At 69.7% G+C, this 56,667-nt stretch carries 50 protein-coding genes and 9 pseudogenes (1 of these 59 cut by a window edge); 37 read left to right on the forward strand and 22 right to left on the reverse strand.

From position 1 onward, the window contains the following. Positions 1-39: 39 nt before the first annotated feature. Together AQJ91_RS29640 and AQJ91_RS29645 are read right to left on the reverse strand one after the other, a co-directional pair. Positions 40-924, reverse strand: a pseudogene (locus AQJ91_RS29640) (MFS transporter); the annotation flags it as partial. An 80-nt stretch (positions 925-1,004) separates the two neighbouring features. Next, positions 1,005-2,531: an MFS transporter gene (locus tag AQJ91_RS29645; protein WP_267891246.1), complete on the reverse strand. Its 1,527-nt coding sequence runs from the start codon at positions 2,529-2,531 to the stop codon at positions 1,005-1,007. Between the two features lie 742 nt (positions 2,532-3,273). Between AQJ91_RS29645 and AQJ91_RS50195 the strand changes: the two are divergent. The 3 genes and pseudogenes from AQJ91_RS50195 to AQJ91_RS29655 form a co-directional block, all read left to right on the forward strand. Beyond that, a pseudogene (locus AQJ91_RS50195) lies at positions 3,274-3,772 on the forward strand (ISAzo13-like element transposase-related protein); the annotation flags it as partial. A 28-nt stretch (positions 3,773-3,800) separates the two neighbouring features. After that, positions 3,801-4,337, forward strand: coding sequence for an ISAzo13-like element transposase-related protein (locus tag AQJ91_RS58420; protein WP_067027624.1), 537 nt, complete (start codon positions 3,801-3,803; stop codon positions 4,335-4,337). 47 nt (positions 4,338-4,384) lie between these two features. Then, the gene (locus tag AQJ91_RS29655; RefSeq protein WP_067027627.1) at positions 4,385-5,530 is read left to right on the forward strand and encodes a transposase; all 1,146 of its coding nucleotides are present in this window, start codon (positions 4,385-4,387) and stop codon (positions 5,528-5,530) included. A gap of 288 nt (positions 5,531-5,818) precedes the next feature. Here the strand turns inward: AQJ91_RS29655 and AQJ91_RS29660 are convergent, their stop codons facing one another. From AQJ91_RS29660 to AQJ91_RS56140, 4 genes are all read right to left on the reverse strand, one after another. Continuing rightward, entirely contained in the window at positions 5,819-6,676 is an 858-nt protein-coding gene (locus AQJ91_RS29660) for a helix-turn-helix domain-containing protein (RefSeq protein ID WP_067027629.1), read from the reverse strand. 1,064 nt (positions 6,677-7,740) lie between these two features. Beyond that, the gene (locus tag AQJ91_RS29665) at positions 7,741-7,998 is read right to left on the reverse strand and encodes a WhiB family transcriptional regulator (RefSeq protein ID WP_067027631.1); all 258 of its coding nucleotides are present in this window, start codon (positions 7,996-7,998) and stop codon (positions 7,741-7,743) included. A gap of 47 nt (positions 7,999-8,045) precedes the next feature. Continuing rightward, on the reverse strand, positions 8,046-8,567 hold the full coding sequence (locus AQJ91_RS57480) for an SsgA family sporulation/cell division regulator (RefSeq protein WP_079085262.1): 522 nt from the start codon (positions 8,565-8,567) through the stop codon (positions 8,046-8,048). A 255-nt stretch (positions 8,568-8,822) separates the two neighbouring features. Continuing rightward, entirely contained in the window at positions 8,823-9,029 is a 207-nt protein-coding gene (locus tag AQJ91_RS56140; protein WP_067027635.1) for a hypothetical protein, read from the reverse strand. A 211-nt stretch (positions 9,030-9,240) separates the two neighbouring features. On the opposite strand from AQJ91_RS56140, the gene AQJ91_RS56145 reads away from it, so the two are divergent. The 3 genes from AQJ91_RS56145 (at position 9,241) to AQJ91_RS56150 (ending at position 11,315) form a co-directional block, all read left to right on the forward strand. Further along, positions 9,241-9,510, forward strand: coding sequence for a response regulator transcription factor (locus AQJ91_RS56145; RefSeq protein WP_067027637.1), 270 nt, complete (start codon positions 9,241-9,243; stop codon positions 9,508-9,510). Between the two features lie 168 nt (positions 9,511-9,678). Next, the gene (locus AQJ91_RS29685) at positions 9,679-10,737 is read left to right on the forward strand and encodes a helix-turn-helix domain-containing protein (RefSeq protein ID WP_067027639.1); all 1,059 of its coding nucleotides are present in this window, start codon (positions 9,679-9,681) and stop codon (positions 10,735-10,737) included. Positions 10,738-11,078: 341 nt separating this feature from the next. Then, positions 11,079-11,315, forward strand: a complete 237-nt coding sequence (locus AQJ91_RS56150; protein WP_067027641.1) for a hypothetical protein — start codon at positions 11,079-11,081, stop codon at positions 11,313-11,315. 21 nt (positions 11,316-11,336) lie between these two features. On the opposite strand, the gene AQJ91_RS53880 is transcribed toward AQJ91_RS56150, so the two are convergent. The 3 genes from AQJ91_RS53880 to AQJ91_RS29700 all read right to left on the reverse strand — a co-directional run bounded on the left by AQJ91_RS53880 (position 11,337) and on the right by AQJ91_RS29700 (position 13,444). Beyond that, positions 11,337-11,492 carry a hypothetical protein gene (locus AQJ91_RS53880; RefSeq protein WP_159054683.1) on the reverse strand — a complete coding sequence of 52 codons (156 nt, stop codon included), beginning with the start codon at positions 11,490-11,492 and terminating at the stop codon, positions 11,337-11,339. Positions 11,493-11,526: 34 nt separating this feature from the next. Then, positions 11,527-12,243, reverse strand: coding sequence for a GPR1/FUN34/YaaH family transporter (locus tag AQJ91_RS29695; protein WP_067027644.1), 717 nt, complete (start codon positions 12,241-12,243; stop codon positions 11,527-11,529). Between the two features lie 625 nt (positions 12,244-12,868). Beyond that, a complete protein-coding gene (locus tag AQJ91_RS29700) occupies positions 12,869-13,444 on the reverse strand; it encodes a Dps family protein (protein ID WP_067027646.1) in 576 nt (191 codons plus the stop codon). Positions 13,445-13,681: 237 nt separating this feature from the next. On the opposite strand from AQJ91_RS29700, the gene AQJ91_RS56155 reads away from it, so the two are divergent. The 5 genes and pseudogenes from AQJ91_RS56155 (at position 13,682) to AQJ91_RS56165 (ending at position 15,139) form a co-directional block, all read left to right on the forward strand. Then, positions 13,682-13,864 (forward strand): hypothetical protein, encoded by a 183-nt coding sequence (locus AQJ91_RS56155; RefSeq protein WP_234383049.1) that lies wholly within the window; start codon positions 13,682-13,684, stop codon positions 13,862-13,864. Continuing rightward, the gene (locus AQJ91_RS29710; protein ID WP_234383054.1) at positions 13,821-14,498 is read left to right on the forward strand and encodes an FAD-dependent oxidoreductase; all 678 of its coding nucleotides are present in this window, start codon (positions 13,821-13,823) and stop codon (positions 14,496-14,498) included. Before AQJ91_RS56155 ends, AQJ91_RS29710 begins: the two co-directional genes overlap by 44 nt. Further along, a pseudogene (locus tag AQJ91_RS58425) lies at positions 14,450-14,572 on the forward strand (low temperature requirement protein A); the annotation flags it as partial. The gene AQJ91_RS29710 and the pseudogene AQJ91_RS58425, both read left to right, overlap by 49 nt. Before the next feature lie 34 nt (positions 14,573-14,606). Continuing rightward, positions 14,607-14,846: a low temperature requirement protein A gene (locus AQJ91_RS56160; protein WP_067027652.1), complete on the forward strand. Its 240-nt coding sequence runs from the start codon at positions 14,607-14,609 to the stop codon at positions 14,844-14,846. Positions 14,847-14,911: 65 nt separating this feature from the next. Then, complete coding sequence (locus tag AQJ91_RS56165; RefSeq protein WP_234383055.1) at positions 14,912-15,139, forward strand: hypothetical protein; 228 nt, start codon at positions 14,912-14,914, stop codon at positions 15,137-15,139. Positions 15,140-15,272: 133 nt separating this feature from the next. Here AQJ91_RS56165 and AQJ91_RS58430 read toward each other — a convergent pair. Next, positions 15,273-15,494, reverse strand: a pseudogene (locus AQJ91_RS58430) (alpha/beta fold hydrolase); the annotation flags it as partial. Positions 15,495-15,663: 169 nt separating this feature from the next. Then, positions 15,664-16,632 carry an alpha/beta hydrolase gene (locus AQJ91_RS29730; protein ID WP_067027656.1) on the reverse strand — a complete coding sequence of 323 codons (969 nt, stop codon included), beginning with the start codon at positions 16,630-16,632 and terminating at the stop codon, positions 15,664-15,666. 452 nt (positions 16,633-17,084) lie between these two features. Between AQJ91_RS29730 and AQJ91_RS29735 the strand changes: the two genes are divergently transcribed. The 8 genes and pseudogenes from AQJ91_RS29735 (at position 17,085) to AQJ91_RS29765 (ending at position 24,775) form a co-directional block, all read left to right on the forward strand. Continuing rightward, positions 17,085-18,974 (forward strand): amidohydrolase, encoded by a 1,890-nt coding sequence (locus AQJ91_RS29735; RefSeq protein ID WP_067027658.1) that lies wholly within the window; start codon positions 17,085-17,087, stop codon positions 18,972-18,974. Positions 18,975-19,105: 131 nt separating this feature from the next. Beyond that, positions 19,106-19,768, forward strand: coding sequence for a hydrolase (locus AQJ91_RS29740; protein WP_067027660.1), 663 nt, complete (start codon positions 19,106-19,108; stop codon positions 19,766-19,768). Positions 19,769-19,822: 54 nt separating this feature from the next. Continuing rightward, positions 19,823-20,347, forward strand: a complete 525-nt coding sequence (locus tag AQJ91_RS29745; RefSeq protein ID WP_067027661.1) for a DoxX family protein — start codon at positions 19,823-19,825, stop codon at positions 20,345-20,347. Beyond that, positions 20,328-21,065, forward strand: coding sequence for a YoaK family protein (locus AQJ91_RS29750; protein WP_067027804.1), 738 nt, complete (start codon positions 20,328-20,330; stop codon positions 21,063-21,065). The genes AQJ91_RS29745 and AQJ91_RS29750 overlap by 20 nt, the downstream gene beginning before the upstream one ends. Positions 21,066-21,234: 169 nt before the next feature. Next, positions 21,235-22,920 carry an MFS transporter gene (locus tag AQJ91_RS29755; protein ID WP_067027663.1) on the forward strand — a complete coding sequence of 562 codons (1,686 nt, stop codon included), beginning with the start codon at positions 21,235-21,237 and terminating at the stop codon, positions 22,918-22,920. Between the two features lie 96 nt (positions 22,921-23,016). After that, positions 23,017-23,429, forward strand: a pseudogene (locus AQJ91_RS56170) (alpha/beta hydrolase fold domain-containing protein); the annotation flags it as partial. Next, positions 23,412-23,636, forward strand: coding sequence for a response regulator transcription factor (locus AQJ91_RS56175; protein WP_234383070.1), 225 nt, complete (start codon positions 23,412-23,414; stop codon positions 23,634-23,636). The pseudogene AQJ91_RS56170 and the gene AQJ91_RS56175, both read left to right, overlap by 18 nt. A gap of 272 nt (positions 23,637-23,908) precedes the next feature. Continuing rightward, on the forward strand, positions 23,909-24,775 hold the full coding sequence (locus tag AQJ91_RS29765) for a helix-turn-helix transcriptional regulator (protein WP_067027665.1): 867 nt from the start codon (positions 23,909-23,911) through the stop codon (positions 24,773-24,775). 117 nt (positions 24,776-24,892) lie between these two features. Here the strand turns inward: AQJ91_RS29765 and AQJ91_RS29770 are convergent, their stop codons facing one another. The 4 genes from AQJ91_RS29770 to AQJ91_RS29785 all read right to left on the reverse strand — a co-directional run bounded on the left by AQJ91_RS29770 (position 24,893) and on the right by AQJ91_RS29785 (position 27,758). Further along, positions 24,893-25,120, reverse strand: coding sequence for an SsgA family sporulation/cell division regulator (locus AQJ91_RS29770; RefSeq protein WP_159054684.1), 228 nt, complete (start codon positions 25,118-25,120; stop codon positions 24,893-24,895). Between the two features lie 412 nt (positions 25,121-25,532). Then, entirely contained in the window at positions 25,533-26,150 is a 618-nt protein-coding gene (locus tag AQJ91_RS29775) for an FMN reductase (protein WP_067027669.1), read from the reverse strand. Further along, positions 26,147-27,232 (reverse strand): LLM class flavin-dependent oxidoreductase, encoded by a 1,086-nt coding sequence (locus tag AQJ91_RS29780; protein WP_067027671.1) that lies wholly within the window; start codon positions 27,230-27,232, stop codon positions 26,147-26,149. Before AQJ91_RS29780 ends, AQJ91_RS29775 begins: the two co-directional genes overlap by 4 nt. Before the next feature lie 274 nt (positions 27,233-27,506). Next, complete coding sequence (locus AQJ91_RS29785) at positions 27,507-27,758, reverse strand: hypothetical protein (RefSeq protein WP_159054685.1); 252 nt, start codon at positions 27,756-27,758, stop codon at positions 27,507-27,509. A gap of 149 nt (positions 27,759-27,907) precedes the next feature. On the opposite strand from AQJ91_RS29785, the pseudogene AQJ91_RS56180 reads away from it, so the two are divergent. After that, a pseudogene (locus AQJ91_RS56180) lies at positions 27,908-28,105 on the forward strand (hypothetical protein); the annotation flags it as partial. A gap of 149 nt (positions 28,106-28,254) precedes the next feature. On the opposite strand, the pseudogene AQJ91_RS58435 reads toward AQJ91_RS56180, so the two are convergent. Next, positions 28,255-28,410 (reverse strand): annotated as a pseudogene (locus AQJ91_RS58435) (MFS transporter); the annotation flags it as partial. Between the two features lie 187 nt (positions 28,411-28,597). Here AQJ91_RS58435 and AQJ91_RS29795 point away from each other — a divergent pair. The 3 genes from AQJ91_RS29795 (at position 28,598) to AQJ91_RS29805 (ending at position 30,715) form a co-directional block, all read left to right on the forward strand. Beyond that, complete coding sequence (locus tag AQJ91_RS29795) at positions 28,598-29,221, forward strand: TetR/AcrR family transcriptional regulator (RefSeq protein ID WP_067027678.1); 624 nt, start codon at positions 28,598-28,600, stop codon at positions 29,219-29,221. Positions 29,222-29,303: 82 nt separating this feature from the next. Beyond that, positions 29,304-30,005 (forward strand): ribonuclease HII, encoded by a 702-nt coding sequence (locus AQJ91_RS29800; protein ID WP_067027680.1) that lies wholly within the window; start codon positions 29,304-29,306, stop codon positions 30,003-30,005. Positions 30,006-30,073: 68 nt separating this feature from the next. Then, the gene (locus tag AQJ91_RS29805; RefSeq protein ID WP_079085266.1) at positions 30,074-30,715 is read left to right on the forward strand and encodes a hypothetical protein; all 642 of its coding nucleotides are present in this window, start codon (positions 30,074-30,076) and stop codon (positions 30,713-30,715) included. A gap of 335 nt (positions 30,716-31,050) precedes the next feature. Here AQJ91_RS29805 and AQJ91_RS29810 read toward each other — a convergent pair whose 3' ends face one another. Further along, a complete protein-coding gene (locus tag AQJ91_RS29810) occupies positions 31,051-31,686 on the reverse strand; it encodes a hypothetical protein (protein ID WP_067027684.1) in 636 nt (211 codons plus the stop codon). Between the two features lie 274 nt (positions 31,687-31,960). Continuing rightward, positions 31,961-32,383: pseudogene (locus AQJ91_RS29815) on the reverse strand (hypothetical protein); the annotation flags it as partial. Positions 32,384-32,557: 174 nt separating this feature from the next. On the opposite strand from AQJ91_RS29815, the gene AQJ91_RS29820 reads away from it, so the two are divergent. The 8 genes and pseudogenes from AQJ91_RS29820 to AQJ91_RS29855 all read left to right on the forward strand — a co-directional run bounded on the left by AQJ91_RS29820 (position 32,558) and on the right by AQJ91_RS29855 (position 46,202). After that, positions 32,558-34,717, forward strand: a complete 2,160-nt coding sequence (locus AQJ91_RS29820) for a RecQ family ATP-dependent DNA helicase (RefSeq protein ID WP_067027688.1) — start codon at positions 32,558-32,560, stop codon at positions 34,715-34,717. 247 nt (positions 34,718-34,964) lie between these two features. After that, entirely contained in the window at positions 34,965-36,509 is a 1,545-nt protein-coding gene (locus AQJ91_RS29825; RefSeq protein ID WP_067027690.1) for a DUF4192 domain-containing protein, read from the forward strand. A gap of 381 nt (positions 36,510-36,890) precedes the next feature. After that, positions 36,891-38,669 (forward strand): annotated as a pseudogene (locus AQJ91_RS29830) (glycogen debranching N-terminal domain-containing protein). A 130-nt stretch (positions 38,670-38,799) separates the two neighbouring features. Then, positions 38,800-39,558, forward strand: coding sequence for an NUDIX hydrolase (locus AQJ91_RS29835; protein ID WP_067027692.1), 759 nt, complete (start codon positions 38,800-38,802; stop codon positions 39,556-39,558). Positions 39,559-39,694: 136 nt separating this feature from the next. Next, on the forward strand, positions 39,695-42,217 hold the full coding sequence (locus AQJ91_RS29840) for an ATP-binding cassette domain-containing protein (RefSeq protein WP_067027694.1): 2,523 nt from the start codon (positions 39,695-39,697) through the stop codon (positions 42,215-42,217). 162 nt (positions 42,218-42,379) lie between these two features. Then, a complete protein-coding gene (locus tag AQJ91_RS29845; protein WP_107122572.1) occupies positions 42,380-43,267 on the forward strand; it encodes a FadR/GntR family transcriptional regulator in 888 nt (295 codons plus the stop codon). A gap of 427 nt (positions 43,268-43,694) precedes the next feature. Beyond that, entirely contained in the window at positions 43,695-45,227 is a 1,533-nt protein-coding gene (locus AQJ91_RS29850) for an RNA polymerase sigma factor (RefSeq protein WP_067027806.1), read from the forward strand. A 120-nt stretch (positions 45,228-45,347) separates the two neighbouring features. Beyond that, the gene (locus AQJ91_RS29855) at positions 45,348-46,202 is read left to right on the forward strand and encodes a S1 family peptidase (RefSeq protein ID WP_067027699.1); all 855 of its coding nucleotides are present in this window, start codon (positions 45,348-45,350) and stop codon (positions 46,200-46,202) included. 114 nt (positions 46,203-46,316) lie between these two features. On the opposite strand, the gene AQJ91_RS29860 is transcribed toward AQJ91_RS29855, so the two are convergent. Then, complete coding sequence (locus AQJ91_RS29860) at positions 46,317-46,547, reverse strand: DUF7455 domain-containing protein (protein ID WP_053749190.1); 231 nt, start codon at positions 46,545-46,547, stop codon at positions 46,317-46,319. Between the two features lie 443 nt (positions 46,548-46,990). Between AQJ91_RS29860 and AQJ91_RS29865 the strand changes: the two genes are divergently transcribed. The 6 genes from AQJ91_RS29865 to AQJ91_RS29890 all read left to right on the forward strand — a co-directional run bounded on the left by AQJ91_RS29865 (position 46,991) and on the right by AQJ91_RS29890 (position 53,938). Continuing rightward, entirely contained in the window at positions 46,991-49,114 is a 2,124-nt protein-coding gene (locus AQJ91_RS29865; protein ID WP_067027701.1) for a DNA gyrase/topoisomerase IV subunit B, read from the forward strand. Positions 49,115-49,349: 235 nt separating this feature from the next. Beyond that, positions 49,350-49,892 (forward strand): DUF1453 family protein, encoded by a 543-nt coding sequence (locus tag AQJ91_RS29870; RefSeq protein ID WP_067027703.1) that lies wholly within the window; start codon positions 49,350-49,352, stop codon positions 49,890-49,892. Then, positions 49,889-51,040 carry a sensor histidine kinase gene (locus AQJ91_RS29875; RefSeq protein ID WP_067027705.1) on the forward strand — a complete coding sequence of 384 codons (1,152 nt, stop codon included), beginning with the start codon at positions 49,889-49,891 and terminating at the stop codon, positions 51,038-51,040. Before AQJ91_RS29870 ends, AQJ91_RS29875 begins: the two co-directional genes overlap by 4 nt. Beyond that, positions 51,037-51,720 (forward strand): response regulator transcription factor, encoded by a 684-nt coding sequence (locus AQJ91_RS29880; RefSeq protein ID WP_067027707.1) that lies wholly within the window; start codon positions 51,037-51,039, stop codon positions 51,718-51,720. Before AQJ91_RS29875 ends, AQJ91_RS29880 begins: the two co-directional genes overlap by 4 nt. 68 nt (positions 51,721-51,788) lie before the next feature. Next, positions 51,789-52,349, forward strand: a complete 561-nt coding sequence (locus AQJ91_RS29885) for a DUF485 domain-containing protein (RefSeq protein WP_079085267.1) — start codon at positions 51,789-51,791, stop codon at positions 52,347-52,349. Continuing rightward, entirely contained in the window at positions 52,346-53,938 is a 1,593-nt protein-coding gene (locus tag AQJ91_RS29890; RefSeq protein ID WP_067027709.1) for a solute symporter family protein, read from the forward strand. Before AQJ91_RS29885 ends, AQJ91_RS29890 begins: the two co-directional genes overlap by 4 nt. Before the next feature lie 37 nt (positions 53,939-53,975). Here AQJ91_RS29890 and AQJ91_RS29895 read toward each other — a convergent pair whose 3' ends face one another. The 3 genes from AQJ91_RS29895 to AQJ91_RS29905 all read right to left on the reverse strand — a co-directional run. Then, positions 53,976-54,671, reverse strand: coding sequence for a response regulator (locus AQJ91_RS29895; protein ID WP_067027711.1), 696 nt, complete (start codon positions 54,669-54,671; stop codon positions 53,976-53,978). Positions 54,672-54,821: 150 nt separating this feature from the next. After that, a complete protein-coding gene (locus tag AQJ91_RS29900) occupies positions 54,822-55,502 on the reverse strand; it encodes a response regulator (RefSeq protein WP_067027713.1) in 681 nt (226 codons plus the stop codon). Continuing rightward, positions 55,499-56,667: the 3' portion of an ATP-binding protein gene (locus tag AQJ91_RS29905; RefSeq protein WP_079085268.1), read on the reverse strand. 508 nt of this gene lie beyond the right edge of the window; only the last 1,169 of its 1,677 coding nucleotides appear in the window; its start codon lies beyond the right edge, outside the window; it ends in the stop codon at positions 55,499-55,501. The genes AQJ91_RS29900 and AQJ91_RS29905 overlap by 4 nt, the downstream gene beginning before the upstream one ends.

The raw sequence follows: 56,667 nt of genomic DNA on the forward strand, positions 1-56,667 counted from the left end.
GTCATCCGCGACCCCACGCGGGCCCAGCCAGGTCAGGCCATCCAGCACGTTCTGCACGAAGAGCACGATGTAGAAGAACATTCCGAACATCGCCGCGGCCAGGCTCAGCATGATCACGTACGTGCCCGAGCGGTTACGGTCGGCGAACATCCGCAGCGGGGTGATCGGCTCCTCGGCCCGGGACTCGATGAACGCGAAGGCCAGCAGCAGAACCACCGCTGCGCCGAAGGAGCCGATGGTCAGGCTGTCCCGCCAGCCCTCGTCCGCCGCGCGGATGAAGCCGTAGACGAGGGACGCCATGCCCGCCGTCGAGGTCAGCGCGCCCGCGATGTCGAAGCGGCCGGAGTGCCGTTCGGACTCGCTGATGTACAGCGGTGTGAGTACGGCGATCAGCACGCCGATGGGCACGTTGACGAAGAGCACCCAGCGCCAGTCCAGCCACTCGGTGAGTATGCCGCCCGCGAGCAGGCCGATGGCGCCGCCACCCGCGGAGACCGCGGCGAAGACGCCGAACGCCCGGTTCCGCTCCGGGCCTTCGGGGAACGTGGTGGTGATGAGCGCCAGCGAAGTGGGCGACGCGATCGCGCCACCCACACCCTGGAGCACACGTGCGGCCAGCAACTGCCAGGGCTCCTGGGCGAATCCGCCGAGCAGCGAGGCGAAGGTGAAGAGCAGGATGCCGGTCAGGAAGACCCGGCGGCGTCCGAGGATGTCGCCGGCCCGGCCGCCGAGAAGCAGCAGGCCGCCGAAGGTGAGCGTGTAGGCGCTGACGACCCAGGTGAGGTCGGTGGTGCTGAACTTGAGAGCGTATTGGATGTGCGGGAGCGCGATGTTCACAATCGTCGCGTCCGGTGGCGTTCCAACGGGCGTTATCAGGTTCCGAATTCGGGCCGCGGCGTGACGACGGGAGCCGCCTGGGGGCATCGCACGGCGTCCGTAGGGCCGACGTACCCGTGGCGGGCGGGCGATCGGTTACGGACGCCGTGATCGGGGGACGCGCGGGGTTACACGGCCGGGGCGCCGCCCGCGCCGCTGAGGGCTTCCAAGTCGCTCTTGCGGACCCGTACGACGACCGCAGCGACGACGAACGCGAGGACGGCCATGGCGGTGGCCGGTATGAAGGCCGTGGAGATCCCCTGGGCCAGGACTTCGTCGCTCCACGGGGCGGGCAACTGGTGGGACTTGGCGAACGCGGCCTTCTGCTCGGGCGTGGCCTGGGCCATGAACGACGCGACTTGCTTGGTCGCCTCGTCGCGGCTGGCCGAGCCGAAGACGGTGGTGAGGATGGACAGACCGAGTGCACCGCCCACCTGCTGTGTCGTATTGAGAAGGGCGGAGGCCGCGCCCGCCTCGCGCGGGGCGACGCCGGATACCGCGGTCACGGTGAGGGTGACGAAGTTGAGCCCCATGCCGAAGCCGAAGACCAGCATCGGGCCGAGCACCCCGCCGGCGTACGAGCTGCCCGAGTCGACCAAAGACTGCCAGGCCAGGCCGATGGCGACGAGAGTGGTTCCGGTCATCAGGAACGGCTTGGGGCCGAGCACCGGCAGCAGCCGCTGCGATATCCCCGCACCCAGCGCGATGACCACGGTGACGGGCAGGAACGCCAGGCCGGCGCGGATGGGGGAGTAGCCCAGCACGTTCTGCACGAAGAGCACGATGTAGAAGAACATGCCGAACATCGCCGCCGCGAGGCTGATCATGATCACGTACGTGCCCGAGCGGTTGCGGTCGGCGAACATCCGCAGGGGGGTGATCGGTTCCCTGGCGCGGCTCTCGACGTACATGAAGGCGGCGAGCAGTACCACGGCCGTGCCGAACGCGCCGAGCGTCAGCGAGTCCCGCCAGCCGTCGGATGCCGCCCTGATGAACCCATAGACCAGCGCGACCATGCCGAGCGTCGAGGTGAGCGCGCCGGTCAGGTCGAAGCGGCCGGGGTGGCGCTCGGACTCGTTGATGTAGCGCGGTGCGAGTGCCGCGATGAGGATGCCGATAGGTACGTTGACGAAGAGCACCCAGCGCCAGTCGAACCAGTCGGTGAGCAGTCCGCCGGCCAGGAGTCCGATGGCGCCACCGCCCGCGGAGACGGCCGCGAAGATACCGAATGCCCGGTTGCGCTCGGGGCCTTCGGGGAACGTGGTGGTGATGAGCGCGAGCGAGGTGGGTGATGCGATCGCGCCGCCCATTCCCTGCAGGACGCGTGCGGCCAGCAACTGCCAGGGTTCCTGGGCGAATCCGCCGAGCAGCGAGGCGAAGGTGAACAGCAGGATGCCGACGATGAAGACCCTGCGGCGCCCGAGGATGTCCCCGGCTCGCCCGCCGAGCAGCAGGAGGCCGCCGAAGGTGAGGGTGTAGGCGCTGACCACCCACGTCAGGTTGGTCGTGGAGAAGTTCAGCGCGGTCTGGATGTCGGGCAGGGCGATGTTGACGATCGTGGCATCGAGCACCACCATCAGCTGGCACGCAGCGATGACCGTGAGTGCGATGCCCGGGTGTGACGGGCGTGAGGCCGGACCCGGTGGCGCGGGCACGGGTGGCTGCGTCTGTATCTGATCGTGCGTCACGAAATTTCCCCCAGAGACGAAGTAGTGAACGTGTGCGTTCACTAATCGGGACGATAGCGAGTCGGCCTTTGTGAACACAAGCGTTCTCTAGGGGGGTTGTCCTTGAAGTGGCGCCGTGGGCTGAGGGGGTCGGTGGGCCGGCAGCAGTGCTGCCGGACCGAACAGGTGTGGTGGCGGGGAGGTGATCCCGGAGAAGGCGGGAGTGGCCGCCACGCTGTCGCAGAGGGTTCCCGCGTGATTGTGCAACGGTTGTGAAATGGGGGAGCGGCTGGCGGGGCGTGACTTGGCTCGTCCGTCAGGGTGCCGAGGGAGTGCTGCGCGAATTCGAGTCCCCGGCGGGGGACTGGGGACAGGGAACGCCGTCGGCCGGGAGCGGGGAGCTCGTGATTCAGGCGGTTGTCCGCCTGAGCCGGTAGCCTGGGACGCTTGGCCGCAGGTTCGAGTCCCTGGCGGGAGCCGCAAAACATGGGAAGCCGGATCGACGCCGGGCAGGGGCGCATCATTGGTCGTGACGACGACTGTCTCACTCTGAATGTGGGGCCGCCGGGGGAGTCGTGCCTCTGCGCAGGTTCGAGTCCCCGGCAGGGCACCAGACGGATGGGAACGGTTGCGCGCGGTGGTCGCCGGGATCATGGGTCACCATCGAATCCACTCTGGGTCCGTCGGAAATCAATTGGTTGCTTCCGGGACTTGGGTTCGTTGATGTGGTATGGGGCGTTTTGATGGGTTGATCGGTCCGTTGCGGGCGAAGCTGGAAGCGGTGACGCCGCATCTGGACGAGCGTCAGCGCCGGTTGCTGTACGCAGCTGAGGCGCGTACAGCTCGGTCATGGCGGGATCGCCGCCGTGGCGCGGGCTGCCGGCGTCTCGAAGGGCCGCGTCGGCCGGGGACTGGCCGAGCTGGAGGCGGGGGACGAACCCGACGGCCGGGTACGCCGGCCCGGCGGCGGTCGCCCGCCCGCAGCCGAGAAGGACCCGGGACTGCGCGCCGCGCTGCTGGCCCTGGTCGAGGACAGCACGCAAGGCGATCCGATAGGGCCGCTGGTGTGGACGACCAAGTCGCTGCGGCGCCTGGCAGGCGAACTCGCTGCCCAGGGCAGGGCGGTGGGGCGCGACACCGTCGCCGCACTCCTGAAGGAAGCCGGGTTCAGCTTGCGCGGCAACGCCAAGGTCCTGGCAGGCAGCAGCCACCCGGAGCGCGACGCCCAGTCAACACCGGCTGTTCTCCTTCATCTCCATGAACTGGCGGGCCCGCCCGCTGACCAGCATCGAGGTGGCCCTGAACCTGATCGCCTCCACCACCACCGCGACCGGGCTGCGCGTGACCGCACAACTGGACGAGGACAGCTACCCCACCGGCATCGAGATCGACGCCCAGCACGCCGCCGCGCTGAAGGTCAACCCCGATGACTTCCACGGCGAGTGGAACTACACCATCCCGCCGCAGCCCGGCGTCCCGGCGGTGCCGCTGCAGCCACCCGGACGCCGTTCCCACCCTCGCGCAGCCCACACCTTCGACGCTTCCCTGGCCACCCACCCCGTGCTGACCGGCCTCACCATCATCTGGGCCGCCGTCCTGGACCAGCGATGCCTGCCCGCCTCGTTGATCGCCCACCTCTTCCGCATCGGCGAGAACCAGATGCGCGCCCTCATCCAGCAGGCGCGGCCCCTGCTCCAGCGGCACGGCCACCACAGCGAGCCGCTTCCGGTCCGCCTCATCGACCCCTGCGAACTCGCCAGATACGTCATGAACGCGACATCGGCGACGAGTTGACACGACACGCACCACTAATTCATCGACGGACCCAAGGAGAGCAACCGGTGGGCGACTTGTACCGATTCATCCACGCGGAGAAGGCCAACTACCCCATCACCCTGCTGTGCCGGGCGATGAAAGTCGCCCGCTCCTCCTACTACGCCTGGCGTGACGGCGAAGCCGCCCGCCGGGTCCGCCAGATGGCCGCCGACGCGCTCGCGCACGAGATCACCGTGCTGCACATCGCCTCCCGCAAAACCTACGGCGTCCCGCGGATCCACGCCGAACTGCGGCGTCTGGGGCGGCGGGTGAACCGCAAGCGCATCGCCCGAGTGATGCGGGAACGCGACATCCGCGGTGTCACCCGCCGCAAGCGGCGCTCGCTGACACGCGCGGACAAGAGGGCCCGGCCGGCCCCGGACCTGATCGGCCGCGACTACAAGATCCATCTCAGTGAGAGCTGTGACGACCCTGGGGCGTCGAAGCGCCCGCACTTGATCACCCACGTTGTCACGACCGACGCCACGGTCAACGACGCGATGGTCGTCGAGGAGGTCCACGACCGACTCACCAGCAAGGGTCTCTTACCAGGGGAGCATCTCCTGGACGCTGGCTACACCTCGGCCGAGCTGCTGCTCACCGCGCCGACCACCCGTGGCGTCTGCGTCGTCGGCCCAGTCTGGTCCAACAACACCCGGCAGTCGGCATCGGGCGGAGGCTTCGGCAAGTCCGCCTTCACCATCAACTGGCAGGCCAAGCACGCACTTTGCCCGACCGGCGCCACCAGCAGGTATTGGACGGAGGGAGTGGACAACAACGGCCGGGACGCGATCCGCATCCGCTTCGCGACCGCCACCTGCGCGCCCTGCCCGGTGCGCGATCAGTGCACCAGATCAACCCAGTACGGGCGGCAGCTGACTGTCCGGCCCCAGGAACAGGACGCGGTGTTGGAACGCGTCCGAGCGGAGCAGTCCACCGACGAGTGGAAGGACCGCTACGCGGCCCGCGCCGGCGTGGAAGGCACCATCCACCAGGCCGTCGCGACCGCCGGCGCCCGCCGGACCCGCTACATCGGCCTGGCCAAGACGCGGCTCGCGCACATTCTCACAGCAACCGCCATCAACTTGATCCGCCTCGACGCCTGGTGGAACGAAACCCCCCTCGCACGCACGCGTATCTCCCGACTGGCAGCCCTTGACCTCGCAGCGTGAGGTCAATTGGGCAACAGGGTCATCGAGACCTTCTACAACCGCCGCCGCCTGCGCAAGCACAAGGTCTTCGGCTACCTCACCCCAGCCGAGACCAGGCAGCGGCATCAGCACGCCCTCGCGGCGTAGACATTGAGTGTCCAAGATCACGGGGAAACTTCACGCACAAGCCTCACCCACGAAATAAACACACCGCCCAGTACAGCTGAGCAACACCAGGCCACAACCAAGATCAATAAGCAAACGCGTCAGCTACGCCGTACCACACAGCAACCGGATTGCGGCGCGGGTTCAGCCCGTCGCGTCGGCGTCGTGAGCCCTCGCCTGCCATGTGCTCGGGGACATGCCGTAGGCCGCCCGGAAGGCCCGGGTGAACTGGGTGGGGTGGGAGAAGCCCCAGCGCTGTGCGACCACCGACACGCCCGGACCGGATCGCCCGCCACGGCCGAGTTCCTCACGGCACTTCTCCAGGCGGCACCGTTGGATCAAACGGGCCACGGTCAGTTCTTCGTCCTGGAAGAGCTTGTGCAGATAGCGCACGGAGATGTGGTGGGCGCGGGCGATCGATTCCGGCGTCAGGTCCGGGTCGGCGAGGTTCTCCGTGATGAAGGACTTGATCCGTCCGGGCAGGGCCAAAGGGGCGTCGCTCTCGGCGCCGCCGTCCTGGTGGTGTGTGAGCCGCTCGGCGAACAGGCTGGCAAGGAGATCCATTGCCTTGCCCGCAAGCCGCTCGCCGACCTCGGGCACCCAGTGGGCTCCCTCGGCGGCGAGTTCGGAAAGGAAGCACGAAACCAGCGCGCCCAGCCCCTGGTCGCCACGGACGGTCTCACGCGTCAGGCATCGCAGTTCGGGGCTGCTCAGTCCCAGGGCATGACGCGGCACGACGAAGCAGACGACGTGCCCTTCGGAGCGCACGTCGAACGGACGCACCGCCTCGAAGATCACGAAGTCTCCTGCCCTGAGGGTGACCTCGCCATCGCCTCGGCTGATCGTCCCCGACCCCCGGTACTGCAGGGCGACCACGAGTTCCGCCGCGCCGCGCCCGATGTCACACGAGCCTCCGGCGGGCCGGCCGTCGGAGCCGTCCACGGTGAAGAGCTCCATGTATCCGATATGCCTGGAGGCGCCATCGGCAGGAATGCTGATCATGGATTTCGTGATTCCGTCTTCCCGTATCGGACGCCGCAGGTCTTATGACGCACGCCATCCCTTTCTTGTCATTGTCAGTGTGATACGTGATGACGCAGGCGCGAAAAAGGGGTGGTCCACCATGTGAGCTGTCTCCGGGAGTCATCCAGTGGTGAGCGCACGCCACTCGCGGCGGCATTCCTCGAGCCTGCGGCGCAGGATTCACCGGCCCGTTGTGGTGCCCTGGCTCTGGAAGAGCCTGCGCCCAGGACCGGATCTGCAGAAACAGCACCCGCTGGGCGACATCTGCCCAGTCCCGCGTCACCGCGCAAGTGCGTCCCGGCGAGGCGGTGAAGATCGCGGTCCGGCACCGGCAGCGCCCGCCTGGGCAGCATGAACGTCGGCCACTGCGGGAAGCTGAGGGCATGGCGGAAATACGCCTGCATCAACGCGTCGGCGAAGAGGCGCGGTCGCGGACCGGTACTGACTCCGTGGACACGTGGACGGTCATGCTGACTCCGTCGGACTTACAGCAGCGCGGTGATCGCGCGGAGCGACCGTTCACCGGATGCGGCGGTGTGCCGGTCGCCTCCCGTACGGGAAAAGTAAGCCATCTGGTCGGCGATTTTCCGGTCACCCGAACGCCGGGCACACGACAGTCGTCCTCTTTCTCAGCCGGCGGTGAAGGACGTTCTTTCCCAGGCTCCCGCACTCAATGAATTGCCGTTTCTCATACCGGAATTGACCCACGGCTTCCAGCACAGGGTGGGAGGAGCTACGGTGCGCGAGACGATCCGCCCTTGGCCATCCCGACAGGGGCCCCACATCGGCTGGACTCCGCCCAGACGATCACAGTGATGGGGAGAAGCACGACGAACCCGGCCGTGGCGTAGATCCAGAATGAGCCCGCCGCTGTCCGGCCGCTTCCGGCAGGGACGTGCGGTGGCCGCGCGCCAGCGCGACCGTGGTGAGGAGGCCGTGGATGACCCTCTCGGCGGGGCGGGTCGGCCGCCCCGCCGAGAGGGTCCGCTTGTTGCGGCCGGGGCTTCGAACGCCGTCGCGGGGCTGCGAACGGCGTTGCGGAGTCAGCTGCGCGCTTGTCGAGATCGGTTGCGGGCGGCGCGGCGCTTCATCGCACGACGTTCCTCCTCGCTCAAGCCACCCCACACGCCGGCGTCCTGGCCGGAATCGAGCGCCCACTGCCCACACTTCTCCAGCACGGGGCAGATACGGCACAGAGCCTTGGCTTCCTCGATCTGCAGCAGCGCCGGACCGGAGTTGCCAATGGGAAAGAACAACTCAGGGTCCTCCTCACGGCATGCTGCCTTGAAACGCCAGTCCATGACGATCCTTTCTGTGACAAGCAACGGGGTGGCGGGAGACGGGCCGGTCAGCCGAGGTCCTGGACGAGGCGACACGCGAGTTGGTCGAGGTCGAGGTGGCGGTGTTCCGTACCAAGGGGCACGGCTCGGCACGTCCGCTTGAGGAAAGCGGCGATCATCCGGGCCGGGGCCTCCAGCACGGCGTACACATGGTGAGCTTTCAGAGTGATCTGTACGGTGTCCACGCCGTTGTGGCGGGAGGGGCTGATCTCCACATCGCCGGCACCGACCGGCTCGAGCAGCCCGCCGATGAGCAGCGTGCGGGCGAAGACCCAGTCCAGCGTGTCGTCGTCCACGCGGAAGGTGATGCGCACGGCGTAAGGGTCGGTGCTCCTGTAGCAGAGGTCTCCGGAAAACAGCACAACCCTGTCGTCCGGGACAACGAGTCTCCACGACACAGGTTCGGAGCTGATCACCACCGGTCCCCGTGGTGTGTCCGTCCCCTGTCCCGAATCCGGAATCAGCTTGCGCCGGTTCTCTGGCTGGTGGCCCACCGCCTGATCGCGCGGGCCAGTCGGATTCTGGCTCATCGGTGTCCTCTCCTGTTCGAGCGGCCTCTGGTTACGAGGAATGCGGCCCCTGCTCGTGTGGAATGTCGGGTGTCTGCCCGGAATTGCGGCCGAATCTAGAATGATTAGTTCCGCTTGTGTTGGCGGAGAGTGCACTTGCTCTTGTCCTACACCGACTGGCTGACGCGTGCTGCGCGCGCCCGCGGAGGGAAAGGCGGCGCGCTCAGTCACTCGAGCCCCGGCAGCGAGACCAGGGCGCCGACGGTCATCAGCGCCTCACCTGCTCGCGGTGTCCTCGGCGATCTCACCGGTCTGCCGGTCGCGCACCCTCAGCTCGGCGGACGCTTCCTCGGTCAGTCGTCCCTGGCCCGCCATGCCGGTCGTCGACGAGCGCAGCGTCGTACCGATCGAGGCCACAGACGAGGACCGACTCGCTCTGCTCGCCCCGATCGGATGCGGCGTCCAGGCGTCGCCGTCCAGCATCAGCCGGTCACTCCTGGGGACGCCGGCTTCGGCGCCGAGCCGCGCCGGTGTGTGGAGGCCGTCGACGAGCTCACCCTCGCCCAGGTGGGCACGGCAGCCACCACTCCTGCGTCTGGGTCCAGCTCATTCCGGGCCCGGGCGGCTCAGGGCGCCGCACCCAGCTGGTCGAGCGTGCGCAGGGCGTCGCCCAAGCTGGGTGCGGGCCTGGGGGATGCCGCGGATCCTGCGCAGCCACACCGGCCCCCGGACCGAGGCGCGGCCGTCGGTGCTCACCGCTCAGGAGCTGCAGATCGCCGGCCTGGCGTCCCGGGGCCTGTCCAACAAACAGATCGGTGAGCGGCTGAATCTCTCGCACCGCACGGTCAGCACCCACCTGTACAAGATCTTTCCCAAGCTCGGCATCGCCTCGCGCACCGAACTCCGTGCGGCGCTGGACGCTGGGGGACCCCCTTCCGACGGCGCCGGAAGGGACATTTCCTAACAGCCCCGGAGAATGTTAAGTTATCTGACAGCCGTAAGATGACCGGATAATCGCAGAGCCACGGTAGGCATCCCGCCGCGCAGCGCGGGTACCGGCCGGCGAACCGCCGCGTCCGGTGAACGGTCCGCCGCGCTACTGCCGCGCCGCAGCAAGCCCGTCGGAGTCAGCATGGTCGTCCACGTGTCCACCGATTCTGTACCGGTCCGCGACCGTGCCGCCTTCTTCGCCGACGCGCTGGCGCAGGCATACCTCCGCAATGCCATCACCATTCCGGAAGGGCCGAGGCCGTTCTCGGCATCCCTCACCAGCGACCGGCTCGGCCCGCTCCAGGTGTCCAATCTGCTCGCCGAGCCGTACCAGGTCAGCCGCACTCGGAGAATGATCTCGCACGATCCTGACGAATACGTCTTCATCGGCCTGCAACGCAGGGGAGCGTCCGCGTTCTTGCAGGACGGCCGGGAAGCCATCTCCCTGCGGCCGGGTGATTTCACCCTTTTCGCCACCAGCATTCCTGTTACGGCGCAGTACGGCGAATCCCTGGAGATCGCGACGTTCGTGCTGCCGAGGCGCGCTCTGGCGGTGCCGGATTCCGATCTGTACCGCATCACCGGATCGGTCGTCCGGGGTGACGAGGGACTGGGTAGGCTGATGTCGTCCTTCCTGTCACGGATTGTCGACACTGCGGACTCGTACACTCCCGAAGCCGGCGAGGAGGTCGCACGCAACGCGACCGCCCTCTTCGCCACACTCACGGCCGAACGGCTTGGGCGCGACGGGTTCGACGTCGACGCAGCCCAGCGCGTGCTGCATCTGCGGGTCCGGTCCTTCATCAACCGGAATCTGGCCGATCCCGACCTGTCGGCCGCGTCGATCGCCCGGGCGCACCATGTCTCCGCTCGCTACATACAAAGGCTCTTCCAGAGCCAGGGCACGACAGTGGGCCGGTGGATCCTGCGGCGCAGGCTCGAGGAGTGCCGCCGTGAGCTGGAGCGAATAAGCCCCCGCGTGCCCGCTGTGGGCGAGGTCGCACGACGCTGGGGGTTCACCAGTCCGGCCCGCTTCAGCCACGCCTTCAAGGCGGCCTACGGGATGTCGCCCAGCGAGTGGCGGGCCGCCACCGGCTTCCCGACCGAAAAAGCATATGGCACGATAAGATTCGATATCGGCACGGATCGTGCCGTTTTGTTCGAAGGTGGCGACCGTCGCGCCCCACGCGTCGGGCAGTAGTCCGTGCACCCGCAGTCGGCGGCCCCGCGTACATCCCGGATTGCATGACATCGCACAGCGAACCCGTACTCCCCGCCCGGCGCTCGCCGGTAAGACCCGGATCCTCCCGACGGCAACCGCGAACTGTCCACCGCTCGCAAGGTCATCGGCTGGCGGCGATCCCAGGGCTGGATCACCTGTGGCCCAACCCTCGGCATCGAGCGCCGCCCAGCCCCGCCGGACCGAACCAAGGCCCTGGCCGAGAACCAGATCGCCGCCCTGTGGCGGCTCGACGCCGCCGTACGGGAGAAGACGTTCTGGAAGCTCCTCTACGAGTCCGCCGCGCGGGCGGACGAGGTGCTGTGCCTGAACGTGGAGGACCTGCTACCGCGGACAAGCGCGGCCGGGTCGGCGCCAAGGACGGCGCCACCGAGTGGATCCACTGGCAGTCCGGCCTGCTGCGCATGACCACGCCGGCCAAGCTCACCGACGCCGGCGTCGACCTCGAGGCCGCCCCCGCCGTCCTCGCAGCGGCCCGCATGGCGGTTGCGGACGGCGTCCTCGGCTACGCGCTGCTGATCAGCGAAAAGCCCCGCTAGACAGCCTGATCAAAAGCCTGGTCACCGGTCTGGTGGGCGCGCCGTCTGTGTGTCGTAGTCGCGGAGAACCTGCCTGAGGTCGTCCAGCGCCTCCTCGGGGATGTCCGGCAGAGCGGACTCGGCCACGTACCGGGCGGCAGCCACCAGCGCCGCGAACTCGTAGGCGTGAGCGTTCACTCGAAGGATGCCCGGCCTCAGTCTGCTCGACGACTCACAGCGTCCGTCGCACGCCCGCTTGACGTTCGAGGTTGCGCAGTTGCACAGCCAGATCCCCTTCCACGGCGTCGTGCGCCGGGCCCCGACGTCCTACGGGCAGAACCTCCTCGCCCCTCATGTCCTCCAGCATGAGAGCGAACGCGGCATACACGGCCACAGCCGCGAGGAGCAGTCCGAAAGCTCCGGAAACATAGCCAAGCCACGCGGCACCGGTGAAGTTGAAGAGCGAGGCCACTGCGAAGCGCGGCACAGCCACACACAGCACGAACCACATCGCACGCTTGCGGTTCGCGACGGTCGCCATCAGCAGGGCGAAGACGGCGAACACAAGATTGAGCACGCCGAGCACCTCGGTGCCCGCCGGCGGATTGATGGCCAGCACCAGGGAACTCGCCAGCCAGGTTCCGGAGAAGCAGGCCATGAGCGTCGCCGCGAGCACGTCCCTCGCCCCGAACGCCAGGATGCTGACGATCAGTTGCAGGATGAAGGCCGGAAGGATCGTCAGGGCTACCGCCCGATGAGCATCGCCGCCCAGAAAGCCCAGTTGCAGGCTTCCGACCATGACGGAGGCGATCGCCACCGCGAAGAAACCGACCGGCATGGGGGAGGCGATGGGGTGGAGGTTGATGCGGGTCATCGGCCGCAGGTCCGGTTCGAAGTGTCTACCTGTCGGCTCGGCCCGCTCCCCAGGCGGTTGGGCTCTGCTGCTCATGGTGAACTCTCCTGTAAGAGGCCGCGCGGATAGGCGGGGCGGGTGAAGGTGGGGGCACCTCCCAGCGGTAGCTGGGGGAGGGGCGAGGGCCGAGTCCGGCAAGGCGGAGGAGGAAGGCGACGCGGTGGGGGTACTCCCCTGGCTTCGCCGGGGGGACCCCCACCCGTGCCCGAAGGGCTACGGGGGAGTCGTCGACCGACGACAACGCCGCCGGGCGAGAGCCATCGGCACGCGACGCCGCCCCGCCTATCCGCGCGGCCTCCAAGCCGTGTTTACAAAGGAGCGGGGGCTGATCATCGAGACAGCCGGCATGCGACACTCGGGGCATCGCCAGTGTCTGCCCCACCAAGGGCATGCCGTTCCAGCACGTGGTCGAGTCCTCTCTGTGTGACGTGGAAGTTGCTGATCGCCAGTGCCCGCCACCTGCACCGCACGCATACTCTCGAGACGTGCTTCGCTCGGCGGCACTGCAAACTGCCTGCGTGGCGCGGTCGCGGAGGGGCTGGCGCCCCGTTCCCACCAAGGAGCCCGCGCCGTGCTGACCGCGGACCCGCGCCGCGTAACGGCGCGACGCGGCGTTGCTCGCGCTGAGCCGCCGCCGCGAGCGTCGGCGGCTCATACCTGTTCAGGCACGGACCAGGGGCGTGTCGACCAGATGCTCGGCCAGGAACCACGCCTGCAGTTCGCCGGTCCGGATCACCTGTGAGACAAGCAGGTCATTGGTGCCGTCGTCACCCAACTCCCCGGTGCGGGACGCCGCGTCATGGGCGTCGGCGAGAATCGTCTCGTGTGCCGCCAGCAACCGCGAGAGCATGGCGGGCACTTCCTCCACGCCGTCCGGAGGCCGCGGGATCGACGTGATCTCGGCGACGTGCCGGGGGTCACCCACCGCGACACCGCCCAGGGTCTGGACCCGCTCGGCGAGGGTGTCGACGAGCGCGAGCTGTTCCCCGGCGTGCTTGTCCAGCACGAGGTGCAGTTGGTAGAAGGTCGCACCGCGCACCAGCCAATGGTGCTTCTTGTAGAGGCTGTAGAGGATCTGGGTGTCCACCAGGACCTTGTTGAGGCGCTGGCAGGAGTACATACGCGCCTCGTAGGAGAGGCCGAGCGGGAACTGCTTGACGGTCCCGAACTCCTGGATGATCTCGCCATTCTGATGCAGCCACGGCTGGCTGCTCACGTGCTGGGTACTGATGGTCATGATCCGCCTCCTGGGGGTGTGGCTCTGTTTGCAGGAGTGACGCTAGATGTCGGCACGGCGGCACCGTTGTCCAGGAGCGCACGCGGTGGTGCTTGGCAGCGCACTGAGCGAGGGGTCCGCGCCTGGTGTTCGTTCTCGGGCAAGTCCCCGTGCGCTGGCGGGCGCGTCCCTGTGCCTCGCCCTCTCTGACTTCGCGCTGACGGCATCAGCCGACGAGCGGCGAGGAGAGGCATGAGGGTGAGTGAGCAGGCCGATGCGGTCGTGCTGGGGCTGGGGTCCGGCGGCGAGTACGTCTCGGACTGTCTGGCGGAGGCCGGGCTGGATGTGGTGGGGATCGAGGCGGAGCTCGTCGGAGGCGAGTGCCCGTACTGGGGGTGTGCCCAGCAAGATGATGATCCGGGCCGCGAACCTGCTCGCTGAGGCAGGCCGCGTGCCGTTCCCCGCCGGTGAGGTGGAGGTGACGCCGGACTGGGGCCGAGTTGCCGGACGTATCCGGAGCGAGGCCACCGACGACTGGAACGACCAGGTGGCCGCCGACCGGCTCGCGGCGAAGGGCGTCCGGCTCGTGCGCGGAACGGGACGACTCACCGGGCCACGGCAGGTGACGGTCGGCGGACGCACATTCCAGGCCCGGCAGGGTGCGGTCCTGGCCACCGGCACCCGGCCGCGGATTCCCCCGGTCCCGGGCCTGGCCTCGATGCCGTACTGGACCAACCGGGACGCGATGGCGACCCAAGAGCCGCCGGCCTCGATGATCGTGCTCGGGGGAGGGGCCATCGGCGTGGAACTCGCCCAGGTCTTCGCCCGCTTCCGGTGCACGGTCACCGTGGTGGAGGGGCAGGACCGGCTGCTGTCGCAAGAAGAGCCGGAAGTCGAGCAGCTGGCCGAAAAGGTTCTTCGGGAGGACGGCGTCACCATTCTCGCCTCGGCCCGGGCCCGGCAGGTCGATCATGACGGCACCGGCTTCATCGTCCAGCTCGAGGGCGAGGAGGCGACTGGGGCGGGATGCTTTTGCTTCCGGGCTGGGTACAACTGCCGGCCATCATCGTGTTGATCGTTGCCGAGGTTTCCGTCCCGGTGTGGGCGCAGTCCGCCGGGACGACCCCGTGGCATCCGCACCACATCGCCGAGCGGTACGAACTGTTCACCCTCATCGTGCTCGGTGAGTCCGTCGCAGCCGCCGCGGCGGTTCGACCGGCGCCACGACGCCGGCGCGCTGTACATGCTGGCAACGGGTGGGCTGCTCATGGTCTTCGCCATGTGGTGGCTGTACTTCGCCAGACCGGCGCACACGCTGCTCGCCACGACGCACCAGGCCCATCGCAAGAGGTTCACCTGGGCGTACGGCCACTGTCTGATCTTCGCCTCCGCAGCCGCCGCGGGCGCCGACCTGGCGGCGTAGCCGAGCTGGTCACGCGGCGCACCGATGTGCCCTCGGCGGCAGCGGGTGCTGCGGTCACCCTGTCGGTGGCGATCTTCCTGATCACTGTGTGGGTCGTACACATTCGGCCGCACCAGCAGAGCGGGGTCGAACAGTTTGCGTATCCCGCTGTCGCGATCGCTGTCCTGGCGGCCGCTCACTCCCCGGCGCCGGCCCTGATCGCCGGTCTGCTGGCGGCTCTGGTCGTCGTGGTCACGGTGGCCGACCGGACCGGGCAAGAGCGCACTGAGGTGAAAAACAGCTGCGCGGACTAACGAATTTCGTCCGCGCAGCTGGTCTACCCCCCCGATGTCGCTTACTTAATGCACGAGCCCTTGACCTGCGGCGATGTCGTCACTGACAGGCTCTGGAAGGCCGCAGGGTCACTGGCATTGGGTCTACCCCTGGTCAGCTCGTCGCCCGTACCGCGTCGCGGATCAGGTCGGCTACCTCCTTGGGCTGGGAGACGGCGACCGCGTGCGAGGCGCCCTCGATCTCGACGATGGTCGCCCCGGCGCGCTTGGCGCCGAACCGCTCGACCTCCGGGTTGATCGCCTCATCCGCTCCGGCCACCAGCGCCCAGGACGGCTTGGTCTTCCACGCGGCCGCGGCGGCCAGCGGCCGCTGGGCCACGAGCGAAGCCGAGAGCTGGGGGAGGGGTGGGCGGCGCGATCACCGGGATGCCACGGCTCTGCAGTTCCGTGATGACCCGGACCAGCCGGCCACGTCGGCGAACGCCCCGTGGACGAGGACCACGGTGGGGGTGGACGTGGTCATGTCCGGGTTCTCTCCTCAAGTCTCAGGCGGCGTGCAGGGCGGTACGCAGGGTGGTGACGGCCATCGTGATGGCGGCCTCGGCGGCATGGGTGCCACGCAGGGCGTTGAGCATCACGAAGTCGTGGATGATGCCCTGGAAGCGGACGGCGGTCACGGGGACGCCGGCCTCGCGCAGCTTGCCCGCGTACGCCTCGCCCTCGTCGCGCAGCACGTCGGCCTCACCGGTGATCAGCAGGGCCGGGGGCAGGCCCGTCAGCTGCTCGGTGGTGGCGCGCAGCGGGGAGGCGGTGATCTGGGCGCGCTCGGCCTCGTCGGTCGTGTACTGGTCCCAGAACCACTGCATGCCGTCCCGGCGCAGGAAGTAGCCCTCTGCGAAGCGGTGATAGGAGCCGGTGTCGAAGCTCGCGTCGGTGACCGGGTAGAACAGCACCTGCTGCACCAGAGGGACGTCGCCGCGCTCCTTCGCCATCAGGGTCAGCGCGGCGGCCATGTTGCCGCCGACCGAGTCCCCGGCCACGGCCAGTCGCGAGCCGTCCAGTCCCTTGGACGCGCCCTGCTCCACAACCCACTTGGCGACCGCGTAGTTCTGCTCGATGGCGACCGGGTAGCGCGCCTCCGGAGAGAGGTCGTACTCGGGGAAGACCACTGCGGCGCCCGCGCCGACGGCGAGTTCGCGCACCAGGCGGTCGTGGGTGTGGGCATTGCCGAACACCCAGCCCGCGCCGTGGATGTAGACGATGACCGGCAGGGTCCCTTCGGCGCCGGCGGGCCTGACGATACGGGCCCGGACGCTGCCCGTGGGACCCGAGACGGTGACCCACTCCTCGTCGATCGCGGGCTTCTCGATGTCGCCGGCTTGCACCTCGTCGACGACCTTGCGCCCTTCCGCCGGGGGCAGGTCGAACAGGTAGGGCGGATTCGCGGTCGCCTCGGCGAAGGCGCCTGCTGCGGGTTCGAGCATCGGCTGAACCGGCTCGACGACATCGGACATGTGAATCTCCTGGAATGTTTATCGGGACGCCGGTCTTTCCGGCCATACGACCCGGATCCCGCAAAGGGCGTTCCGGTGCTGCGGTTCGCCACGCTAAAGCCACCGGGCGCGAGGTAATTGCCTACGGGCGCACCACTGCTGTCCTCACAGTGCACTGCAGGATTCCGGCCGTCCGAGGCCGTTCATCGCGCGGATGAGCAGTGCACGGTGGGGCAAAGTCCGGTGCACTGGCAGGACACGGGGGCACATCGGTCGTGTCTACCGTGATGGCGAAGCAATCGCTGCCCCTGACGCACAGGGCCTGCCCTCGTTCTCAGGGCACGACGAGTGTCAGTGGAATTCACTCGGTTCGATTCGAGCAAACGGCCATTCGCGTACGACGGGATCGCCAACATCCGCCACTGCCGACCATGACTTGAATCGACGTCGTTTCCCAGAGAGGTTTTCGAGAGATGTCAACAATGCCCGTCGGCGGGCTGGTTCCGCATGCCATCGACGATGCCGCGGACCTAGTCGTCCGCAACGCGAAGATCCACACCGGGGACTCGGGCCGCCCGCACGCGCAGGCGCTCGCCATCCGCGACGGCGTCATCACGGTTGTCGGTGACGACAAGGACGTGGCTCCCCACGTCGGTCCGGGCACGAAGGTGGTCGACGCGCTCGGGCGACGGGTGATCCCCGGCCTCAACGACGCCCACCTGCACGTGATCCGCGGGGGCCTCAACTACGTACTGGAGCTGCGCTGGGACGGCGTGCGCAGCCTGCGTCAGGGCCTGGCGATGCTGCGTGAGCAGGCCGCTCGTACCCCGAAGGGCCAGTGGGTACGGGTGGTGGGGGGCTGGTCGGCCGAGCAGTTCGCCGAACGCCGGCTGCCGACCGTCGCCGAACTCAACGCCGCCGCCCCTGACACCCCGGTGTTCGTCCTGCATCTGTACCAGTCGGCCGTGCTGAACCGGGCGGCGCTCAAGGCCGCCGGCTTCACCAGGGACACACCCGACCCCAAGGGCGGCCAGATCGTGCGGGGCCGGGACGGGGAACCGACCGGCATGCTGCTGGCCGCTCCCAGCGCCCTCATCCTCTACTCGACCCTGGCCAAGGCGCCGGTGCTGGAGGGCGAGGACAAAAAGACCTCCACCCGCCATTTTCTGCGCGAGTTGAACAGATTCGGACTGACCTCGGCGATCGATGCCGCCGGCGGCTTCCAGAACTTCCCCGACAACTACGCCACCGTCATCGAACTGGCCGAGGCCGGACAGCTGTCGATGCGCATCGCCTACCACCTCTTCCCACAGACGCCCGGCCAGGAGATCGACGACCTCGCCCGCTGGATCGAAATGGCCCGCCCCGAGGACGGCGACGAATGGCTGCGGTTGAACGGCGCGGGTGAGAACCTCACCTGGGCGGCCGCCGACTTCGAGAACTTCACCGAGCCGCGCCCGGAACTCACCCCTGATTACGAGGTGGAGTTCGAGAAGGCGGTGCGCCTGCTCATGGAGAACGGGTGGGGATTCCGGCTGCACGCCACGTATGACGAAACCATCCGCCGTGACCTCGCGGTGTTCGAGAAGCTCGCCGCGGAAGGGCTCTTCCCGGCCGGAAACCGGTGGCTGTTCGACCACGCGGAGACCGTCTCCGCGGACAGCCTCGACCACATCGCTGCCCTCGGCGGCGCGATGTCCGTGCAGAACCGCCTGTCCTTCCAGGGCGAGGCGTTCGTACGGCGCTACGGTCCCGGCGCCGCCGCGGATGCCCCGCCGATCCGGGCCATGCTGGACCGCGGCCTGACCGTGGGCGCCGGCACCGATGCCACCCGGGTCTCCTCGTACAACCCGTGGGTCGCCCTGCACTGGCTGGTCAGCGGCCGCACTGTCGGCGATCTGGCACTCCGCCCCCCGGCCAACCGCGTCGACCGGCAGACGGCGCTGGCGATGTTTACGCGCGCCGGCGCCGCACTGACCGGTGAGGACGAGGTCAAGGGCGTGCTGCGGCCGGGATGTTACGCGGACCTGGCGGTCCTGTCCGAGGACTACTTCGCCGTGCCCGAGCCGGAGATCGCGCACATCGAGTCGCTGCTGACGGTGACCGGGGGCCGGATCGTCTACGCCGCCGCCGAGTACGAGGGGCTCGACGAGGAACTTCCCCCCGTCAGCCCGGCCTGGAGCCCGGTGGCGTACTTCGGCGGCTACCACGCGTCCCGCCGGGCGGCCGTTTCCGGCGCCCACCAGGCCGAGTTGCTCGGCCAAGCCATCGCCGAGTCGGAGCAGCACCGCCAGTGGCGCATCGCTCGCGGCCTCACCCCGGACGCCGCGAGCACGCCCTTCGATCCCTGCTTCGTCCTCTGAACTTCCGGAAGGGGCCTGGCCTTGAGTCGCCCCTTCCGGGACCCCACCCACCAGCTCCGTCCCACCGGACGGTTCTTCTCACGGCACGGGCAGCAGTCCGCGCCACCGCTTACCGAGAAAGGCTCACAGTCATGGTCAACATCGCCGAGGTCACCGCCGCCCCCAGTCCCGACCTGCTCACCCAGGACAACTGCGCGGTGCTGTTCGTGGATCACCAGCCGCAGATGTTCTTCGGAGTCGGCAGTGGTGACCGCACCGCGATCATCAACTCCGTCGTGGGTCTGGCCAGGTCCGCCAAGACCTTCGACGTGCCGGTCGTGCTGAGCACGGTGGCCGCCGAGTCGTTCTCCGGCCCGATCATGCCGCAGCTGGCGGAGGTCTTCCCCGAGCAGAAGATCATCGACCGGACCACGATGAACGCCTGGGAGGACCTCGCCTTCGTCGAGGCAGTGAAGGCGACCGGCCGCAAGAAGCTGGTCATCGCGGGTCTGTGGACCGAGGTCTGCGTCGTCCTGCCCGTGCTCTCCGCCATCGCCCAGGGCTACGAGGTCTACGTGGTCACCGATGCGTCCGGCGGTGTCAGCCCGCAGGCCCACGAGCACGCGATCCAGCGCATGGTGCAGGGCGGCGCGGTCCCGGTGACCTGGGTGCAGGTGCTCCTGGAGCTCCAGCGTGACTGGGCTCGCGCCGAGACCTACGGGGCGGTCATGGACGTGGTGAAGGAGCACGCCGGCACCTACGGCCTCGGCGTCGTCTACGCCCAGGCCGTCATCGGCGCCCACGCCGCCGGCTGATCGCGCCGGTTCACCCAGCAGTGACGATGTGAGTCAGGAACAGGCGGGAACACGATGGACGCTGGACTGTTGGTCCTCCGGCTGGTGGTGGGGTTGCTCATCGCCGGGCACGGTGTGCAGAAGGTGAGTTTCCGGCTCGGAGGCAACGGATTGGCGGGCGGGGCGGAGGAGTTCCGCCGCGACGGATTCCGCGGCGGTCGGTTGACCGCGCTCGTCGCGGGAGCCAGTCAGATCGGTTCCGGCCTGTTCCTGGCGGTCGGCCTGCTCACCCCCCTGTCGGCGATGGCCGCGATGGGCGTGATGACGGTCGCGGGCACCGTGAAGTGGCCCAAGGGGCTGTGGGTGCAGAACGACGGCTACGAATACCCCCTCGTCCTTGTCGTCGTCTCCGCCGCACTGGCTCTCACCGGGCCCGGACGGTGGTCCGTGGACCATGCACTGGGCGTCACTGCCTGGCCGGTCTGGGTCGCCGTCGCCGCGATCGTCATGGGCCCGGCGAGCGGGTTGCTCACCCGCGTGGTGCTGCACCGGCCGGCCACCGCGACGGAAGGGGCGCGGTATGCGCAGGCTGCTGAGTGACGCGGCCCGCACGCTGGTACCCCGGGGAGAGGAACGTCACGGCCCGCTGCCTCCCCTGATGCTGATCCTGACGGTGGTCACCGGGCTGGTCGACGCCGTGAGCTATCTGGCGCTCGGGCACGTCTTCGTCGCCAACATGACCGGCAACGTGGTCTTCCTCGGGTTCGCCCTGGCCGGCGACGAGAGCCTCTCCGCGCTCGCCTCCGTCGTCTCGATGGCCGCATTCCTCCTCGGCGCACTCGCAGGGGGCAGGCTCGGCACTCGGTTCGCCACGCACCGCGGGCACCTGCTGCGCACGGCGACGGCCGTGCAGACGATCCTGGTCGCGATCACCGTGGCGGTCGCCGCCGCATCGCACGGCCGGGTCACGACCGGCGTCCAGTACACCCTGATCGTGTTCCTGGGGCTCGCCATGGGCCTGCAGAACTCGGTCGCCCGCCGCCTCGCCGTCCCCGACCTCACCACGACCGTCCTGACCCTCACCCTGACGGGCCTGGCCGCGGACTCCACCCCGGCCGGCGGCGAGGCGCCGCGCCCCGGCCGCCGGATCCTCTCCGTGCTCGCCATGTTCCTCGGCGCCCTCGTCGGAGCCCAACTCCTCCTGCACGGCCATCTCGTCCTCACCCTGGTCCTGACGCTGGTGCTGCTCGCGGTCACCTCCGTGACCACCCATCGTCTCTCGGCCACCGATGCAACCTGGGTCCGGCCGCGGACCTGAACGACACACCGGCCCACCGCTTGGCACTGCACCGACGGAACAGAACCGGTGCGCCGAGGGACAACAGCCGCCGGTAGGCCGGTCCTGGTTCGGCCACGACAACAGCCGACCTGACATTCGCGACGCCTGCCGGAGTCAACGTGTTCGCACTCACCCTCCATGGACCAGCATGAGCACCGCACTGCCCTCCACACCGGCACAGCCCCCAAAGCCGGATTCGGCATGGGCGCCGCTCGCGGCGCGCGCCTTCCGGGCCCTGTGGATCGCCCAGTTGGTCTCCAACATCGGCAGCTGGATGCAGATGGTGGGCGCCCAGTGGCTCCTGATCGGGCACGACGGGGCACTGGTGACGCTCGTCCAGACGGCCTCCAGCCTGCCGGTCGTGCTCCTGGCTCTGCCCTCGGGCGTGGTCGCCGACCGCTACGACCGTCGCGGCGTGCTCCTGGCCGCGCAGCTGGCCATGCTCGCGGTCTCCGGCGCGCTGACCGCGCTGGCGTTCTCGGACGCGCTCACTCCGGTGCTGCTGCTCGTCCTCACCTTCCTCCTGGGCTGCGGTAGCGCCTTGATGGGCCCGGCCTGGCAGGCGATCCAGCCGGAGCTGGTGGAGCGCCGCCAGCTCGGACAGGCTGCCGCGCTCGGCGGCGTGAACATGAACCTCGCCCGCGCCCTCGGGCCGGCCATGGGCGGAGTGGTCGTGGCGGCGGCGGGCGCGGGGTGGGTTTTCGCCTTCAACGCCGCCTCCTACCTCGGCATCGCCGCCGTCCTGTTGCTCTGGCGGCGCCCCCGGACGGTCGTCCCCCGCCCCAGCGGTGAGAAGCTGCTGACCGCCCTCGACGCAGGCCGTCGTTACGTGCGGCACGCACCGGGCATCCGCCGGGTCCTCCTGCGCATGGTCTTGTTCATCCCCGGTGGCGCTGCCCTCTGGGCGTTGCTGCCGCTCGTCGCGAGCCGCTCGCTGCACCTGGGCCCGGGCGGCTACGGGCTGCTCCTGGGCGCGGTCGGCGTCGGAGCGGTAGCGGGCGCCTTCGTCCTGCCCCACAGCAACCGGGTGCTCGGCGCCAACGGCACTCTCGGCAGCGGTGCCCTGGTGTTCGCGAGTGTCCTCGCGGTGCTGGCCACCGTACGGAACCCGTGGCTGGTGGCGCCGGCGCTGCTGTTCGCGGGCCTGGCATGGATCGGGGTCCTGTCCACCCTCAACGCGGCCATGCAGACGCGGCTCCCGGGCTGGGTCAGGGCCCGGGGCCTTGCCGTCTATCTCCTCGTCTTCCAGGGCGGCCAGGCGCTGGCGGCGCCATTGTGGGGCGCCCTCGCCGACCGGTTGGGACTTGCCTTCCCCCTCCTTGCCGGGAGTGCGTTGCTGCTGGTCAGTGCCCTCAGCCTGCGGCGCTGGCCGTTGCACGGGGCGGAGGACGTCGACCCGACCCCTTCCGAACACTGGCCGGTTCCGCCCCTGGTCTTCGAGCCGGGGCCGGCCGCCGGCCCGGTGCTGGTCACCGTTTCCTACCGCGTCGCCCCGGGAAACGGAACCGCTTTCAGTGACTGCATGGAGCACGTCGCCCGTTCCCGGCGGCGCACCGGAGCCCTCACCTGGGGCCTGTACCAAGACGGACAGGATCCTGGGCACTTCATCGAGAACTACCTCCTCGCCTCCTGGTCCGAGCACCTCGCCCAGCACAGCAACAGACTCACGCTCGCCGACCGCCGCTACGAGGAACGGGCACGCGGTCTCCTCGTCCCTGGCACCCGGCCAGAGGTCACCCATGCCTTTGACACGTCCTCGGGACCCGTTGTCCCAGAAGGCAGCGAAGTGATCCCGATGCCGGGCCTGAGCCGCATGCCGGACGGACAGGAATAGCAGGCAACGAACCACGTCGTGGAAAGGAGGCGGTGCCTGGTGACCCCGGAGGTCCTGCAGTGGCTGGACACGCAGTTGGGCTGACGGCCGAGTCGGGGAGCCACGCACGGGCTCGACCCGGCCCGTAGCGGTGGCCGGTGACTCGGTCGGCGGCAACATGGCCGCGGCCACCACTCTCCTGGCCAAGCAGCGCAAGGGCCCCGAGCGCGCAGCGCAGCTGCTGTTCCATCCCGTCACCGACGCGAACTTCGACACCGTCTCCTACCGAGCGGTTCGCGAGAGGCTACTTCCTCAGACGCGATGGGATGAAGTGGTTCTCGGACCACTACACCACTGATCAGGCCGAGCGCGCGCCGATCACCGCCTCGCCGCTGCGGGCGGGCCTGGATGAACTGGCAGGGCTGCTGCCACAGGTGTTGGTCGTCATCGCTGGGGCGGACGTCCTGCGCGACGAGGGCGAGGCGTACCCCGCCGAGCTGCGCGCCGCCGACGTGCCGACCACGCAGATCGCCACATTGGCCGCGCAGGGCCTGACCAACAAGAAGATCGGCGAACGCCTCCGACTGTCCCACCGCACGGTCGGCGCCCCTCTCTACAAGATCTTCCCCAAGCTCGGCATCACGTCCCGCTCGGCGTTCCCGGACGCTCTGAAGGCAGCGGGCCTGCCGGAACAGAGAGCCGCCGACACCGACAGGCCCCGTCGACCGTCGCCCTGAATGCGGGCGGGCCATCTCCCCACCGCCCGGTTCCACACACAGCCTGCGTCAGCCGGTTCGCCGTAGGACAAAAGCCGGTGCACTGACCGTCAGCGAATGCGGACTGAATCCTTCTACATTCTGCTCAGCGGTGCAGGGACAGCGGAATCCCTGACCTGTAGGGGCCACCCCAGAGCCTGGGAAGGACACGCGAGGCTGCACGCCTGAACGAACCCGCGGCCAATGTGTAACGGGCACCTCACACAACGGACTACAGCACGGTTGGAGCTCTCATGGCCGAGTCGGCGATCTCTCCTATTTCAAACACCAACGCCCAAATACTGACCCTCCATCCGCTCCATGATTCCAGCCACATCCACGAGAAGGGAGATTCTGAATTCCTTCATCTGGGAATCCAGATACGCGGATCTGCTGCGATCCCCCGCCACGGATCGGACGTTTTCCTGGAGCCGGGCGACTTGGTCTTCTGCGACCCGGATCGGCTTCATTTCCTGCGCCTCGGCGATGACTGCAAAATGACGGTCTTCCGCATATCCAGGCACCACCTGGGAGTTTCGGAGTCAGACCTGCGCCGTATCGTGGGTGTGCCCGTACGGGGCGGTGAAGGCGTGGGCGCGATGGTGTCGGCTTTCCTGTTCACACTCGCCGCCGGGGCGCAGTTCCGCAGGTCGAGGATCGGCGACCGGCTCACCTGCAGCGCCCTTGACCTCGTCAATGTACTCGTCATGGAACTCCTCGCAGAGGATAGCGGACCGGAGACTTCCGACGCATCGAACGTCGGCAACGAGATGCTGACACGGATCACGGATTTCATCGAAGCGCACCTGACGGATCCCGACCTGTCACCCAAATCGATTGCGCTCGCGCACCATATTTCCGTCCGTTACCTGCACAAGCTCTTCCAGAACGAAGGCACGACGGTGGGCCAGTGGGTGCGGCAGCGGAGGCTCAGCCTCAGTCGGCAAGAGCTGGGCCGGACGTCGAACCAAAGGCTGACCGTGGCCGCTGTGGCACATCGGCTGGGTTTCATCAGCCCGTCGCATTTCAGCCGGGTGTTCCGCGACGCCTACGGCATGTCCCCCAGTGAATGGCAGGCATGCACGTGGTCGGTCCTGGAATCTCCGATCACCAAAGCATAGGTTCCCTGCCGCCAAATGAGCGTGATGACCAGCGATGCCGCTTGATCCCCGCCCGCTGTTGATCAACGCCCGGAAGATTGCCACCCGGTCGAAGTCCACCCAGCGCGGGCGGCCGGGTCACTCGCTACGCGCCATGAGTTCGGCCACGACGTGGTCCAGGTTGATGTGGAACGCCTCGGTGCCCGGTGGCACGACCCTGTCGGTCTGCTCCAAGAGCGGGGTGACCGCCGAAGCCGCGATGTCCAGGGCGGCCCTGCAGTGGACTGACCACTGTGCGCACCGAGTGCCGATGGCAGCGGTGCCGGGTATCACCAGGACGTCTCCGACACCCGCCGGTCGACTCAATCCCTCCATCAGGAGGCTTGCGGGCGAACACCCGGTCGACCGTGCCGGTCGACGTTGCTACGAGGCAGAGGCACACGGCGTAAGGGCCTGTCCTGTCATAGCGCAGCTCGGCGGGCAGTGATACCGGCGATCCGTCCGCGACAATGACGTGCGCCACCACCTCGTGGGTGACCGTGGTCCCGTCGGCGACGCTGGAAAACCGTGCGAGGTCTTTCCCGTGGCAGGCAGGCGTGGGGTCCGGAGCTCGGGTGACTGGGACATGGGTACCTTCTTGGTGGGAGCCGGGCAGCCCGGCCCGAGAAGTCGGCAGGGCAGAACCTGCCGTGGCGAGCCCGGACCGGAACGCGACCGGATCACTGTTGAGAGATACTGCGCGACGACGTGCTCGCTTTGTGGCCCGCACGCGGTCGGCTCAGTCGAAGCGCAGGTCGGAGAGCTGCCGTTCGAGTGCGGTGATGTCGTCCTCCCCCGGCTCCTGCGCCACCGCGCGGACGGCCATGAGGGCGGCAAGCTCACCGCCTGCCCGCCGTATGCGCGCGGGCAGGCCCTCGGTGTACTCGTCGCCGCCGGATCCCCAGTCCTCGGACGCCGCGTACACCGCGGTGGGGACGACGGCGGCGTGCAGGTAGGCGAACAGCGGGCGCAGGGCGTGTTCCAGGACAAGGGAGTGGCGGGCTGTGCCTCCGGTAGCCGCGACGAGGACCGGCTTGCCGGTGAGGGCATCCGGGTCGATCAGGTCGAAGAAGGACTTGAACAGCCCGCTGTAGGAGGCGGTGAACACGGGGGTCACGGCGATCAGGCCGTGGGCGCCTGTCACCGCGTCGATCGCGGTGGCCAGTTGGGGCGACGGGAATCCGGTCACGAGGTTGTTGGCGACGGCGACGGCCAGTTCCCGCAGCTCGATGACCTCCGTCTCCACTTCCTGGTCGTGAGCGGCGAGTTCGCCGCGGGCCGACTCGGCGAGACGGTCGGCGAGCAGGCGTGTGGAGGACGGGGTGCTCAGACCCGCGGACACGGCGACGAGCTTCATGCGGCGGACACCTCCCGAACGGCTCGCAGCGACTCGTGCGTAGGAGCGTCCGGCACATCGGCCGGGCGGCCGATCGCGAACTCCTTCCGCAGCACGGGCACCACCTCTTCGCCGAGGATGTCGATCTGCTCCAGGACGGTCTTCAGGGGCAGGCCGGCGTGGTCCATCAGGAACAACTGCCGCTGGTAGTCACCGACGGTCTCGCGGAAGGACAGCGTCCGCTCGATGACCTGCTGAGGAGAGCCCACCGTCAGCGGAGTCTGCTCGGTGAACTCCTCCAGCGAGGGCCCGTGCCCGTAGACGGGCGCGTTGTCGAAGTAGGGGCGGAACTCCCGCACCGCGTCCTGGGAGTTCTTCCGCATGAACACCTGCCCGCCGAGACCGACGATGGCCTCCTCGGGCCGGCCGTGACCGTGGTAGGCGTACCGCCGCCGGTACAGCTGGACCATTCGCCTCGTGTGCTCGGCCGGCCAGAAAATGTTGTTGTGGAAGAAGCCATCGCCGTAGAAGGCCGCCTGTTCGGCGATCTCCGGGGACCGGATGGAGCCGTGCCAGACGAAGGGCGGTACGCCGTCGAGCGGGCGGGGCGTGGAGGTGAACCCCTGCAGGGGCGTACGGAACTTGCCCTCCCAGTTGACGACGTCCTCGCGCCACAGGCGGTACAGCAGGGAGTAGTTCTCCTTGGCGAGGTTGATGCCCTGTCGGATGTCCTGACCGAACCACGGGTACACCGGGCCGGTGTTGCCGCGTCCCATCATCAGGTCGACCCGGCCCTCGGCCAGGTGCTGGAGCATCGCATAGTCCTCTGCGATTTTCACCGGGTCATTGGTGGTGATCAATGTCGTGGCGGTGGAAAGGATCAGCTTCTTGGTACGGGCGGCGATGTAGCCGAGCATCGTGGTCGGGGACGACGGTACGAAGGGCGGGTTGTGGTGCTCGCCGGTCGCGAAGACGTCCAGGCCAACCTCCTCGGTCTTCAGCGCAATGGCGACCATCGCCTTGATGCGTTCGTGCTCCGACGGAGTACGGCCATTGGTCGGATCGGGCGTCACGTCCCCGATCGTGAAAATACCGAACTGCATGGGCCCCTCTTCTTCCAGCGACTGTGTGGGTCCCTGGAACAGTAGGTACCGGTCTCACGGTCGCCATGACTGTGGGTGCACGGAGCTGTGCCCGCCAGCGCCCTTCTCCTGCGAACTCAGATCGCCAGCCGGTCGCGGTGGACGCGCGAACGGTAGTTGTCGGACGGCCTCGGCTCGGTTTCCCGAGCTTGTGCCGAGGGCGGCTGCGGCGTAGTGGACGAGCTGCACGCCGACTCATCCGCATCGGGCTCGACGCGCTCGCCGACGACTTCGGCTACGCCGTCCAGGCGCACCAGATCGTCAGCCGGATCAGCGACGACGTCGACCTCTTCGCCCCGATCAACCGGGCCACCGCCGAAATACCCGCGGCCACCGAGCGCGTCATCGCCGCGCCTATGAAGCCGCGGGCTTCACGGTAGAACTGGCCCACCAGAACTCCGAGCACACCTACACGCGGCTGAACACCACCGACCCTGCCAGCGGCATCCAGAGCAAAGTGGAACTCGTCGCCGAGTTCCTCAACCACCCGCCCGTTCCCTCCGAACTCGGCCCCGTCCTGCACCCCGACGACGTCGCTGCCGGTAAGACCACCGTCCTGGACGGCCGGGCCGAGGTCCGCGACGCATCCGGATCGACCACGACCATCTTCTCGTCGAGGTCCCCGATGCGGCATGAGTGGTCATCCAGCCGCTTGTCACGAAGACCGGCAGAGGATCGGGGAAGTCCACCGACCTCCCGGCCCGTGACGCCGTCGAAGCGATTCTGTGGAAAGCGCGGACGGCGAAGACGTGGAACGAGGCCGCTTCCCGTCTGAATCATGGAGTGGGCAAGTCCCTCATGGGCCGCTGGACCCGCTGGAAGGCGGACGGCACCTGGGAGCGCATGGTGCAGACCCTGGCGGGGTTTCTGGCGATTCCGGCCGTTCCGGTGCCCGAACCATCGAAAGAGCCGCCGCTGCCTGACATGCTGGTCGAGGGCGTGGTCGACCCCCGCTTGTTTCACACGGACGATGATGGTGACGATGAGGATGACAGGGACGGTGAAACACGCGATGGAACCGTCGCGTCGAGTACCACCATGAGTTGGCAGGCCGCGATAACGGTGAGCGCTATGCCGGGATGTCCCTCCCGGCGGGCCGCACCTGGCTTTTCTTCCTTGATCAACTGAGAGGTTGTCACTATGGGTTCCCCACAAGTGCGTTAGTGAACGCTCGCGTTCACTGTCGCGTCAACGGTAGTGAGTCCTCTGTAGTGAACGCAAGCGTTCACATAACTTGTTGCCGCGCGGCGTAGCCCCCGTTGTCGTCGCGCGCTGTCCCCCATGTCCCCGGAATCCCCGCTTCCCCTGCTTGCTGGAGATGCTCAGATGGTTACCTCGCGCTGGACGGCTGCCCCCACTCGTCCGGCCTCCCTCCGCAGGCGTGGCGCTGTACTCGAACGTGCGATCCTCGATGCCGCGCTGGAGCAGCTCAGCACGGTCGGCTGGAACGGCCTCACGATGGAAGGCGTCGCCGCCGGCGCCCAGACCGGCAAGGCTGCCGTCTACCGTCGCTGGCCGTCCAAGGAGGACCTCGTCGCGGACGCGCTGCAGGCCGGACTGCCCAGCTTCGACGTGGCTCCCGACCTGGGGAGCGTGCGCGAGGATCTGCTGGCGTTGTGCCGGCAGGCGCGTGATGCGATGTTCTCGCGCCCCGGCTTCGCGCTGCGTTCAGTGATTCACGAATGCGATCAGACTCAGGCCGAGCGCTTCCGGGGGGTCATCTTCGGCGGAGTCGTGGAGCCCACCGTCAGGCTGCTCGCGGAGGTCATCTCCCGTGGAATCGAACGGGGAGAGGTGCGGTCCGACGCCGCGGACAGCTATGTCTTCGATGCCATACCCGCGATGATGATGTACCGATCGAAGATGTGCGGAAGTGAATGGAGCGATCAGGACCTCGAGGAAATGATCGAGCGGCTGATGCTACCGCTGCTCAGGCCGAGCGGCGGATGACCGACGGCTGTCGCCGCCGTTGCGGCGCTTGGGGAAACGGGGGTGTCGCCGGGTGATCCGGGCGGCGTAGGCTAAGGGCGCCATGTCGTACGAACCACCAACTCACACCGTCGAGCGCTCCCTCCGCGCCACGACCGGAGCGAAGATCATTGCCGGTGTCGACGAGGTGGGGCGCGGTGCTTGGGCCGGCCCCGTCACCGTCTGCGCGGCGATCACCGGACTGCGTCGGCCCCCCGAAGGCCTCACCGACTCCAAGCTGCTCACCGTCAAGCGTCGCAACGAGCTCTCCGAGAAACTGCTGAAGTGGGTGACGTCGTACGCCCTCGGCCACGCCTCTCCGGAGGAGATCGACGACCGGGGGATGACGGCCGCCCTTCGACTCGCGGCGGTGCGTGCCCTGGAGGCCCTGCCGGTCCGCCCCGAAGCTGTGATCCTCGACGGGAAGCACGACTATCTCGGGGCGCCGTGGAGGGTCCGTACGGTCATCAAGGGTGACCAGTCGTGCGTGGCGGTCGCGGCGGCTTCGGTGATCGCCAAGGTTCAGCGCGACAAAATGATGGCCGAACTGGGTATCGACCATGCAGACTTCGGTTTTGCGGACAACGCCGGGTATCCATCACCCGTGCACAAGGCCGCACTGGAGGAGCGGGGCCCCACCCCGTATCACCGGTTGTCGTGGGCGTATCTTGATGCGCTGCCTCAGTGGCGGCATCTCAAGAAGGTCCGCAGCTGGGCGGAAGGAAGCGTTCCGGAGATCCAGGGCCAGCTCGGCTTCGACTTCTGACGGTTCCGATCGCACTCATGTACCACCCGCCGACGCGAGCCGCACCGGCGTTTGATAGACATCAGTTCATGCCTCTCATTCCCGAGGAGCCTCAGATTCACGAGAGTGCCCAGGGTCCCCGCGCCACCCCGGCCAGCGGCCGCACCGCGCCGACCCCCCGCCCCGTACCCGGCCCCCGCCCTGTGGCTCCGCCGCGCCCCGGCCGCCCCGGGCCCCTACGGCCCACGCCGCCGGTGCAACGTACGCCGCGTGACGCGGCCGTGGCCAAGCCCGGACCGTCGGGTCCGGCCGCTCCAGCCGCCCCCGCTCCGGCGTCGGCGGCCCCGCAGATCCAGCTGATCCCGGCCTCGGCCGAGGGTGCGCTGGACGCCGCCGAGGAAGCCGTCGACCTGCTGTTGGAGTCGGGCCGTGCGCCCGGCGACGTGCTGGTGATCACCACCGGCGAGCAGCATCCGTGGGCCGCCCACGAACTGTCCTTCGGCGACGCCTCCTACTGGGCGCAGCACGACGCGCGCGACGACGTGTTCTACGCGGACGCTGCCGTCGCGGGCCGTGCCGCCTCGCGCCCCGTGGTCGTGGTCGCCGTCAACGGCGGTTCCGACTCCGCTGCCGCCACGACTCTGCCCCTGGCCATCGGCCGGGCCGACGCCCTGCTGATCGTCTGCGGTGACCCGCAGCAGATCAACTCGGTGCTGGGCGCGGGCGTCTGAGCCGTTTCCGGTTCGTCCGGGAGGGCAAGGCGTCGCTGCGGCGACACCTGCACGGTGGGGGGCGGCGTGCGCGGATGGGCGAGGAGCTCAGTGTGCGCACGTCCCTGCCCGGTTCGCGGCGCCTCTGTGCCGTGCGGGTGGACGTCACGGCGTGTGTACTGCGAGAGCCGGCGGTTCGGCGTGCACGCGGCCGAGTCTGGCCGGAACGGATTGTCCACCGCGTCAGTCGTCCGTGCCCGCTACGGGCAGCCGCCCGGCACGCGGATCACCCTGGCCTTCGTAGGCATCGGCCAGCACGCGGAATCGCCCTGCCGACGGAGTGCTCGTCGGTGCCCTCAGCGAGCCGCCGCGCGGCGCAGGACCTCCGAGGCGGCGCCACCGGTGCGCGGCAGCGGGGGCGGTGCCTCGGAGGTGGCGAAGGGCTCCGGTGACGAGTTGACGTTGGGGCGGCGCCCGCCGCGGCCTTCGCCGAGGACCTGCCAGCCGTCACGGGTCAGAGTGATGTACGCCCCGCAGCGCAGGCCGTGCAGGGTGCAGGCATCGCGCAGCCCCCACATCCACGCACCGTCCTCCTCCGTCCAACGCGCGTCGCCCTCACGGCAGTAGAGCAGTACGGCGGTGCGGACCGGGGTGCGGCGCCGCAGGTCGTGCGGGATGACCCGGCGCAGCTGGGAGAGCAGTGAGTTACGGAACATCCAGCCGTCGGCGGGGGCCTGACGGCGGATGAACGAGGCGCTCGCCAGCAGCCGTTCCTCCGGGTCGAGCACGGCGACGATCGCCGTCGCGGGACGCGGCCGATGGCGCGAGTGCAGTCCGCTGACGACCTCCCGCGGATTGCGCAGCAGCGGGATTCCGGCGGCGGCCCACTCGGCGGGTTCGAGCATGCGGGTCAGAGGGTTGGCGGACGCGGCAGTCAGGCCGGCGGACGACGACATGGGTTCCGCGGGGGACGGAGCGAATCCGAAGGTCACAGTCCTCCCTTCGGCTACGCGCCCACACTGCGGGCGAGGTCGGATTCGGGGGAGCGCGCACCGCAGCGGAGCCCTTCCGGACCACGGACGGGCTGTGCGGGGAGCGGACTTCAATTCTTCCTGTCGAACTTGGATGCGGCAACGAGCAATTGGGGTCACCGACCGATATCTGGTGGTGCGCGTTTTATATCCCTGCCCCGTGCGTCAACCTGCGACGCACGGGGTGACGGCCTCGCTCCGTGTCGTACGACCATGGCTGCCCGGTCCCGATTCAGCCGCCCTTGACCCGCCTGACCGCCCCGTCCACGTCGAGGACCTTGAACCTGGTCTCCGGGCGGGAGTGGCGCAGTTCCACCAGCGGCTCCAGGGCGGGGAGCGACATCGGCCGGTCCGCGCGGGCGAGGACGTCGAGTGTGCGGCGCACCAGCTCCTCCGGTGGGAAGGCCGGTGAGGCGAAGCACTGCCAGATCGCCTCGTCCTCCTTGCCGGGAAGGAGGAGCACCTCGGCGTGCTGCCGGTCGGCGTTCTCCGTCTTGCCCGTGCAGGAGGCCACCGTGTGCCCGGGGTGCCGCAGGAAGGCGGTGACCTCCTCGGTGGCGGTCACGGTGAGCGTGTAGATGATCCCGGAGCCCGGCAGCTCGTCGAGGTGGCCGACGAGCCAGGCCATCCGGTGCGCCTTGTCCACCACGGGGAGGAGGTTCCAGGCGGAGGTGGAGACCTGACCTGCGCGAACGTGCTGATGGGGGCTGGGTGGGGGGGAGCGCTCCGCCCGGCAGTCCTCGGTCGGTGCGTGGCAGGTGCACCCTTTGTGGGCTCTTTGTCACGCTGGATCGATTCGCCGATTGTCAGTGCCATCGGGTTGCATGGGGGCATGGACCATCTGGAGTTCCGCGCTGAAGCTGACGCCATCCTCGCTGAGCTGGTCGGTGACCCTGGGGGGTCGGCGCGGTTGCGGGAGGATCAGTGGCAGGCGGTGGCGGCTCTGGTGGGGGAGCGCCGGCGGGCGCTGGTGGTGCAGCGGACCGGGTGGGGCAAGTCGGCGGTGTACTTCGTGGCCACCGCTCTGTTGCGTCGGCGTGGCTCGGGTCCCACGGTGATCATTTCGCCGCTGCTGGCGCTGATGCGTAACCAGGTCGAGTCGGCGGCGCGGGCCGGTATTCAGGCGCGCACGATCAATTCGGCCAACCCGGAGGAGTGGGACGCCATCTACGGGGAGGTCGAGCGTGGCGAGACTGACGTTCTCCTCGTAAGTCCGGAGCGCCTCAATTCCGTGGATTTTCGGGAGCAGGTGCTGCCCAAGCTGGCGGCCACGACCGGTCTGCTGGTGGTTGATGAGGCGCACTGCATCTCCGACTGGGGGCATGACTTCCGTCCCGACTACCGCCGGTTGCGGGCGATGCTGACTGAGCTGCCCGTCGGAGTGCCGGTACTGGCCACCACCGCGACCGCCAACGCGCGCGTGACGGCGGATGTGGCCGAGCAGCTGGGGACTGGGGCCGGTGAGGCCCTGGTGCTGCGCGGTCCGCTGGAGCGGGAGAGCCTGCGGCTGGGTGTGGTGCGGCTGCCGGATGCCGCGCACCGCCTGGCGTGGCTTGCCGAGCACCTGGACGAGTTGCCGGGCTCCGGGATCATCTACGCGCTCACGGTCGCGGCGGCCGAGGAGGCCACCGCCTTCCTGCGGCAGCGTGGCTTCAAGGTGGCCTCGTACACCGGAAAGACCGAGAACGCCGACCGGCTGCAGGCCGAGGTGGACCTGCAGGAGAACCGGGTCAAGGCGCTGGTCGCGACGTCGGCTCTGGGCATGGGCTACGACAAGCCGGACCTGGGCTTCGTGGTCCATCTCGGCTCGCCGTCCTCGCCGATCGCCTACTACCAGCAGGTGGGGCGTGCAGGCCGCGGTGTCGAGCACGCCGATGTGCTGCTGCTGCCGGGCAAGGAGGATGAGGCCATCTGGCGCTACTTCGCCGATACCGCCTTCCCGCCCGAGGCGCAGGTCCGCCAGACCCTCTTCGCTCTCGCCGATGCGGGACGACCGCTGTCCGTGCCGGCCCTGGAGGCGGCGGTGGATCTCCGGCGCACTCGGCTGGAGACCATGCTCAAGGTGCTCGACGTGGACGGCGCGGTCAAGCGGGTCAAGGGCGGCTGGATTTCCACCGGTGAGTCTTGGGTCTACGACGCCGAACGGTATGCGTGGGTGGCCAAGCAGCGGGCGGCCGAGCAGCAGGCCATGCGTGATTACGTGAGCACGTCCCAGTGCCGGATGGAGTTCCTGCGCCGGCAGCTGGATGACGAGGGGGCGGCCCCGTGCGGCCGTTGTGACAACTGCGCGGGAGCTTGGGCCGATTCCTCGGTCTCGGCGGAGGCGTTGACGGGGGCGGTGAAGGAACTGGATCGCCCGGGAGTGGAAGTTGAGCCGCGCCGGATGTGGCCGACGGGGATGCCGGCACTGGGCATCGACCTCAAGGGCCGTATCCCGGCCAATCAGCAGTCCTCCACCGGGCGTGCCCTGGGGCGGCTGTCGGACATCGGCTGGGGCAACCGGCTGCGCCCCCTGCTGGCGGAGAACGCGCCCGACGGGCCGGTCCCCGACGATGTCCTGCGGGCCGCGGTGACGGTCCTGGCCGACTGGGCGCGCTCTCCGGGCGGCTGGGCACCGAACGCCCCGGACGCCTCGGCCCGGCCGGTAGGCGTCGTCGCCGTACCGTCCCTGGCCCGCCCCCAGCTGGTCGCTTCCCTCGCCGAGGGAATCGCGGCCATCGGCCGCCTCCCCTTCCTGGGCACCCTGACGCACACCGGGCCGGACGGCGCGCACGCGGCACGCCGCAGCAACTCCGCCCAACGCCTCAGGACGCTGTCCGGCACCTTCACCGTCTCCGAGGACCTGGCTGGTGCGCTGGCCCGCTCTCCAGGTCCCGTCCTGCTCGTGGACGACTACACCGACTCCGGCTGGACCCTCGCCGTCGCCGCCCGCCTGCTCCGCCAGGCAGGCAGCGAAGGGGTTCTTCCGTTGGTCCTCGCTGCCGCAGGCTGACCTTCCCATCTGCGGGTGTGGCCATGCTGGTTGACTCTGGCGGGGCGGGAGAGGGCTGCGTCCTGTCGGCGTTTACGAGTCGCGGGGTCGAGAAGGGCTCCTGACGTGCGATTTTGCGCGTGTGGATTGTGTGCGATGTGGGCGTGCTGTGGAAAACAGTCCGCTCCGCGCACCGAGTTGTCGTGTTCCTGGTCGGACTTATCCACAGGCCAAAGCGGAACTTCGTGATCCGCGAGATCGTCTGCGCATGACGAATCACAGCGAAACGACTGGATCCCCTGATAACGGCGATACCGCAGGAGGGGGCGGCACCACCGGCCGCGAGAAGCCGCTCGACCCGACCGCGTACGAAGAGCACGGCACCACCCATCAGGTCACCCTGCGTACCCCGGCCGAACTGGCCGACGCCCTGCCGTATCTGCTCGGCTACCGCCCCGAGGACAGCATCGTGCTGGTCGCCCTGCACGACAGGGACGGACGTGGCCGCTTCGGCGGCCGGGCCCGGCTCGGCATTCCCACGAGCGCGGACGACTGGGCGTCCGCCTCCCGGCAGCTGACCCATGGACTGGTGACGGGCAGCGAGCGCCGAGGAGCCCGGCCCGAGCAGATGGTCGCCTACCTGTGCCAGGAACCGGCGAAGGGCGAGTCGGGCCGCCAGGTCATGGAACGGCTGCGTCCGCTGGTCCAGAAGCTGCGCGTCGAGTGCGGCCTCCTCGACGTGCCGGTGATCGAGGCACTGTGCATCTCGGACGGCCGGTTCTGGTCGTACTGCTGTGAGAACGAGGGATGCTGTCCGGCCGAGGGAGTGCAGATGGGCCTTCCCGGTACGTCGGTGCTGGCCGCCGCGGCCACCTACGCCGGACTCCAGGTGCGGGGCACACTGCGCGAGTTGCGGGCCAGGCTCCTGCCCTGGGAGACCGCGGCAGCCCTGGAGCAGGAGATTGCCCTGGATACCGCCGGCATGGCCCTGGTCCCCAGGATCCTCGACGACGCGAGCCGGGCCGAAGTGGCCGAGGAGACGCTGGAACTCGCGGCGCGGATCATGAAGCGGCTGGCTGAGGCCGCGTCCGTGTCCGGCACTCTCCTCGCGGACCTCCGGGACGACGAACTGCTCGCTCACGACGAAGCCGCAACCCTGGTCCTCGGCCTGCAGGACCGCACGACCCGCGACCGTGCGGCCGAGTGGATGGAGGGCGATGAGGCCGGCCCTGCCCTCCGCCTCTGGCGGGCACTGGCCCGTCGCTGCGTCGGAGCGTACGGCGAGCACGCCGCGGCTCCCCTCACCCTGGCCGGCTGGGTCGCCTGGTCCACCGGCGACGGACTGGAGGCCAGGGAAGCCCTCGCCATGGCACTGGGCGCGGACCCCGACTACCTCTTCGCCCGTCTCCTGCACCAGGCCTGCAACGAGGGCCTGGACCCGGAGTCGATCCGCCGCTGCCTGCGCACGGAACGCACGGGCCGGGAGCGCGCGCGTGTTGATGGTCCGAGGGCTGCTGACACGCCCGTAGCGGACGAGGCCGCGGCGCCCACTCCCCTGTCGGACACGGCTGCACGTCGTCGCCGTACACGTCCTGCCCGTACGGCCGCCAGCCGTCGCCGGGCGAGGGCCGGAGGCCCGGAGTCGGGGTCGGACGTTCCCCGTCCGCGGACACCGGCGAACAGCGCGCATCCCGGTGCCGCGGGGGAGGCCGGTACGCGACCGCCCGCTGCTCGGAAGGGCGCGGCGCGACGACGGGGCGGCAGCCCGGGGGGCGTGCATCCGGGAAGCACGGGCGGCGAGGGGGGCGTGTGAGCCATCGATTCGACTGTCGCGGAGCCATGAGCGGGCGGCACTTGGGGGCCGGCATCAGCAAGGTGGGGCCCCACCGGCGGGGCGCAGAAGGCCGAGGCCCCGGCTCCCCAACGAGCCTCGGGGTCGAGCCGCGCTACGAGTTGGGTGGACACGGCGGCCATACGACCGGGTTACGTCGGCGCGGGCGTGACCAGGAGGAGCCCCGCTCCGTTCACCTGAGTGGCGGAACGCCTGGACGGGCCGTGCCGCCGCACCGCCCGTTCCCTCCGGATCCGCCCACCCGGCGCCGCACCCGCTCGAGGCGCACAGAGCGCAGAGGAAGCCATCCCATGCAACAGCCGACTCCGCCCTTCTCCGCCGCCGACGATCGCTCCACGGCAGGTGGTCCCGCGCCGTCGTCCAGGCCGGGCGTCGGCCTGCCGCCCGCAGCGGGCGGCGCGGACGGGCTCGGTGCCGGGCTCCCGGCCGATGCCTGGCGCGGTGCCCCGCCGGCCGGCCAGGACTGGTGCCTGCCGTCGGCGGACCGGAGCCGAGCTCCTGTCTGGTCGGCAGACCACGGCCCACCCTCCGCTCCGTCTGCGAGTCAGGGGCCATCGCCTGGCCGGCCGGCAGACCGGGCCCGAACTGCCCGCCAGCGTCCACGACTCCGGCCTGCGCTGGTCCCGCGCGGGAGGGAGCTCAGCGGTGACGGCCGACCCGCCGCCCGCCGACGCCCTGGCCTCGGCGGGGCTGCTGCGCTGGGAGCTCGAGCTGCCCCCGGGCGGCAGCGCCAGCGTGGAGCTTCGGGTACGGCCGGACGGCGCGGGGCCGGTCCGGGCCGTGGGCCGCGCGGCCACCAGCCCCATCGCTTCCGCGCGGGCGACCGGCGACGACCCCGGCGCCGAGGCACTGCTGCCGACGAGCATCGACGACCTCCAGGCCCTGCTGCTGCGTGACCCTGCCCATCCCGCCGACACACACCTGGCCGCCGGGGCGCCCTGGCGTTGCGGTCTGGCACCGGCGGAGGCGCTTGCCGCGGCCCGTATGACGCTGCCCCTCGGCACCCGGCTCGCCGCGGGCACACTGCGTACCCTCGCGCGCACCCAACTCCCCGGTCCGGGACCGCAGTCCGGCATGATCCCCGGGCCGAGACGGGACGCGGGCACGCATCTGCCGCCGGGCTGCACGGGCACGGAGGCCACGCTGCTCTTCCCCGCGCTCCTCGCGGAGGCACGCCGCTGGGGGCTGCCCGAGCAGGACACGGAACTGCTCCCGGCGGCCGAGCGCTGTCTGACCTGGCTGCGGAACACCGTGGGCAACGGCACGTATCTGTGCGACCCGCAGCCCGGCGGGCCCGTCCGCTGCGAGACACAAGCCCACGCCCACCGTGCGGCACTGCTCGGCGCGACCTGCTCGGCGCCCGCGGCAGACCGGGCGGCGCCGAACTGCGGAGGTGGGCCGGGGCACTGCGGGCGGCGTTCCGGGGGGACTTCTGGATCGACGACCGGGGCCGCGGCCGACCGGCGGCTGCCCGCGCACCGGACGGACGCCTCGTACCGCAGCTGGGCGCTGCCGCCGGCCATCTCCTCGACAGCGGACTGCTGGGCGGCGGGGAACAGGCGCCGGGCCTGCTCGACAAGGTGCAGACGGAACAGCTGGCCCGCCTGCTCGGCGGCCCGGCCATGGACTCCGGCTGGGGCCTGCGCGGACTGGGCGCGCAGGAGGCCGGCCACAACCCGTTCGGCCACCGCAGCGGTACCGTGCGCGTCCACGAGACGGCGGTCTGCCGTCGCGGGCTTGGCCGCCGCCGGATACGAGAAGGAGGCCGGCTCGCTGCTGCGGGGCGTGCTGGCGGCCGCCGAGACCTTCGCGCACCGGCTGCCAGAGATGTACGGGGGCGAGCAGCGCACCGACGGGAGGGCTCCCCTCCCGCATCCGGCGGCCTGCCGCCCCGCGGCGTCGGCGGCGGGCGCCGGAGTGCTGTTGCTGACCACACTCGCGGGCATCCGCCCCGACGTCCCCGCGGGGACGGTCACGCTGCGCCCCATGAGCAGTGCGCCACTGGGCGAGATCGTCCTGACGGGGCTTCGGGCGGCGGGCGCCCCGTTCTCCGTGCGGGTCAGCCGGCTCGGGCTCGCCATGGTCGAAGAGGCGGCCGACGGACTGCAACTGGGGGTGTGACCTGGTACGACGTCGCACCTCACGACCGTATGTGCGGATGGTGACGCGTATAACGGACCGAAGTGGATCAGCCACCGGCGCGGCTGGCGAAAGGAGTGTTTATCGTCAAGCAGACGACTATGATCGCCGCATGCCCTACGACCCGTCAGCCTTTCCGCCCTTCGCCGTCACCGTGGACCTGGTCGTGCTGACCGTGCGCCGTCATGCCCTGTGCGCGCTGGCGGTGCGCAGGGGGGAACCGCCCTTCCAGGGGCGCTGGGCACTGCCCGGCGGGTTCGTCAGGGCCGACGAGGATCTGGCGCAGGCCGCCGCGCGCGAGCTGGCCGAGGAGACGGGGCTGCGGGTCCACGACCCGGCCGTCCCTGTGCAGGACAACGGCGCCCATCTGGAACAGCTCGCGACCTACGGCGACCCCAAGCGGGATCCCCGGATGCGCGTGGTCAGCGTCGCCCATCTGGCACTCGCCCCCGACCTGCCCGCACCCCGGGCGGGCGGCGACGCCAGCAACGCGCGCTGGGCGCCGGTCGAGGAGCTGCTGCAGCAGGGCGGCTACGGCCGTGACGGCGAACCGGTCGCGCCGCTCGCCTTCGATCACGCGCAGATCCTGGCGGACGGGGTGGAGCGCGCCCGCTCCAAGATCGAGTACTCGTCGTTGGCCACCGCGTTCTGCCCCACCGAGTTCACCGTCGGCGAGCTGCGCCGCGTCTACGAGGCGGTGTGGGGTGTGGCGCTCGACCCGCGCAACTTCCACCGCAAGGTGACGGGCACACCGGGATTCCTCGTCCCCACCGGCGGTACGACCACGCGCCAGGGCGGCCGCCCGGCACAGCTCTTCCGCGCCGGCGGTGCCACGCTGCTCAACCCCCCGATGCTGCGCCCCGAGGTGTGAGCCGGGGCCCGGAATCCCACGCCGGACCGGGTCCAGGAGCGAACAGCGAACAAGGGTCCGACCGGGCCGACTGCCGTCTGTGGAGCGGGCCTTGCGCTGCCCAAAAAACCGGACATAGCGCGCTATCTTGCATCAGGTGATCCAGGCCTTCGGACTGACCAGCAACCCCCGCAAGGAGCTTCCGCCCGCCGTCGACGACTTCTCCTTCGAGGCGCACGCCGGCCGCGTCACCACGCTCCTCGGAGCGCCGGGTGCGGGCAAGACGACGGCGCTCAGACTCCTGCTCCAACTCCAACAGGGCCGAGGCATCGCCTACTTCAGAGGCCGGCCCCTGCACCGCATCGCCCATCCGTCGCGCGAAGTCGGGGTACTCCTCGGCGAGGTGCCCGGACACCCGGCCCGCACGGTCCGCGGCCACCTCCGCATGCTGTGCGCCGCAGCGGGAGTACCGGTCCGGCGTGCCGACGAGGTCCTCGAGGTGGTCGGCCTCGTCAGCCTGCGCGACGAACGCCTCGGCGTCCTCTCGCGCGGCATGGACCGCCGCCTCGGCCTGGTCTGCGCCCTGCTCGCCGACCCGCACACGCTCGTGCTCGACGACCCCGCCGACGGACTCTCGGCCCGCGAGAGCCGCTGGCTGTACGGCATGCTCCGCGCGCACGCCGATCAGGGCGGCACGGTTCTGTTGACCACGGCCGATCCCAAAGAGGCCGCGCGTACCGCCGACCGGGTCGTCACGCTGGAGCAGGGCAGGCTCGTCGCCGACCAGGAGGCCGCCGACTTCTCCCGTACCCGGCTGCGCCCCCGTGTCGCCGTCCGCACCCCGCATCCTGCCCGCCTCGCCGCCCTGCTCACCAAGGAGGCCCGCACCGCACAGCGCTCCGTAGAGGTCGTCCGCGAGGGCGGCAACCGCCTCTCCGTGTACGGCAGTACCTGCGCCGACGTCGGCGAGACCGCGTTCCGTCACGGCGTGCTCGTACACCAACTCGCGGACGAGGTCGGGGATATGGGCCCTGGCGCGGGAGCGGACGTCGAGGACGTGCCGCGGACCGTCGGTGAGCCGCTGGTGCCGGACTGGCATGCCCTCGGGGTTGCGCGCGGTGCGCCGCAGGCGGTGGACGGTGAGTCGGCCGACGGCAGTGCCTGTGGGGTGTCAGGTGAGTTGCCGCGGACGTCGGATGGTGAGTCGGCCGGCGGTGCTTGTGGGGAGCCGGGTGAGTTGCCGCGGACGTCGGATGGTGAGTGGGTCGGCGGCAGTGCCTGTGGGATGTCGGATTGGTCGCCGCTGACGCCGGACGGTGAGGCGGCCCATGGCCGTGCGCGCGGAGCTTCAGCCGAGGCGCCGCAGGCGGCAGACGGCGTCCGGCCCGGCGCCAGTGCGCCTACGGCAGCGAGGGGGACGCCGCTCAAGAACGGAACATCCTGCATGCCGGACGACGAGTCGGCCGGGAGCGGTGTTCGTGAAGGCGCCGCCGAGAAACGGCAGGCGCGGGAGACCGAGTCGGCGGACGCGGCCACCCGGGCAGGGTCCGTCGACGAGCAGGCCTCCGCCGACCGATCGCACCCCTCCGTGAAGGCGCACCCGCCCGCCGGCACAAGCGCAGCCCCGTCCTCCACCGACGCCGGTCCGACCACAGGCCCAGCCGCAGAACCGCGGACGTCTGCCGCCGACAACACGGCCCAACCCAAGGCGCCCGTATCCACCACCGGCGCCACCGCTCGCACCCTCCGCGGCACGGATCATCCCGCGCAGACCGCTCCGGCGGCCGGTCCCGGAGACACGCCTGCGGTCGGCCGTCGACCTCAGGAGACGCCGCGCTCGCATTCCCGGACCCGGAGCCTCCGCCCCGCCGAACTGCCCGCTCTGCCACCCCCCATCTCCGTCCGCCCCGCCCCCAGCCCGCTCCGCCCGCTCCGCTACGAACTGCGCCGCGCCGCCGGAATCGGCACGGGCTTCCTCACCGGGGCCGCCGTGCTCGTGGTGTCCGCCCTCACCGCCGTACTCCTGGCCCGCATCGGCCACACCCCGCAGCCGCGCCTGCTCGTCGCGTGGCCGCAGGGGCTGCCGCTGCCGCCCGCGGCGCTCGGCGCCGGGCTGCTCGGCGCGCTCGCCTTCGGCGACGAGTTCCGCCACCCCGCCCTGGCGGCGGACCGCGGCACCGTGCCCCGCCGGCTGGGGCTGCTCACGGCCAAGCTCCTCGTCTCCGGGGCCACCGCGCTGCTGCTGGCCTTCCTCACGGTGGGCTGCGACGCCGAAGTGCTCTATCTCGTCTACGGACGGGAGCTCGCTCAGGTTCCCGCAGAGTGGCTTTCGCTGAGCGCGAGTTGGCTCGGGCTGGTGGTCGGGTGCGCCTGGGCCGGTGTGCTGGCCGCAGGTGTCTTCCGGTCGACCACGGCCGGACTCGCGGCGGTGGTCGCCGTACCGGTCCTCGTCGTCCCTCTCGTACAAAAGGCCTTGGAGGGTCCGTCCGTGCGGTCGGCGGCCGGTCTTCCCCTGCGGCTGCGCGAGGTGTTCCTGCTCCAGTGGCCCTTCGGAGGAGAGCGCTATCTGGCCGCCGCCGCGCGCGTTGTTGCCCAACCCGTGGGCGGCGCGCTGGCGTTGTCCCTGACCGCGCTGCTCTGCGCGTATCTGCTGACGACCCTGCGTAGCAGGGTCCGATGACGACCGTCAGAACCCTTTCGGTCCCGCCGTGCGCACAACTCCCCGGGGAAAGCCCATTTCTTTCCGATAAGGCGTCAATTGCGACGGGGTGAGCGATCACCCTTTCGTGTGCTTTTCACCAAAGACCTCAAGGGAGTTGGAGACGGCGCCGACAAAGGACTCGTGAGTACCCTTGCGCACACCATGATGACCGCCGCCCGCGCCGCCGACTCCGGTCTCGCCGGCCCGGGCGAACTTGACCGCTACCCCTACGCCGAGGCGTCTGTCGCCGACCGCGTCGGAGTCCCCTCCTGGGACGGCGCCGACCCGGAGCTGGGCCGCGTGGGCCGGCGTGCCGCAGGCAGCCGCGGACGCGGACTGCACGGCCAACTCGTCCAGCAGCTGGGCCAGATGATCGTCTCCGGCGACCTGGGCGCCGACCGGCCGCTGGTGCCCGAAGAGATCGGCCAGCGCTTCGAGGTCTCCCGTACCGTCGTCCGTGAGTCGCTCCGCGTCCTGGAGGCCAAGGGCCTCGTCAGCGCCCGGCCGAACGTCGGCACGCGTGTGCGTCCCGTCAGCGACTGGAACCTCCTCGACCCGGACATCATCGAGTGGCGGGCCTTCGGCCCCCAGCGCGACGACCAGCGGCGCGAGCTGAGTGAGCTGCGCTGGACGATCGAGCCGCTCGCCGCGCGCCTCGCCGCTGGGCACGGACGCGAGGACGTCCAGCAGCGCCTCGCCGACATGGTCGAGATCATGGGCCACGCCATGAGCCAGGGTGACGCGCTCACCTTCTCCCGCGCCGACGCCGAGTTCCACTCCCTGCTGATCCAGATCGCGGGCAACCGCATGCTGGAGCATCTCTCCGGGATCGTCTCGGCGGCCCTTCAGGTGTCCGGCGGCCCGGTAACGGGCTGTGACCGGCCGAACGAGGCGTCGCTTGGGCACCACGGCAGGATCGTCGACGCAGTCGCCGCCGGCGAGGGCGCTGGGGCCGAGGCGGCCATGCGCCAACTGCTCACCGTCCATCCCGAGGCGGAGCGCGTGGTGCCCGCCCCGCGCGAGCACTGACCGCGCCACGGTTGGCGCGGCCGGGGGTGCCGCCCCCTCCTGCGGTATCGCCCGGCCGGCGAACCGTCTCCCGTCGGACCTCGCAGGATCCGCGGCGGATCCTGCGAGGTCCGACGGTGCGACGACGTGGTGCGATCGTCGCAGGGCCTACGCTTGAGGATGTGGGTGACCTCTTCTGTCCGTGTCCATCCGTTTTTGATCGCTTACGGGGTGTGACTCGGGCCACGCAGATTGGGCGTAACGCTTGTGGAAACAGCGCGATGACCTAAGAGGTGACTGCCGAGGAGGGAATACGGACGCCATTCAAGGCGCTGTGCATCTCCCCGGCCCCGCCCGCGCCGTCGGCCCGATCCCCCGGCCGGTGGTCGGCTCCTGTCCGCTGTGGACGGGGCCGGAAGCCGTTTTCCAACGTTCCGAGAGGTTGTTCGTGTCGGCCAGCACATCCCGTACGCTCCCGCCGGAGATCGCCGAGTCCGTCTCTGTCATGGCTCTCATTGAGCGGGGAAAGGCTGAGGGGCAGATCGCCGGCGACGATGTGCGTCGGGCCTTCGAAGCTGACCAGATTCCGGCCACTCAGTGGAAGAACGTACTGCGCAGCCTCAACCAGATCCTCGAGGAAGAGGGTGTGACGCTGATGGTCAGTGCCGCGGAGCCCAAGCGCACCCGAAAGAGCGTCGCAGCGAAGAGTCCGGCCAAGCGCACCGCCACCAAGACGGTTGCGGCGAAGACGGTGACCACCAAGAAGGCCACCGCCACCGCCACGCCGGCGGCGCCCGACGTCGCCGACGCCGCCGTCGAGGACGAGGCCACCGCCAAGAAGGCCGCTGCCAAGAAGACGACCGCCAAGAAGGCGGCCGCGAAGAAGACCGTCGCCAAGAAGACGGCGGCCAAGAAGACGACCGCCAAGAAGGACGACGCCGAGGTCGTCGAGGACGAGGTCCTCGAGGAAGCCAAGCCCGGCGACGAGCCCGAGGGCACCGAGAGCGCCGGGTTCGTACTGTCCGACGACGACGAGGACGACGCCCCCGCGCAGCAGGTCGCGGCGGCCGGTGCCACCGCCGACCCGGTCAAGGACTACCTCAAGCAGATCGGCAAGGTCCCGCTGCTCAACGCCGAGCAGGAGGTCGAGCTCGCCAAGCGCATCGAGGCCGGTCTGTTCGCCGAGGACAAGCTGGCCAACGCCGACAAGCTCGCTCCCAAGCTCAAGCGCGAGCTGGAGATCATTGCCGAGGACGGGCGCCGCGCCAAGAACCACCTTCTGGAGGCCAACCTCCGTCTGGTGGTCTCCCTGGCCAAGCGTTACACCGGCCGCGGCATGCTCTTCCTGGACCTCATCCAGGAGGGCAACCTCGGTCTGATCCGCGCGGTCGAGAAGTTCGACTACACCAAGGGCTACAAGTTCTCCACGTACGCCACCTGGTGGATCCGTCAGGCGATCACCCGCGCGATGGCCGACCAGGCCCGCACCATCCGTATCCCGGTGCACATGGTCGAGGTCATCAACAAGCTCGCGCGTGTGCAGCGCCAGATGCTCCAGGACCTGGGCCGCGAGCCCACTCCGGAGGAGCTGGCCAAGGAGCTCGACATGACCCCGGAGAAGGTCATCGAGGTCCAGAAGTACGGCCGCGAGCCCATCTCGCTGCACACGCCGCTCGGCGAGGACGGCGACAGCGAGTTCGGTGACCTCATCGAGGACTCCGAGGCTGTGGTCCCGGCCGACGCGGTCAGCTTCACGCTCCTCCAGGAGCAGCTGCACTCCGTACTCGACACCCTGTCCGAGCGTGAGGCAGGCGTCGTCTCGATGCGTTTCGGTCTCACCGACGGTCAGCCGAAGACCCTCGACGAGATCGGCAAGGTGTACGGCGTCACGCGCGAGCGCATCCGCCAGATCGAGTCCAAGACCATGTCGAAGCTGCGCCACCCGTCGCGTTCGCAGGTGCTGCGCGACTACCTCGACTAGGTCGTAGTCGTACGACGACGAAGGCCCGGCCCCTGGATGGGGCCGGGCCTTCGTGCTGCGGGCCATGACTCTCTGCGTGACTCTGGGTGTCCGATCAACACTCCGGAGTAAGGAGCATGCATGCGTTGTCGTATCGCCCGGACGCTGGCCCGGCCGTTGGTTCTGGCGGTCGCCGCAGCCGCCATACCCCTGGTGTCCGCCGCCCCCGTGGCCGCCGACAGCATTGTCGTCGGCGGTTTCCCGGTCGACGTGTCCGAGGCTCCGTGGACAGTGGCGTTGGCGAGCCGTGACCGGTTCGGGGGTACGCGCGCGGGGCAGTTCTGCGGTGGCGCGGCTGTCGGCCCGACCACCGTGCTCACCGCGGCGCACTGTCTGGCCGAGGACGTGCTGGGCGCGCCACCGGACCGGGTGCGCGATCTCAAGGTCATCCAGGGCCGTACGGACCTTCTCTCCGGCCGGGGCCGGGAGATCCCCGTGCGCGACACGTGGGTGAACCCGGACTACGACGGGGTCAGTAACGCCGGGGACTTCGCTGTGCTCACCCTGGCGGCAGAGCTTCCCCAGGGTTCGGTCATCGGGATGGCGGGCGCCGGTGACGCGACCTACGAACCGGGCGTGGGGGCGATGGTCTTCGGCTGGGGTGACACCACGGGTTCCGGCGACTACACACGCGGCCTGCGGGCCGCACGCGTGCACGTGCTGCCTGACGCCCGCTGTGAGGAGGCGTACCCGGGCAGCTCTGAGGGCACCTATCTCGCCGCCACCATGCTGTGCGCGGGGGAGGAGGAAGGCCACCGTGACGCCTGTCAGGGGGACAGCGGCGGGCCGCTGGTCGCCCAGGGGAAGCTGATCGGGCTCGTGTCCTGGGGGAGCGGTTGTGGCAGGGCGGGCAGTCCCGGTGTCTACACGCGGGTGTCCGCCGTCCTGCGAACGCTGGGCCGGGACGGTGTGCGCGATCCGCGTCCGGGTGCCTGAGACGGAGCCCGACTGGGTTCACCGGCCACGCGTACGGGCGGCTGCCCCTGCTCTCAGGGGCAGCCGCCCGTACGCCGGCCTGTGCCAGAGCTTGCTCGTCGTGGATGCGAGGTATCAGCGCTCTTCTTCGGAGGCGGATGCCGGAGCAGCCGTCAGCCGCTCCGTCTCGTCCTGTATCTCAGCGGCGATCTTCTTGAGTTCCGGCTCGAACTTGCGGCCGTGGTGGGCGCAGAAGAGCAGCTCTCCACCGCTGAGCAGGACGACGCGCACGTACGCCTGGGCGCCGCAGCGGTCGCAGCGGTCAGCGGCCGTCAGCGGGCTCGCGGGGGTCAGAACAGTAGTCACGTCGCCTCTTCTCTAGCTCGACGAGCTGTCGTACCAGGGTCAACATCCAACCAGCCTCAAAACGTTCCCGCTCGCGGCTTCTCCCAGAGAGAAATTTTCCGAGGCGGCTGGCTGCTGCCGGTTTGGCGGCGAATGTGCCGTATTGCGTATCTGTCGTGCTTACGGTTTCGCGCTGTCGGTCAGTGGTCGGTCCCTCCGGCTGGGTTGCCGGTTTGTTCATGAGGACGTGCCCGGAGCCTAAATGGTTCATGCCTGGAAGGGAACGTGATATGTACTTCACTCCAACGAGGGATCGAACACTCATACGACTCTGGACTAGTCTGAGTTCAGACGAGGGTGGCGTTACACCGGCTCTACCAGGCCTCGGTACCCTCTGAGCGGCAACCGAAGCCGCGCCCTTACCCAAAAGGGCGTCACCTGAAATTCAGCGAGGAGCGAACCGCGTGACCGCCGAGACGTCCGTGCCGTCCACAGCGCTGCTGGCAGGAGCAGACCGGGACGGTTCCAACTACACCGCGCGGCACCTCCTCGTCCTTGAGGGCCTCGAGGCCGTGCGCAAGCGCCCGGGCATGTACATCGGGTCGACCGACAGCCGCGGTCTGATGCACTGCCTGTGGGAGATCATCGACAACTCCGTGGACGAGGCCCTCGGGGGCTACTGCGACCACATCGAGGTGATCCTCCACGATGACGGTTCCGTGGAGGTCCGGGACAACGGCCGGGGCATCCCGGTCGATGTCGAGCCCAAGACCGGCATGTCCGGCGTCGAGGTCGTCATGACCAAGCTGCACGCCGGCGGCAAGTTCGGCGGCGGCTCGTACGCCGCGTCCGGCGGTCTGCACGGCGTCGGCGCCTCCGTGGTCAACGCCCTGTCCGCCCGGCTGGACGTCGAGGTGGACCGCAGCGGTCACACCCACGGCATCAGCTTCCGGCGCGGCGTGCCCGGCGCCTTCGCCGGCGAAGGAGCCGACGCCAAGTTCGAGGCCAAGAGCGGCCTGCGCAGGGCCAAGAAGATCCCCAAGGCCCGCACCGGCACGCGCGTGCGCTACTGGGCCGACCGGCAGATCTTCCTCAAGGACGCCAAGCTCTCCCTGGAGAACCTGCATCAGCGTGCCCGCCAGACCGCGTTCCTGGTCCCCGGCCTGACCATCGTCGTCCGCGACGAGTTCGGCCTCGGCCAGGACGGCAGCAAGGGCGAGGAGTCCTTCCGCTTCGACGGCGGCATCAGCGAGTTCTGCGAGTACCTGGCGACCGACAAGCCGGTGTGCGACGTCCTCCGCTTCTCCGGCCAGGGCACCTTCAAGGAGACGGTCCCGGTCCTCGACGACCACGGCCAGATGACGCCCACCGAGGTCACCCGTGAGCTCGGCGTGGACGTCGCACTGCGCTGGGGGACCGGCTACGACACAACCCTCAGGTCGTTCGTCAACATCATCGCCACGCCCAAGGGCGGCACCCATGTCGCCGGCTTCGAGCAGGCGATCGCCAAGACGATGAACGAGGTGCTGCGCGCCAAGAAGCTGCTGCGCGTCGCCGAGGACGACGTCGTCAAGGACGACGCCCTGGAGGGCCTCACCGCGGTCGTCACCGTGCGCCTCGCCGAGCCGCAGTTCGAGGGCCAGACCAAGGAGGTCCTCGGCACCTCGGCGGCCCGCCGGATCGTGAACACCGTGATCTCCAAGGAGCTCAAGGCGTTCCTCACATCCACCAAGCGGGACGCCGCGGCCCAGGCCCGAGTGGTCATGGAGAAGGCAGTGGCCGCCGCCCGGACGCGGATCGCGGCCCGCCAGCACAAGGACGCGCAGCGCCGGAAGACGGCCCTGGAGTCCTCGTCGCTGCCGGCCAAGCTCGCCGACTGCCGCAGTGACGACGTGGAGCGCAGCGAGCTGTTCATCGTCGAGGGCGACTCCGCGCTCGGCACCGCCAAGCTCGCCCGGAACTCCGAGTTTCAGGCGCTGCTGCCGATCCGCGGCAAGATCCTCAACGTTCAGAAGTCGTCCGTGACGGACATGCTGAAGAACGCGGAGTGCGGAGCGATCATCCAGGTCATAGGAGCGGGATCGGGCCGGACCTTCGACATCGACGCGGCCCGCTACGGCAAGATCATCATGATGACCGACGCCGATGTCGACGGCTCCCACATCCGGACCCTGCTGCTGACGCTGTTCCACCGTTACATGCGGCCCATGGTCGAGGCCGGCCGGGTCTTCGCCGCGGTTCCGCCGCTGCACCGCGTCGAGATCATCCAGCCGAAGAAGGGCCAGGACAAGTACGTCTACACGTACTCGGACCGCGAACTGCGCGACAAGCTCCTGGAGTTCCAGAGCAAGGGCGTCCGGTACAAGGACTCCATCCAGCGGTACAAGGGTCTCGGTGAGATGGACGCCGACCAGCTGGCCGAGACGACGATGGACCCGCGTCACCGCACCCTGCGCCGGATCAACCTCTCCGACCTGGACTCCGCGGAGCAGGTCTTCGATCTGCTGATGGGCAACGACGTGGCGCCGCGCAAGGAGTTCATCTCCAGCTCTGCCGCGACGCTGGACCGCTCGCGCATCGACGCGTAGCCGCTGCGCTTGGCCGGGGCCGGGTTTGTCTCGGCCTCGGCTTCGCCTTCGGCCCTGTCGTGTTTCCCACCCGAGCGCCGTGGCGGGTCTCCACCCGTGGGTGGAGGGGCGGCTGTTCGGGGATCCACCCATGATCCACCCGGGTTCCGATCTGCGGACCTGCGCTTTTCCGTAGCGTCGAAGGCGTCGGCAGCGCTCGCTGTCGGCATCGTCCTTCTTCGCTCACGGAGGCGTGATGTCCGGGCTCGTCGATGCTTTGCTGATCGCGGCCGCTGTCGTGGTGGTGATCGCGCGGTTGTTGCGCGCACGCCGGATGGGTAACGACCGGCGCTGGTGGCTCGTGCCCGTCGGCATGGCCGTCCTGGCGCTGCGCGAACCCGGCGTCGTCGACGCCGGCCACCGCACGGAGGCGCTCCTCCTGCTCGGTGCCGAGCTGGTCGTCGGCCTCGCCATGGGAGCCGCCTGGGCCTGGACGACCCGCATATGGGTGGCGCCGGACGGTTCCGTGTGGAGCAAGAGCACCAGGAAGAGCCTGGCCGTCTGGCTCGTCGGCCTCGCCCTGCGCGTCGGCCTCTTCGCGTGCGGCGCGGTGCTGGGCGTACGCCAGGACACCTCCGCCCTCCTGCTCGCGCTCGCGGTCACCCTGCTGGTCCGCTCCGGCATCCTGGTCCGGCGTGCCCAGAGCATCGTCCAGGAGGACGGACGAGCCGCGGCGAGCGGCCGGAGCACGGCGTACGGTGACGACGTGCCCCGGCCCGCGCGGAAGGAGCGTGTGTGACGGAGAACGTCTGGACGCGCTGGCCCTCCCGTGAGGCGCTCGGGCGCGAGGGAGTCTCCCAGCCCCGACGACTGGTTGCCCGGGCCGTGCGGCTGATGGTCCTGGGCATGCTCCTGTGGGGCGCCGTCAGTATCGCTCCGGGGCATCGCGGGGGCGCGGTCGGAGCGGTCGTCGGCATTCTGGTGGCGGCGCTGATCGCCTGGGCCCTCTTCCGCACGACGCACGACCACCGGCTCTGGCCCTCGCTCGCGCTCATCACGGTGCTGCTGGGGATCGCGGTCGCCGCCCAGGCTGCCGGCTTCCCGGTTCCCGCCCTCGTCATATGGTGCGGCTGCGCGGTCACCGCGCTGGAAAGGCTGCCGCTCGCGGCCGCCCTGCCCGTGTCCTCGGTCGCTCTCGCGTCGTACGCGGGGTTCAACGACGACTCGTGGCTGAGCACAGCGACCACGGCAGCCGGGCTCGCCCTCGCCGGATACGTCCTGCGGCTGGACGCCGAGGCCCGGGCCAACGCCCAGCGGCTGCTCGCCCAGGAGCGGGCCGCGCGGGCGGCCGAGGCGGAGACGGCGGCCCTCGCGGAGCGGGCGCGCATCGCGCGGGAGATCCACGACGTACTGGCCCACAGCCTCTCGGCGCAGCTGGTGCACCTGGAGGCGGCCCGGCTGCTGATCGAGCGGGGTGCAGACCGGGACCAGATCCTCGAAAGGGTTGTGGCGGCACGGGGCATGGCGCGGGAAGGTCTTGCCGAGACCCGGCAGGCGCTGTCGGCGCTGCGTGGGGAGCTGACCCCGCTGGAGGATTTCCTGGCCCGGCTGGTCGGTACGGCCGACGGGGCCGAGGTCACCATTACGGGTGAGCGCAGACCGCTGCCGGCCGAGGCGTCGCAGGCCGTGCGCAGGGTCGCCCAGGAGGCTCTGACGAACGTCCGTAAGCATGCGCCGGGTGCCAAGGTGCGGGTGCGGCTGGACTACGCCGAGCAACAAGTGACCCTGGACGTGCGGGACTCGGGCGGTGCGCCGGGCGAACTCACGGCGTCGGGAGGCGGGTACGGTCTGCTGGGCATGCGGGAGCGTGCCGAGTTGCTGGGCGGTTCGCTGGCCGCCGGACCGGGCAAGGAGGGGTTCGTGGTGACGCTGAAGGTGCCCGTATGACGGAGGAGGCGGAGAGAGAGCCCGCGCGCGTGGTGGTCGCGGACGACCAGACCGTCGTCCGTGAGGGCATCGTGATGTTGCTGGGACTGCTGCCCGGGATCGAGGTCGTCGGCGCCGCGGGAGACGGGGACGAGGCGGTGCGGCTGGTCGCCGAACTCGCCCCGGACGTGGTGCTGATGGACCTGCGGATGCCCCGCTGCGACGGCGTGGAGGCGACGCGGCGGATCCGGACCGAGCACCCGGGGACGCAGGTCGTGGTGCTCACGACGTACGCGGACGACGAGTCGCTGTTCCCGGCGCTGAGAGCGGGGGCGCGTGGCTACCTCACCAAGGACGCGGGGGGTGATGAGATCGTTCGGGCCGTGCACAGCGTGCTGTCCGGGGACGCGGGGCTGTCGCCGAGCATCCAGCGGCGGCTGCTGGAGCGGCTGTCGGCCCCCGAGCCGCGGCCTGCCGCGTCGGCGGAGGCGCCGGACGGGCTCACCGGGCGGGAGACCGAGGTGCTGGTGCTGATCGCGGAGGGGCTGAACAATCAGGAGATTGCCCGCAAGCTGCACGTCTCCACCGCGACCGTGAAGACGCACATCAACAACCTGTTCGCCAAGACGGGGCTCAAGGACCGTGCCCAGGCGGTGCGTTACGCGTATGCGAAGGGGCTTGCGCGGCCACCTGTGGGATGAATCACCTGATGGGGTGAACAGCGAGGAGAAGGAGAGTCGGGCATCTTCCGTTCTGTCCATCCTTGGGCATGCAGTCAAGCAACGGTCGTCCCCGCGGAGCCGGGGGTGGTCCCGAAAGTTCGGTCGAGAACCACGAAGGTCACGCCCCGGCTCCTGCCGAGGTGTCCGGCAGCATGCGGTACGACGACCCCTGGTACGACGCGCTTGCCTCCGGGTGGGGCGAGTTGGACGGCACGGGTGTTCCCGCCGACGTGGTTCCGCCGGCGCGGCGGGAGCGCGAGGAGGGGGCCATGGTCGCGGCTGATGTCTACCTCGAGGTGCAGCGCAGCGCGGCCTTCCAGGAGGTGCGCAGTCGGTACCGGAGATTCGTGGTGCCGGCGGTGATCGTCTTCCTCGCGTGGTACGTGGGGTACGTCGTGGCCGCCACGACTGCGCCCGGGCTGATGGCCCGGCCAGTGGCGGGCGCCGTGAACGTGGCGATGGTCGCAGGACTCGGGCAGTTCCTCACGACCTTCCTGCTTACCTGGGCGTACGCCCGGCACGCGCGGTTGCGCAGGGACCGTGCCGCGCTCGAACTGCGCTGGGACACCCAGGAGCTGACGCGCGGCGTGAGAGGCGGTACTTCGTGACGGGCGACCACCAGACCCTGGCGCTGCTGCTGTTCAGCGCGTTTGTGGCGGTCACGCTGGGGATCACGACCTGGGTGAGCCGCAACCGGCATGGATCGGCGGAGGAGTTCTACGCGGGCGGCCGTCTCTTCTCGCCGATGGAGAATGGTTTTGCCATCGCGGGCGACTACATGTCGGCCGCGTCCTTCCTCGGTATCTCCGGGCTCATCGCACTGTTCGGCTACGACGGGTTGCTGTACTCGGTGGGCTTCCTCGTGGCCTGGCTGGTGGTGCTGTTCCTCGTCGCCGAACTGGTGCGCAACTGCGGGCGGTTCACGCTCGCCGACGTGGTCGCCGCACGGATGAACGAGCGGCCTGTGCGGATCGCGGCGGGAACTTCCTCGGTCACCGTGTCCGTTCTGTATCTGGTCGCGCAGATGGTGGGCGCGGGCAGCCTGGTGGCGCTGCTGCTCGGGGGCAAGAGCGAGGCGGCGCAGGCCTGGACCGTCATCGGTGTCGGCGCGCTCATGGTGATCTATGTGTCGTTGGGAGGGATGCGGGCCACCACGTGGATCCAGATCGTCAAGGCGGTCCTGCTGCTCGGCGGCACCATCACGTTGACCGTGCTCGTCCTGGTGCGGTTCCACGGCGACTTCGACCGGCTGCTGCTCACGGCGGCCGAGCGCAGTGGGCACGGCGAGGCGTTCCTGGCACCGGGGCTGAAGTACGGCGGGGACTGGATGGCCCAGTTCGACTTCATCAGCCTGGGGATCGCACTGGTGCTGGGCACCGCCGGGCTGCCACACATCCTGTCCCGCTTCTACACCGTGCCCACCGCACGCGCGGCACGGCGTTCGGTGGTCTGGTCGATCGGGCTCATCGGCGGGTTCTACCTGATGACGATCGTGCTCGGCTTCGGCGCGGCCGCGATCGTCGGGCCGGAGGCCGTACGGGGATCGAACGCGGCCGGGAACACGGCGGTTCCGCTGCTCGCCCTCGACCTGGGCGGTGGCGCGAACTCCACCGGAGGAACGGTTCTCTTCGCGATCGTCGCCGCTGTAGCCTTCGCCACGATCCTCGCCGTGGTCGCCGGGATCACGCTCGCCTCCTCGGCGTCCGTGGCCCACGACCTGTACGCGTCACTGCGGCGCCGGCGGTCCGAGCCGCGCAGCGAGGTGGCCGTGGCACGTGCTGCCGCGGTCGGCATCGGCGTCGTCGCGATCGGCCTGGGTCTGCTGGCCCGCGACCTCAATGTCGCCTTCCTGGTGGGCCTGGCCTTCGCCGTGGCCGCGTCCGCCAATCTGCCGGTGCTGCTCTACTCACTGTTCTGGCGCGGCTTCACCACCCGCGGTGCGGTGTGGGCCGTGTACGGCGGCCTGATCCCGGCCGTGGGGCTCGTGGTGCTGTCGCCGGTGGTGTCCGGCAGCCCCGACTCGCTGTTCCCCGGCGTCGACTTCCAGTACTTCCCGCTGCAGAACCCGGGTCTCGTCTCGATTCCGCTGGGCTTCCTCGCGGGTTGGCTCGGCACGGTCACCTCGGCCGAGATCCCGGATGCCGCCAAGCACGCGGAGACCGAGGTGCGGTCGCTGACGGGGGCGGGGGCGGTGTAGGGGCGGCGCCGTCAGCGGCGTACGGCTTCGGGCTCGACTACGGCGCCACCCACGCGTACCGGTGTTCCGGGCGTCCCGTGTCGCCGTACCGGAGGGAGAGGCGGAGGTGGCCGGCCTGTTCCAGGTGGCGGAGGTAGCGCTGGGCCGTGGAGCGGCTCAGGCCGGTCTCGGCAGCCACCTCGTGCGCCGAGAGCGGGCGGTTCGCGCGGTGCAGGACACGGCGGATCAGGTCCGCCGTCGGCTCCGAGTGCCCGCTCGGCAGGCCCGGTGACGACGACGGCGCCGGCGTGGTGCGCAGCGCGTCGAAGATGCGGTCCACCTGCTCCTGGCCGGCGATGCCGCGGCCGCCGACCCGGTCCACGGTGCGGCGCAGGGCGGCGTACGAGTCGAGGCGGGTGCGCAGCGCGGCGAAGGTGAACGGCTTGACCAGGTAGTGCAGGGCGCCCAGGCGCATCGCGGTCTGCACGGTCTCCACGTCACCGGCCGCTGTGATCATGATGACGTCGGTGCCGTGGCCCTGTTCCCGCATGCGGTGGACGAGGTCGAGACCCGTTCCGTCGGGCAGGTAGTGGTCGAGCAGGACCAGGTCGATGGACCCGCGCTGCACGGCGGTCAGGGCCTGGGCGGCGCTGTGGGCGCGGGCGGCGACGCGGAAGCCGGGAACCCTTCCCACGTACTTGGCGTTGATCTCTGCGACGCGGACATCGTCGTCCACGACCAGGACGTCAATCATCGGGCCTCTTTCCGTCAAGGCCAGGCGGGCGCTGAACCCGGTGCTTCGGCTTGGCTGTTGTAGCCCGAGTAAAAACGAGCACAACAGGCCGCTGCAAGCAAAAGCACATCTTGCACTCAGAAGACGGACAGCGAACTACAGCGAACTGGCTCAGGCGCGGGTCGCCCACACGTAACGGTGTTCCGGACGGCCCGCGTCGCCGTACTTGAGGGTGAGCCGGGCGCGTCCCGTGCGCTCCAGGAGCTTCAGATAGCGCTGGGCGGTCTGGCGGCTCACTCCCGTCCGTTCGGCGATCTCCTGCGCCGACAGGGGGCCTTCGGCGTTCATCAGGGACTGACGTATGAGCTCCGCGGTGGTGGGGGAGTGACCTTTGGGGAGTTCGGGTTCCGACGGTGTGGACAGGGCGCCGAAGATGCGGTCCACCTCGGCCTGTTCCGCCTCGCCGCCGCCGTCGAGGGCGCGGCGCAGCTCCGCGTACGCCTCCAGCTTGGCGCGCAGACCGGCGAAGGCGAACGGTTTCACCAGGTACTGCAGCGCGCCGTGCCGCATCGCCGCCTGCACGGTCGAGATGTCCCGGGCCGCCGTCACCATGATCACGTCGGTCTCGTGGCCGCGCCGGCGCATCTCCTGGACGACCGCGAGGCCGGTCTCGTCGGGCAGATAGTGGTCCATGAGGACCAGGTCGAGACGGGGCAGCTCCTCCACCTGGCGCAGTGCCTCGGCCGCGCTGTGCGCCTCGCCGGCCACGTGGAAGCCCGGCACCTTCTCGACGTAGGCGGCGTTGACCCGGGCGACCCGTGTGTCGTCGTCCACGACCAGGACCTCGATCATCGCGACTCCTCCTCGGCGGCGGTCTGCGGAGCAGGCGGCACGGTGAGGGCCGGCTCCAGGTCCGGTTCGGCCAGCGCCTCGGGCAGGACGACGGTGAACTCCGCGCCCCCGCCGGCTGCCTCGTCGACGGTCGCGCTGCCACCCTGCCGCTCGGCGAGCCTGCGTACCAGGGAGAGCCCGATGCCGCGCTCGCGGTGGGCCGGCGGCTTCTTCGTCGACCACCCCTCGGTGAAGATCAACTCGCGTTGCTCCTCAGGGATGCCGGGACCGGTGTCGCGCACGCGCAGGATCGCGGTACGCCCTTCGGTACGCAGTTCGACCTCCACGCGCGCGTGGGGCGTGCCCGCGGCCGCGTCGAGCGCGTTGTCGACCAGGTTGCCGACGACAGTGACGAGCCCCCTGGGGTCGATCAGCCGGTCCGGCAGCCGGGTCCGGTCCGAGATCCACAGGGCGACGCCCCGCTCGGCCGCGACGGTCGCCTTGCCGACCAGCAGGGCGGCGAGCAGGGGGTCCTGGATCTTCTCGATGACCTGCTCCGAGGTGGCCCGGTGGTCGCCGACCACCTCTCCGACGAAGTCCACGGCATCGTCGTACATCTCCAGTTCGAGCAGCCCGAGGAGGGTGTGCATGCGGTTGGCGTGCTCGTGGTCCTGGGCGCGCAGGGCGTCGATCAGGCCGCGCGTGGAGTCGAGCTCGCGGCCCAGCTGTTCGAGCTCGGTGCGGTCGCGCAGGGTGGCGACGGCGCCGCCGTCGTCGGTGGGCATGCGGTTGGCGATCAGGACGCGCTGGCCGCGGACGGTGAGCAGATCGGTGCCCGTCACCCGGCCGGCCAGGACGTCGGTCGTACGGCCCGCCCCGAGCGCCTCGTCGAGGGACCGGCCCACGGCCTCATCGCCGATGCCCAGCAGGCGCCGCGCCTCGTCGTTGAGGAGCCGGATGCGGCCGGCGCGGTCCAGGGCGACGACGCCCTCCCGGATGCCGTGCAGCATCGCCTCGCGCTCCGCGAGCAGCGCCGATATGTCCGAGAAGGCCAGGTCCCGGGTCTGCCGCTGGACCCGCCGGGAGATCACCCAGGCGGCCAGCGCACCGACGGCCAGGGCGCCGCCGGCGTACGCGAACAGCCCCGGGATCGCGTGCAGCAGCCGGGCCCGCACACTGTCGTACG

The organism is Streptomyces dysideae (assembly GCF_001514305.1).
Lineage (GTDB): Bacteria > Actinomycetota > Actinomycetes > Streptomycetales > Streptomycetaceae > Streptomyces > Streptomyces dysideae.

Bases quoted from the DNA above. Each gene is read 5' to 3' on its own strand.
- AQJ91_RS58420 (WP_067027624.1), top strand. From the start codon at position 3,801: ATGAACTGGCGGGCCCGCCCGCTGACCAGCATCGAGGTGGCCCTGAAC.
- AQJ91_RS29660 (WP_067027629.1), bottom strand. From the start codon at position 6,676: ATGATCAGCATTCCTGCCGATGGCGCCTCCAGGCATATCGGATACATG.
- AQJ91_RS29665 (WP_067027631.1), bottom strand. From the start codon at position 7,998: ATGGACTGGCGTTTCAAGGCAGCATGCCGTGAGGAGGACCCTGAGTTG.
- AQJ91_RS57480 (WP_079085262.1), bottom strand. From the start codon at position 8,567: ATGAGCCAGAATCCGACTGGCCCGCGCGATCAGGCGGTGGGCCACCAG.
- AQJ91_RS56140 (WP_067027635.1), bottom strand. From the start codon at position 9,029: ATGCTGGACGGCGACGCCTGGACGCCGCATCCGATCGGGGCGAGCAGA.
- AQJ91_RS56145 (WP_067027637.1), top strand. From the start codon at position 9,241: ATGCCGCGGATCCTGCGCAGCCACACCGGCCCCCGGACCGAGGCGCGG.
- AQJ91_RS29685 (WP_067027639.1), top strand. From the start codon at position 9,679: ATGGTCGTCCACGTGTCCACCGATTCTGTACCGGTCCGCGACCGTGCC.
- AQJ91_RS29695 (WP_067027644.1), bottom strand. From the start codon at position 12,243: ATGAGCAGCAGAGCCCAACCGCCTGGGGAGCGGGCCGAGCCGACAGGT.
- AQJ91_RS29700 (WP_067027646.1), bottom strand. From the start codon at position 13,444: ATGACCATCAGTACCCAGCACGTGAGCAGCCAGCCGTGGCTGCATCAG.
- AQJ91_RS29730 (WP_067027656.1), bottom strand. From the start codon at position 16,632: ATGTCCGATGTCGTCGAGCCGGTTCAGCCGATGCTCGAACCCGCAGCA.
- AQJ91_RS29735 (WP_067027658.1), top strand. From the start codon at position 17,085: ATGTCAACAATGCCCGTCGGCGGGCTGGTTCCGCATGCCATCGACGAT.
- AQJ91_RS29740 (WP_067027660.1), top strand. From the start codon at position 19,106: ATGGTCAACATCGCCGAGGTCACCGCCGCCCCCAGTCCCGACCTGCTC.
- AQJ91_RS29745 (WP_067027661.1), top strand. From the start codon at position 19,823: ATGGACGCTGGACTGTTGGTCCTCCGGCTGGTGGTGGGGTTGCTCATC.
- AQJ91_RS29750 (WP_067027804.1), top strand. From the start codon at position 20,328: ATGCGCAGGCTGCTGAGTGACGCGGCCCGCACGCTGGTACCCCGGGGA.
- AQJ91_RS29755 (WP_067027663.1), top strand. From the start codon at position 21,235: ATGAGCACCGCACTGCCCTCCACACCGGCACAGCCCCCAAAGCCGGAT.
- AQJ91_RS29765 (WP_067027665.1), top strand. From the start codon at position 23,909: ATGGCCGAGTCGGCGATCTCTCCTATTTCAAACACCAACGCCCAAATA.
- AQJ91_RS29775 (WP_067027669.1), bottom strand. From the start codon at position 26,150: ATGAAGCTCGTCGCCGTGTCCGCGGGTCTGAGCACCCCGTCCTCCACA.
- AQJ91_RS29780 (WP_067027671.1), bottom strand. From the start codon at position 27,232: ATGCAGTTCGGTATTTTCACGATCGGGGACGTGACGCCCGATCCGACC.
- AQJ91_RS29795 (WP_067027678.1), top strand. From the start codon at position 28,598: ATGGTTACCTCGCGCTGGACGGCTGCCCCCACTCGTCCGGCCTCCCTC.
- AQJ91_RS29800 (WP_067027680.1), top strand. From the start codon at position 29,304: ATGTCGTACGAACCACCAACTCACACCGTCGAGCGCTCCCTCCGCGCC.
- AQJ91_RS29805 (WP_079085266.1), top strand. From the start codon at position 30,074: ATGCCTCTCATTCCCGAGGAGCCTCAGATTCACGAGAGTGCCCAGGGT.
- AQJ91_RS29820 (WP_067027688.1), top strand. From the start codon at position 32,558: ATGGACCATCTGGAGTTCCGCGCTGAAGCTGACGCCATCCTCGCTGAG.
- AQJ91_RS29825 (WP_067027690.1), top strand. From the start codon at position 34,965: ATGACGAATCACAGCGAAACGACTGGATCCCCTGATAACGGCGATACC.
- AQJ91_RS29835 (WP_067027692.1), top strand. From the start codon at position 38,800: ATGCCCTACGACCCGTCAGCCTTTCCGCCCTTCGCCGTCACCGTGGAC.
- AQJ91_RS29855 (WP_067027699.1), top strand. From the start codon at position 45,348: ATGCGTTGTCGTATCGCCCGGACGCTGGCCCGGCCGTTGGTTCTGGCG.
- AQJ91_RS29870 (WP_067027703.1), top strand. From the start codon at position 49,350: ATGTCCGGGCTCGTCGATGCTTTGCTGATCGCGGCCGCTGTCGTGGTG.
- AQJ91_RS29880 (WP_067027707.1), top strand. From the start codon at position 51,037: ATGACGGAGGAGGCGGAGAGAGAGCCCGCGCGCGTGGTGGTCGCGGAC.
- AQJ91_RS29885 (WP_079085267.1), top strand. From the start codon at position 51,789: ATGCAGTCAAGCAACGGTCGTCCCCGCGGAGCCGGGGGTGGTCCCGAA.
- AQJ91_RS29895 (WP_067027711.1), bottom strand. From the start codon at position 54,671: ATGATTGACGTCCTGGTCGTGGACGACGATGTCCGCGTCGCAGAGATC.
- AQJ91_RS29900 (WP_067027713.1), bottom strand. From the start codon at position 55,502: ATGATCGAGGTCCTGGTCGTGGACGACGACACACGGGTCGCCCGGGTC.